A 51,422-nucleotide genomic window follows, 5' to 3' on the forward strand; every position below is an offset into this window, starting at 1 on the left:
CAAAACTCAACAGGGTGTGAACCAGTTGTGGCGTTTCACTCAGGAATTGTTCCAACTTACCGCTGCTGAAATGCAACTGGTGGATACAGGTCTGATTCCAAATCTTGAGATTTTAAAAGATCAATGGCTTGAAACGGTGCAATCAGAGTTAGCACGTATGCAGCTCAGTCTTCCAGAAGCGGGTGCTTATCGCAGTGGTGCAAAGCAAGGACTGCACACTGAACACTTAGGTTACATCCTTGCAGAAATGCAATATCTGCAACGTTCATATCCAAATATGGCTTGGTAAGACGAAATCACAGGGAGTGAGTCGTATGAATTTAATTCGACATGTAGCAGATGAATGCTGGAGTGTTTTGGCTCAGGTGTCTGATCCTGAAATTCCAGTGTTGTCGGTGCTTGATTTAGGCATGATTCGTGGCGTTGAGCTGAACGCCCAGAATGAAATTGTCGTGCGACTCACGCCAACCTATAGCGGTTGCCCTGCGACAGATGTATTAACGGCAGATATTACCCAAGCCTTTGAAGCCAAAGGTTTGACGCCCGTAAAAGTAGTGGTGGATCTTTCCGAAGTTTGGACCACGGATTGGATGAGTGAAGCTGGCAAAGAAAAATTGCAGCAATATGGAATTGCGCCGCCGCAGGGTAATTCTCACAGTTGTGGTACGCATGTCGCTTTGACCGATGGCATTCAATGTCCGCGTTGCAACAGTCAGCACACCAAATTATTAAGTGAATTTAGTTCGACAGCATGTAAAGCCTTATATCGTTGCCAAGACTGCTTAGAACCTTTCGATTATTTCAAGTGTATTTAATTTAAGACATTTGCAAAGAACCCATGTCTCACACTTTGAAAAATCGAAAAGAAAGAGGGAATTTTAGATGAGCCAATTTGCACCATTAACGATTAAATCCATTCAGCCACAAACTGAACAGGCGATTTGCATTTCATTTGATTTGGCACCTGAGCAGTTCGCTGCATTTGATTATCAACCAGGACAACACTTAACCATTCGTCATGTTACCGATGAAGGTGAACTACGTCGTTGCTACTCCATTTGTAGCGATGTTGCGGAAGACATGAGCATTGCGATTAAGAAAATTGATCAGGGTCAATTTTCAACGTGGGCGAATGACCACTTAAAAGCAGGTGATGTGCTTGAAGTGATGCCACCGCAAGGCGTGTTCTTCCAGAAAGCTGCGAAAGTTGGTGGTCAGAACTATCTTGGTTTTGCCGCAGGCAGTGGCATTACCCCAATCCTGTCGATTGTAAAATCAGTCCTAAACCGTCAAGCCGATGCAACATTCACTTTGGTCTATGGCAACCGTTCTTGGAAACAAACCATGTTTGCAGAACAAATCATGGATTTAAAAGACCGCTTTAAAGAACGTCTGCAACTGATCAATATCTTTTCTCGTGAAATGAATGACAGTGAAATTTTTAATGGTCGTATTGATGCAGAAAAATTACAGCAACTGTTCAAGGCTGAATTGATTAATGCTGATACGGATCATTGCTTTGCCTGTGGTCCAGAAGAAATGATGACGGCTGTAGAAACCGTGTTGCCAGAGTTAGGTATTGAGCGTAGTAAAATTCACACTGAACGTTTTAATACAGGCACTGCACCACGCGCAACTGCACAGCAAATCGAAAGCCGTAGTGAAGAAAAGGTCAACATTATTCTGGATGGTCGTGAACTGATCATTGAAGTGTCTAAACAAGATGACAGCATTTTAGATGCAGCGCTTCGTGCAGGTGCGGACTTGCCGTATGCATGTAAAGGCGGTGTCTGTGCAACTTGTAAATGTAAAGTGCTCGAAGGTCAGGTCGAAATGGCGATCAACTATAGCCTTGAACAAGATGAAGTTGAAAAAGGTTATGTATTGAGCTGTCAGGCATTGCCAACTTCAGCCAATGTACGTTTGAGCTTTGACGAATAAGCCTGAACGAGGAGCGGCAAGATGGAATACATTAAAACCAGTTCTCCAAAATCGGGCGTGGTACTGATAGAACTGAACCGACCTGAAAAGCGTAATGCCTTAAACAATGCCACCTTGCAAGAAATTGCAGACTGCCTGCAACAGCTCGAAGCGGATACCGCGGTGAAAGTGGTGGTGATTACAGGTAATCCACAATGTTTTGCCGCAGGTGCAGACCTGAATGAATTGTCTAAGCTAGATGTAGTCAGTATTCAGCAAGATTTGCGCCCACAGTTGTGGAAACGCATTGATGAGTTTTCTAAACCGCTGATTATGGCAATCAATGGCTATGCCTTTGGTGCGGGCTTTGAGCTGGCACTGCATGGTGACATTGTGCTTGCGGGTGAAAATGCACAATTTGCTTTGCCAGAAATTGGCTTAGGGATGTTGCCTGGTGCAGGGGGTACACAGCGTTTAGCACGTTTGGTTGGTCAGCAACTCACCATGCGCTGGGCGATGACAGGCGAAATGATTTCTGCGCAAACCGCGCTGCAACATGGCATTACCAGCCAAGTATGTCCAGTGGGTTTAACCGTGCAATATGCGGTGGAATTGGCAGGAAAAATTGCCAAACAAGCGCCATTAGCCATCCGTGTGATCAAGCAGTCCTTGAAATCGATTCATGAAGTGACTTTAAGCCAAGGCTTAAAGCTGGAACGTCAGCATTTCGTTTGGTTGGCGGCAACGCAAGATCGCCAAGAAGGCATTAATGCATTTTTAGAGAAAAGAAAACCAGAATTTAGAGGTGTGTAATGGAATACCAAACCGTAATTGTTGAAGAAAAAAATGCAGTGGGCTATTTAACCTTTAACCGTCCACAACAACTTAACAGTTTTAATGAAACCATGCACAAAGAAGTATCGAGCGTACTTAAAGCATGGTCTAAAGACAGCACGATTCGTGCAGTCGTGATCTCTGCTGAAGGTCGTGGTTTCTGTGCAGGTCAGGACTTAAATGACCGTGTGGTGGACCCGAATTCAGATTCACCAGATTTAGGGCTGTCGATTGAAAAATATTACAACCCACTGATCAAACTGATTACTGAAATGCCAAAACCAGTGATCTGTGCCGTGAATGGGGTTGCAGCAGGTGCAGGTGCCAACATTGCTTTGGCATGTGACTTGGTGGTTGCTGCAAAATCAGCATCATTTATTCAAGCCTTCTGCCGCTTAGGTTTGGTTCCAGATTCTGGTGGAACTTGGTTCCTGCCACGCTTGGTCGGTCGTGCTCAGGCCATGGGTTTAGCCATGTTGGGTGATAAAATTCCAGCAGAACAAGCGGTGCAATTGGGCATGATTTGGCAAGTGGTTGAAGATGATGCCTTGAAAGCTGAATCACAAAAATTGGCTGAACATCTGGCGAAACAACCAACTTACGGGTTATCCCTGATCAAGAAAGCCATTCATGCCGCTGCTCACAATAATTTAGATGATCAATTGATTCTAGAACGTGATTTACAGCGTTTAGCAGGTCGTTCAAGCGATTACCGTGAAGGCGTACAAGCCTTTATGCAAAAGCGCACCCCAGAATATAAAGGTTGCTAAAACATGGATAAGATCAATTTACAGCAGGCACCTGTCGCTGTAATTGGTGCAGGTACCATGGGAATTGGTATCGCCCAGTTAGCTGCGATGCATGGACATCAAACCTATGTGTATGATGTGGATGCCAGTAAAACGGAAGCTGCATTACAGCAACTTGCTGCACAACTCACAAAGCGTGTGCAAGCAGGAAAAATGACGCAGGAACTGTATGACAGTACTTTTGCCAATTTAAGCGTTGCGCATGAGTTAGCACAGTTAGCACCCGCACAACTGATTATTGAAGCGATTGTTGAAAAGAAAGAAGTCAAGCAAAGCTTGTTTCAACAGTTGGCTGCAGTGTGTTCTGAACATACAATTTTTGCATCGAATACGTCTTCAATTTCAATTACAGCCATTGCTGCTGCGATTCCACATCCAGAGCGTGTTGTTGGGGTGCATTTCTTTAACCCAGCACCGGTGATGAAACTGGTGGAAATTATCCGTGGTTTAAAAAGTTCAAACGCGATTGCAGATGCATTGCTGGAACTGATGAAGTCATGGAACAAAGTGCCGGTATTGGCAAAATCGACGCCTGGTTTCATCGTCAATCGTGTGGCGCGTCCATACTATGCGGAAGCATTCCGTGCATTACAGGAAAATGTGACACGCCCTGAAGAACTCGATTTTATTCTGCGTGAATGTGGTCGCTTCGCCATGGGTCCATGCGAATTAACCGATTTAATTGGTCAAGATGTCAATTTCTCGGTCACGCAAAGTGTCTATCAAGAATTCTTTTATGAGCCGCGTTATCGTCCATCCTTGATTCAAAAAGAACTGGTGGATGCAGGTTGCTTTGGTCGCAAAACTAAACAAGGTTTTTACGATTATATGCAAACAACGCCAAGCCCACAGTTTGAATTGCCTGTACGCTATGCCAAGTCTGTTGAGAAACTGGCAATCACCGTGAAAGGCGATTGGAAACATTCTTCTGGTTTAATTGAACGTTTGGCTCACGCTTCACATCTTGAAGTCAAGTTTCAAGAAGGTGCGCAGGATGAAATATTGGTCGGTGAAGTGTCAATTCGTCTTTCATTGGGTGAGTCGGTTGATCTGGATTATGCCGATCAGAAAGTCGTGTTGATGGATTGGCATGCAGACTGGGAACAAGCCAAAGCAATTCCAGTGGTGGCTTCAGTAGCATGTTCAGAAGCTGATCAGTCGGTTGTTGATATTTTATTTATTGGCATGAATGTGATACCACTGTGGACACAGGATCATGCAGGACTTTATGTGTTACGAACCATTTCAATGTTGGTGAATGAAGCCTGTGAAGCGGTGTTACATGACATTGCATCAGAACAAGATATTGATTCTGCAATGAAATATGGTGTGAACTATCCGCAAGGTCCGTTCCAGTGGGCAGAAAAAATAGGATACAACACTATTTTACAAACTCTGAAAAATCTGTATCGTATTTATGGTGAAGAACGCTACAGACCAAGTATATATTTAGCGAAGAAAACTGCACGAGGACAGGTGCAAAACAGCCCGCAATCACAACAATTTCTTATTGCAGGCTAAAGGAAGAAGACAGATGGAACAAGTTTATATTTTAGATGGCATTCGCACACCAATTGGTCGTTATGCAGGTGGTTTAAGCGGTATTCGTGCCGATGACTTGGCGGCATTACCAATTCAGTATTTGAAAAATCAACATCCACATTTACCTTGGAATGAATTGGATGAAGTGATCTTAGGTTGTGCTAACCAAGCCGGTGAAGATAACCGTAATGTGGCGCGTATGGCGTCATTATTGGCAGGTTTACCTGATTCAGTGCCTGCCATTACCGTGAACCGTTTATGTGCTTCTGGCTTAGATGCGGTAGGACTTGCAGCACGTGCGATCAAATCGGGCGAAGTACAATTTGTCTTGGCAGGCGGCGTTGAGTCGATGAGCCGTGCACCCTTTGTACAATCGAAAGCAACCACTGCATTTAGTCGTACGCCTGAAATCTTCGACACCACCATTGGCTGGCGTTTTATCAATCCAAAATTCAAAGCTAATTTTGGTGTAGATAGCATGCCTGAAACCGCTGAACACGTGGCGGAAAAATATCAAATTAGCCGTGATGACCAAGATTTGTTTGCTTATCGCAGTCAGCAAAAAACGGCAGTTGCACAGCAAAATGGTGTTTTGGCTGAAGAAATTTTGCCAGTGACCATTCAAGACCGTAAGAAAAACAGCATCACCATTGATAGCGATGAGCATCCACGTGCAGATACGACTGTGGATGCCTTGGCCGCCTTAAAAGCACCTTTCCGTAAAGAAGGCGGTTCAGTCACTGCGGGCAATGCTTCTGGCGTAAATGATGGCGCGGCATGCATGTTACTGGGCAGTCCAGAGTTTGCAAGCAAGCATGGTTTAAAACCTTTGGCAAAAGTGGTGGCCATTGCCCAAGCTGGGGTTGAAGCGAAATACATGGGCATTGGTCCGGTACCCGCGGTACAAAAAGTATTGAAGCAAACAGGCTTAAGCCTTGACCAAATGGATGTGATTGAACTGAATGAAGCCTTTGCTGCGCAGTCGCTTGCCGTGATGCGTGAACTCGGTTTGCAAGATGATGATCACCGTGTCAATCCAAATGGCGGTGCGATTGCACTGGGTCATCCACTGGGCATGAGTGGCACACGTTTGGTGATTACTGCCATGAAAGAATTGAAGCGTCGCAATGGAAAATACGCGCTCTGCACCATGTGTGTGGGTGTCGGACAAGGTGTCGCACTGATTATTGAAAATGTGGATTAATGAATAATCTACAAAAGGAATAACCCGCAGTCAGGATGACTGCACAAGGAGTACAAAATATGAATAACAATGCAATGGAAAAGATTGAAACGGTTTCAGTGGATGAGTTACGTAGTGTGCAATTGGAGCGCATGAAAAAGACACTGCAACACGCCTATCAGAATAGCTCAGTGTATAAGCAAAAATTTGATGAAGCAGGGGTACATCCTGATGATTTCAAATCTTTAGAAGACTTGGCAAAGTTTCCGTTTACCACCAAAAAAGATTTACGCGATAACTATCCATTTGGCATGTTTGCTGTGCCTCAAGATCAAATTATCCGTATTCATGCGTCATCGGGCACCACAGGTCAACCAACGGTTGTCGGTTATACCCAAAACGATATTAATGTGTGGTCAGATGTTGTGGCACGTTCATTACGTGCAGCAGGACTGTCAAATAAAGATGTGATCCAAGTGTCGTATGGCTACGGTCTGTTTACAGGCGGCTTGGGTGCACATTATGGTGTAGAACGCTTGGGTGCAACGGTTATTCCAATGTCAGGTGGTCAAACTGAGCGTCAAGCACAACTGATTCATGACTTTAAGCCGACTGCGTTAATGGTGACGCCATCCTACTGCTTAAACATTATTGAAGCGTTGGAAAAGAAATTCGGTACTGCAAAAGACTGTTCAATCAAAACAGGTATTTTTGGTGCAGAACCATGGACCAACGAAATGCGCCGCGAGATTGAAGAGCGCCTAGGCATTAATGCCTTGGATATCTATGGTTTATCTGAAGTGATGGGACCAGGCGTTGCAATGGAATGTCTGGAAAGCAAAGATGGACCAACCATTTGGGAAGATCATTTCTATCCAGAAATCATTAACCCTGAAACGGGTGAAGTCTTACCAGATGGTGAGTTGGGAGAGTTGGTGTTCACGACCATTACCAAAGAAGGGATGCCAGTCATTCGTTACCGTACCCGTGACTTAACCCGCTTATTGCCAGGTACTGCGCGCACTATGCGTCGTATGGACAAAATTGTGGGTCGTAGTGACGACATGATGATTATTCGTGGTGTGAATGTGTTCCCTTCACAAATTGAAGAACAGATTTTACATATTCCACAATTGGTGCCGAACTACCAAATTCAAATTTGCAAACAAGGACACTTGGATACTTTGCATATTCGTGCTGAAATGCGCAAAGATGTGAGTGAAACGTTAACTCCGCAAATTGCAGCCTTATTGAAAAACCAGATCAAGACCATGGTCGGTATTTCAGTGATGGTTGAAATTTTACCAGAAGGCAGCCTGCCACGTTCTGAGGGGAAAGCGCAACGCGTCTTTGATATTCGAAAATCGGCATAAGTTTTAGTTGAATGATAGATCACATGATTTATCATTCTGATCTGACAAGGTAATAGTTGAACGCAATGAATCTCAAATTAAAACAAGTTATTGATGATTTCATTAACAACGAAGCACTGAGTGGCACCTCGCTGATTATGACCATCTTTGGTGACTGTATTTTTCACCGCGGTGGCATTATCAGCCTTGCCAGTTTAATTCAGTTAATGGATGTGTTTGGTTTTAACGAGCGTTCGGTTCGTACAGCCGTATTTCGCCTTGTCCAAAATGGTTGGCTGATTTCCGAGAAAATCGGACGTACCAGTTACTACCGTGTCACGGAAAGCAGTCGCCAACGCTTTATTATGGCAGATCAGAAAATTTATAGTTTCACGCAACAAGAGTGGGACCAAAAATGGGATCTGGTATTGCTCAGTTCAGTGGAACTGGAAAATAAAGTCACCTTGAAAAAAGAGCTGGAATGGCTCGGTTTTGCCAACATTGCCACCAATGTGATGGCGTATCCCGGCTGTGACCATCTCAAATTACAAAATCTGTTGTTAAGCTTGAAGATGACCGATCAAGTGGTGATCTTTAAAGCCGAAGCTTTACAAATCTGGCAAGAATCTTATCCGACGGTAAAACGCATGGTCGAGACAAACTGGCCAGTGCAAGAGCTGCACCAGCGTTATGAAAAGTTCATCAGTGATTTCAGAGAATTCTTTAATCTGGTGGAAAGTGATGAAGAACTGAATCCAATGCAAGCGTTTCAGATTCGTATTTTACTGATTCATCAATATCGTCGAATTTTACTCAAAGACCCGAATTTACCTTTTGAATTATTGCCATCGAACTGGCTGTCGCTGAATTCACGTAATTTGAGCAGTAATCTCTATCAAACCGTGGTGTTAGCAGGCGATGAATTCTTTATGGACATTGCAAGAACTTCAGAAGGTTCTATGCCACCTGCGCATCCACAATTCTTTAAGCGTTTTGGTGGCTTAAAGCAGGAAGAGCCAAGCTACTAAGCGCACAAAAATATATTACAGTTTAAGGAATAAACTATGCCGTGTTATGCCATTGATGGTGTCATTCCTGTGGTCAGCCCCAAAGCTTTTGTACATCCGACCGCAGTGTTGATTGGTGATGTAATAGTCGAAGAAGGGGCGTATATAGGTCCTTTTGCAGCTTTACGCGCAGACTTTGGCGGAATTCATATTCATCAAAACGCCAATGTGCAAGACTCTTGCATCATTCATGGTTTTCCGAACAATGTCACCGTGGTGGAAGAGTTTGGGCATATTGGACATGGTGCGATTTTGCATGGTTGTCGTATTGGTAAAAATGCCTTAATCGGTATGAACAGTGTAATTTTGGATGAAGCTTATATTGGTGAAAATACCATTGTCGGTGCCAATAGCACAGTGAAAGCCAAAGCCGAGATTCCAGCCAACTCAATGGTGGTAGGGAGTCCTGCACGTGTGATTCGTACCTTGGAAGCCAAAGAAATTGCATGGAAATTTAAGGGCACCCAGCAATATATGGATTTAACCGCACGTAGCCTAAGCACAATGCAAGAAGTTGAGCCATTAACTGAAAATACGGCAGAGCGTTTAACTCATACTCATTTTAATTCTGACCATGTCATCAAGAGTCATGCCAGTTAAGTTAATGCGCTGAAAACTACTTTAGCCTTTTTTGATAAATCGCCTCCATCTGTATTTTATTGTTCTTATGAATAAATAGATGGAGGAATTATTATAATTTTCAATTGGATATCAAAGCTTGAAGGCATCTCAATTGCGTGTTTAGGCAATACATATAATTTAACTCTTTTAAAACAAACCTTAATGAAGGTTCAATGCATTGCTTATCTAGAATTGTTCGATAGAAAAAATGCTCACCTACAACCATTGATTTAATGTTTTGGAAACTGCCCAGTTTCGTAATTCACTAAAAATGATCAATTATGCAATCGAGTTCAGAAGCCAGAAGCGGTAGGTATTTTGAACTTGGTGTATATCAGTGTGATTTATGATTAAAAACCAATTCTTTTGATCATGAAGATCACCTTATTACCTACGATGTCGCCAGTGCATACGATGAGAAGTGATGAATAATGACATTGAGCACAAGTGCTGACTGAGATAATTTCAAGCTGAAAGCTATTTAAACAGTTTTCTTTTTTGTTCCTTTTTTATTGAACACATCAGTTTGATGTCTTGGGTAATGATGATTCATTTCAGGATGAATTAACTTGCTAGAGATGCGGCTGATTCGATGAAAGCGGGATACAAGTGTTTATGGAAAAACAATGATTTCACGCAGGAACGCCGTGAAGTAATTAAAAAGTAATGGAAAAATGAAGGATTTACCCATGACAAGTTTACAAGCCATGCAAAGTCTTAAAGATGTAGTCTCTGCGACTGAATGGGAGGCGCGTTGCCAGCTTGCAGCTTTATACCGTTTAATTGCTCATTTCCGCATGACGGATTTAATTGATACACATATTAGTTTACGAGTTCCTGATGAAGATGGTCATTTCTTAATTAATCAATATGGGATTCCATTTGAGAAAATGACGGCTTCACATTTGGTGAAAATTGATTATAACGGCAACATCGTTACAGATTACGATCAAGGTAAAATGGTCAATACCGCAGGCTTTGTCATTCACTCTGCCATTCATGATGCACGTAAAGATGTGCATTGCGTGATCCATACCCACACTGCCGATGGTATTGCGGTTTCTGCACAAAAACATGGTTTATTGCCACTGTCACAACATGCTCTAAAATTCTATAACAAAGTCAGTTATCACGAATACGAAGGTGTGGCATTGCTGACCGAAGAACGTGAGCGTTTGGTAAATGACTTGGGTCAAAACCGCGTCATGATTTTACGCAATCATGGTTTGTTATCGACAGGTGATAGCATTCAACGCGCTTTCCACGAAATTTATTTCCTAGAGCGTGCTTGCCAAGCGCAAATTAAAGCCATGGCGGGTGGGGCAGAGTTACATCTTCCTTCGGAAGCTGTGCGTCAACATACGGCACAACAATTTGAGGACAAGTTGATTGAAGTGGTAATGCTCAAGGCGTGGAACGCTGCATTATCTTTAATTGAACATCAACGTGAAGAATATTGTTCATAAGCGTTTCAAATTATTTTCTTGAGCGTTTTGTTACAGCTAAACATTGCCCAAGGCTTATTCATTCAATGACATTGCAGGAATGAATAAGCCTTTTTTATGTACCTTAAAATGAATGATTTGGATAAGGTTTCAACCTTTATGCAGATTATTGATTAGCAGTTTCTTATTAAAAAAATATAAAAAAAACAATAGAGTAGATAGTTAAGTCAAAATATAGATTTTGTATGAATAACCATTAATTTGAGTGGTGCAAATGAACATTAAAAAGGCTAAAAACATATAACAAATTATAACGTTAAGGGAATAACATGAAAAAAACAGCTTTATTATCATTGATGATGTTAGGGGCAATGAGTTCGATATCTCATGCTGCCATTTCAGATAAAGTTGCTAAAGATGCTTATCTTTATGGCTATTCAATTGATGAAGCCTATAAGTACTTTTATAAAACTACGGTTGCAACCAATACACCGCTAAACCGCTTCCAAAACATTCGTTATCTCGCGGATGATACCTATACTGCTCATCCATCCATCAATAACGATACGCTGCATTTAATGGGCTGGTTAGATGTGGGTGCTGAACCAGTCATTGTGAGTATTCCTGATTTCGATCAGGATCGTTACTGGATTCTGCATACCATGGACATGGGACACTACACGACTGCCATGATTGGAGCCAGAACACGTGGAACCAAGGGTGGGCGTTTTATGTTTGCCTCAAAATCATGGAAAGGCACAGTACCAGACAGTGTCGATGAAGTCATTTATGTTGATTCAGATTTGCAGAAAATGATGGGTCGTATTATGGCGACCAACAAAGCAGATGAGAAAAAAGCCCTTAACTACATGGACCAATGGAATATTCGTACCTTATCTGAATATTTAGGTGTGGCTGGACCAAAACAAAAAGAAAGAACCTATCTAGATCCTGCAAAAACCTCATGGTTAGAGCGTGTCAACTTCATGTTGTGTGAAGGCACCATGGCAGAAGCGGATAAGAAATGGGTGAGTCAGTACAAAGCCATGGGGATTGCACCATGTAACTACAATCTGACTCAGGAGCAACTTGCAGCTGCTCAAGTCGGTGAAAAGTTGGGTATGCAGCATCTTAAAGACCTTGTACCGAAATTGAGCCACTCACGGAACTTGCTTGGCACACGTGAACAATTGAACGATGGTGCCCGAGATTTGTTTGATATGGGAACGTATATAGGTCAGTGGGGCTTACCAGCAGATGAAACGGTATACTTAAAAGCTGATGTCGGTTCAGATGGTCAAAAGATCAATGGCGCCAACGGTAAGAAATACCAAATGCGTTTCAAAGCTCCAGAAGTGAGCCAATTTTGGTCATATACGGTATATGGTTCTGACAACCGTCTAATGGCACACAATGAATTGAATCGTCATAGCCGTGGTGACCGCACGCTTAAACCAGATGCAGATGGTATGTATACGATTGAATTAAGTTCTGATGTTAAAGCCAATGCTAATAATCCGAACTTCTTACCGATTCCAAACAAAGACAGCTACATTATTTTAAGAATGTATGGTGCAAGTAAGGATGTTCAAAATGGCAAGTATCAAATGCAAACGGTACAAGTAGTTAATTAAGTTAACGAAAAAAAGACCATAAATTTTAAAATAATAGCTCTCATAAGAGGGCTATTTTTATTCACTTTATTATTTAAGAATTGGTTACAGGAATATATTTTAGAAAAGTACATGGTTCCAGTATGGTGATATTTCTAACAATAAAATATTGAATATCAATTGGAACTTTATAATGAAAGGTACATTAGCAGATTTTAACTTCCAGATTAATGAAGGTGTGATTCAAGGGGACGATGGTAAGCGCTATAGCTTCTTTGGTTCGGAAAGGAATATTGGTATTTCTATTTGTTCCAAATTTTAATTGGACTCATTTTGGGCGTAAGTTTGGCAATTATAGGCGTGAGTGACGCTGGAATAGATGCGATTTCTGGCTTACTTTCACTGTTCTTTTTATTGCCATCACTTGCTGTTGGCGCACGTCGTTTACACGATGTGAACCGTTCAGGTTGGTGGATGCTGTTGGCGCTGACCATTATTGGTCTTATTCCATTGTTGATTTGGGCTGTTTCAGAAACTAAGCCTGAATCGAATCAATGGGGAGAGCCAGCGAAGTAAATATATGCGTTAAAAATTGATCTGACAGAGATACTTTTCTGGTGTTTCTGTCAGTTTGAGTTAGATCAAACAGGAGTAACTAGACGATTTTCAATTTTTTGTGGAAGTAAATGAAAACAAATATGTTTGATTGGACGATATTGTCTTTTTGAGCAGAATCTATTTGTAGAGTTCTATTTTTAAGCAATCTATGTTGTCATTGTAGAATGTATGACGTTCCAATACGTTTTTGATTGTGTATGCTCTTTATTAAATGAAATGCTTCTTTTGCTTCAATTGAGATAACTTCACTACCTTTTTGTTTTTTCCAATTTATAAATATTATGAGAGCAACTAAAGCACTGAAAAAAAGTAGCTATTGTATTTAATTGATCAATTTGCATTTGGGATTACCTTGTAAAATAAAATTTAGATGATCTTTACTTTTGACTGGGCAAAAGTAACAAAACCCTTTTGTTCGTTAAGGGCACGTCCATGTGCCCTTAACGAACGGGCGACATCCATGTCGCAGGTCATGTGATTAGATTAATAGTAAATTTTAAGATTTCGCACGGTGTTCGAGGCTTTTTCTATTTGCTTCATTAATTTGTTCAGATAACGTATAAATGGCAGTTATATACTAGAAAGTGTTTCATAATTATTGGTTTATATCGCTTTTAATTGTGAGAAGCATACACGTAATTATGAATTAATCTAGCAGAACGTAAGATTTGAGAGGGCGACATGGATGTCGCCGTTAGCTTGTGATACATGGATGTATTATCAAGCTAACAACAGATTTTTGTTACTTTTGATCTTTCAAAAGTAAGGCAATGCCTACGCAATGAAAATTGAGTTTAGATTGTAAAGTGGGGCAGTGATTCAATAAATCCTCTCTCTAATCCTCTCCTTTAAAGAGGGAGAGGGAACTAAAAACCAATAAAAAAAGCCCCTACAATGTAGAGGCTTTTTTTATTTAAGAATTAAATCTTAAGAAACCTTATCACCAGCTTTAGCGCCAGATTCAGGTGAAATCACCCAAACACCTTCGCCATTACCCGCTGCAAGTACCATACCGTTAGAAATACCAAAACGCATCTTACGTGGCGCAAGGTTCGCCACCATTACCACCAATTTGCCTTTTAAGTCTTCTGGTTGGTAAAACTCACGAATACCACTGAACACGTTACGTGGTTCAGCTTCACCAACGTTTAAAGTCAATTGAAGAAGTTTATCCGAACCTTCAACCGTTGCCGCTTCTAAAACTTCAGCAACACGAAGATCAACTTTCATAAAGTCTTCAATACCAATAATTTCAGCTTCACCGACTTTAGGCTCAGGTTTTTTCTCAGCTTTCTTTTCTTTTTTCTTTTCAGCTTTAACTGGTTCAGCAGCAGGCACAGCTAAAGAGTCTTTAGATGCATCCACCATTGCAGCAACTGCTTTCGGGTCTACACGTTGCATTAAAGGTTGGAACAATGCAATTTCGTGGTCTACTAATGCAGTTTTTGCTGAAGCAAAGTCAAAGTGGTCTAACTTCAAGAAGTCTTGTACTTGCGCCGCTAAAGTCGGAAGGACAGGCGCTAAATACACTGCCAATTGACGGAACAAGTTAATCCCCACAGAACATACATCGTGTACTTGCTGTTCTTCACCTTCAATTTTCGCTAAAGCCCAAGGCTTTTTCTCATCAATATATTGGTTCGCTTTATCGGCAAGCGCCATGATTTCACGAATCGCTGTAGAGAATTCACGTGCTTCATACGCTTTAGCAATTGAATCGCCTGCATCAATAAAGTTTTGTACCAGTTCAGGCTCTGCACACGTTGCAGATAGTCTGTTATCAAACTTGGTGTTAATGAATTTTGCACAACGGCTGGCAATGTTGACTACTTTACCCACTAAGTCCGAATTTACTTTTTGTACAAAGTCATCCAAGTTCAAGTCTGAATCTTCAACTTTGTCTGAAAGTTTAGATGCGAAGTAGTAACGTAAATATTCAGGGTTTAAGTGCTGTAAATAAGTTTCAGCTTTAATGAAAGTCCCGCGAGATTTTGACATCTTCTGACCATTTACAGTCAAGAAACCATTCACGAATAAACCTGATGGGGTACGGTAGTTTGCACCTTCAAGCATTGCAGGCCAGAACAACGCGTGGAAGTAAACAATGTCTTTACCAATGAAGTGATAGACTTCATTTTTAGAATCTTTTTTCCAGAAATCATTGAAGCTGAGTTCTGGACGTTTGGTTTTAATGTAGTTTTCAAAACTTGACATATAACCAATCGGTGCATCAACCCAAACGTAGAAATATTTGTTGGGTGCATCTGGAATTTCAAAACCGAAATACGGTGCATCACGGGAAATATCCCAATCTGCCAAACCAGCTTCAAACCATTCATCTAACTTGTTGGCAATTGAAACTGGTAAACGACCTTCATCACGCGTCCATTTCTGTAAGTATTCACCAAAGTTTGGCAATTTGAAGAAGTAGTGATCTGAAGATTTTTCGACAGGTGTCGCACCGCTTAAAGTCGATTTTGGATTCAATAATTCTGTTGCGTTGTATGTCGTACCGCAGACTTCACATGAGTCGCCATATTGATCTTCCGCCTTACATTTCGGGCAAGTGCCTTTAATGAAACGGTCAGACAAGAACATGCCTTTTTCAGGGTCAAACAATTGTGAAACTGGGCGAACTGCAATATTGCCAGCTTCGCGGTTTTTCACATAAATTTCAGAAGCACGGGCACGGTTGGTGTCACTATGGGTTGAATCATAGTGATCAAAGTGCACACCAAAACCGTCAAAATCACGAATGTGTTCTTTTTGAACATTGGCAATTTGTTGTTCTGGGCTAATGCCATTGGCTTCAGCACGCAACATGATTGCCGTACCGTGAGCATCATCCGCACAGACATAAGTCACATCATGTCCCATTGCACGCATGGCGCGAACCCAGATATCTGCTTGGATATAACCGAGTAGGTGACCCATATGGATCGGACCATTGGCGTATGGAAGGGCGTTAGTGACTAAAATATTGCGCACGGATATAACTCTCTCATTCGTAGTTAATGCAAGGGCATTGATTTTACCTTAGATAGTCGTGACTTGCACAAGTGAATCGGTGAAAAGTTTTTTAAAACTGATTGTAGGCGGTCTGAATAGAGCTGTCAGATTGCGTATAGAGCACCAATTTGAGAGGAATACTGGAAAAACAATCGGAAATGCTTGGTTTTATAAGCCCTAAATTAGGTAGCTCATATCTCTATTGAGACTTGAGTTGCTTTTTAAAGTTTAAGTTTTAGGGGGCTAAATGATTGCGTATTTTCACTATATTCATGTGGCAATAGCAGCGATAATACGCAGATTCAGCCTGTTTCTAAGAGTATGTCGTCCATGATTGATGATGATTTTGATTTCGACCAGCCCGTCACACGCATAAAGCCAAATGCCGACCATCAAAAACAATTGGGTAGCCATATTCTAAAAACTGCGGAACAATACCTTGCTGCAATGGGCAGCCGTGTGCATACACAATTGGTTGATTCACTCCGTCAGCTTGAGGCGGAAGATTCGTATTTCGCAGTCATGGCTGATCAGCTTGAGTATGAAAGTGATGAACCCATTGCCAATGACCTGCTAAATTTGTTGTATTTTTGGAAAATGGCGAATGAAAAAGAAGCGGATATTGCAGCATTTCAATTGCCCGATTTAATCCAAACCAATTATTTTCAGGCAACTTTGCTAGAGGCTTACGATGCGATGGATTTAGGCGTATTCCAAGCCCAACGCCGTAGCGTGATAGAAGAAACTCTAAAACTGTATCAACAGCAGTGTTATGCAGGCTGTATTACGGTTATTTATGGCCAAATTGAAGGGATTTTGACGGATGTGCTGATTGAACAGGGGTATTTACAGCAAAATCAAACCAAGTTTGTTGATGTCTATAAAATTGTGCCAGGTCTAAAAGGCCATGAAGTAAAAAGTTTATGGCATAAAGTTAAAATTGCCAGTGAAATCAATCCGTATTTTCTCAGCCTTGAAGCCTTTAAAATGGATACGAGTTCAAGTGTCACTGCTAGTCGTCATAATATAGTACACGGTGCAGACGTCACTCATTTTACTCAGGCACGCGGTTTTATTCTGTTTATTTGGTTGTTTGCAGTCATCAGCTTTATCAGTACTTTGAAACGTTAATCTATTCTGTATTGGTATATTCGATGAGATTTCAATTGATGAATCCTGTACAGCTATTGTTTCAATATGCTGTTTTATATTTTATTCAATTCAGATCACGGTATAACTATAGAGAGATGCTATAACAGAAAAAGGTGTGAAAATGACCGTTGAAAATAAAATTGATGAATTAAAAGATAAGGCTGCGGAACTTGGCGATGACCTGAAACAAGCCGCAAAAGATGCACAAGCCGAAGGTGAAAAGGTAATTGATGATTTAACAAGTGCAGCTGCTGAAGTGAAACAAGATGCAGAACAAAAACTGGATGAAGTGAAGCAGAAACTGGACGAGCAACAGGCTGCAGATGAAGATGCAGGTTTTGATAGCACCATAGAAGATGCCAAAGCAAAGTGGGCTGAAGTACAGCATCAAGCACAGGAAACCTATGAGCATTTTAAAGCAGAAGCCAGTCATCTATTAGATGAAGCCAAGGTGAAATCAGCAGAGCTAAAACAGGAAGCTTCTGTCAAATTTGATGAGTTAAAAGTTCAGGCAACCGAAAAGTTTGATGAACTGAAAAAAGCTGCAACCGATACCCTAAACAAATTCAAGAAAGATGATCACGATAAATCTTAACTTGAACAGTTGTCACAATCTCTCGCTCGGCATGGACGTTGAGTGAGTTTAGGGATCAAGACTTATCCATTCTATCTGACGAATCAGGTTATCCACGATCGTCAAAAAATACTGCTTCCCATCTATTTCATAGACATAACGCATTGCTCTGTATTGCTTTTGATTTTCGGTAAAAGTATAGCTGCTCATCGAATTGGGTGATTGCCCCATGCGCGTCACAAGCTCGTGAAAACTGTCCCCAACATGAATGATGGTGCCTGAAGCTGTTTTGACACTTGAAGCCTGAAAAGTTTCAGCTTGCAGTAGAGGGGAAAATGTCAGACCCAGAAAAAACAGGAGTGGAAATTTCATGTGGTATGCCCCGTGTTGTTAAGAAGCGCTATTTAGAATAATTTTTTAATCGGTCACCAAAATGAAATGTTGTTATTTCTCCAATGTAGGCTCAAATAGGGGTGTGAACATCAGGAGATTTGTTATTGTGGAGCATTACGAACTTATGTGCTGATGAAATGAAAGAAGCCGCTTGCGTTTCCAGATTGCTTTTTGCTTAAAATCTGACAAATTTACTCGGTTTTTATTGCCTGATTTAAACAGCAACGCAGTACAACGCTTAACCTGATTGAAAATAACCGTTAAACTATGCCATTCAGCTGTATATCCAGACTTGGAGTAAATGTATGTCGTGGCTTTCTTCACTTAAATCTGTTTTTTCACCTGCGCAGGAGGTGAAGGAAGAAGAAATCCAGCAGGTTTTACAGCAGTACATTTTGCCGAATTCAACTCACGCATTAAAAGACCGTATTTCACAAATTAATGTGCAAGGTCGAGTCTTACAAATCACAATTAATACCTATCCTGAAGAAGCCGATCATTTACAGCAAATCCATGATGATTTGGCGGATGCCCTAGAGAAGTGTGGCATTCAGGAACTGAACATGCATGTGATTCAGCAAAAAACAGGACACAAGGCGGGCGGTTGTGGACATGACCATGCCCAAGGTGAGAGTTGTTCTACGCCTGCCAAAAATGAAAAAAGTAATTTACCTCCAGTGATGGATGCTGCTGCCCCAGCTCAGACTGAAACAGAAACAGATCCGAATAATCCACCAATTGCCAAGGCTGCACCACAACAACGTGATGTGCCTAAACACCCACGAATTCAAAATGTGATTTTGGTGTCTTCGGGCAAAGGTGGGGTTGGTAAATCGACGACCACGGTGAATCTAGCGTTGGCATTACAACAATTGGGATTGAAAGTTGGTGTATTAGATGCCGACATTTATGGTCCAAGTATTCCAACCATGTTGGGCAATGCGGGTAAAACCCCAATGATCGAGGCGGAAAACTTTGTCCCACTCGATGCTTATGGTCTTGCTGTACTATCAATCGGTCATTTGACTGGCGATCATAATACGCCTGTAGCATGGCGTGGTCCAAAAGCCACGGGTGCGCTCATGCAATTGTTCAATCAAACCTTATGGCCAGATTTGGATGTCTTGGTGATTGATATGCCACCGGGTACAGGGGATATTCAATTAACCCTTGCACAGCGTATTCCAGTGACAGGTGCGGTGATTGTCACCACACCACAAAACGTGGCACTCATGGATGCAACCAAAGGGATTGAACTGTTTAACCGCGTGCAGATTCCAGTGATGGGGGTGATTGAAAACATGTCGACCCATATTTGCTCGAATTGCGGATTTGAAGAACAAATTTTTGGTACTGGTGGTGGTGATAAATTGTCTGAGCAATATCACATTCCGCTTTTAGGTCGTTTACCTTTAGATGCAAAAATTCGTGAAAATGCAGATGCAGGTCAGCCGTCAGTGATTGCAGGAGATGCTGCTGCGGAAAGCTATTTAGCCATTGCTGAAAAAATTGCGGCAAAATTAACGAAAGCAGAAAAAGAGAAAAATCGTATTTTTTAATGCCATTTAGCCTTTGAAGAAAAATAAAAAAACGCTCGATGACGAGCGTTTTTTTATGCGTGTAGAAGTACGCATGCGACAAAGTCACTAAGAAAGTTGTTGGTGTGGCGTGCCTTTTTTACGTGCCTGCAAGACGTTCATGACAACCGCAACAATGACCATTGCAGTCCCAATAATATCGGTCATGGTTTCAGGCACAATCATAAGTAAAGCGCCTGCACCCATAAACAGTCGCCAAAACCAATTTAGTTCAGTTTTAAAATAACCTTCCACCGCAGCCCCTAAAGCCAAAATCCCTATAATGGAAGTCAGGAAAATACTGATAACGGTACTCCATGCAGGTAAGGCAAACTCACGTGCATTCACTGCCACACTCGTGGTATCAATCATCAGCATGGCAGGGTTATAGACAAATAAGAAAGGCACGATAAATCCTGCCAAAGATAGTTTAAGTGCCTGAAAACCCGTCCGCATCGGATCACCACCAGCAATACCTGCGCCTGCAAACGCAGCTAGCGCCACGGGAGGGGTAATATTGGCAAACAACCCAAAGTAGAACACAAACATATGTGCCACCAAGGTTGGAATATCAAAATTGGCTAAAGCAGGTGCTGCCATGGTTGCGGTAATAATATAGGCAGGAATGGAAGGTAAGCCCATGCCCAAAATCATCGAAGCAATCATGGTGAAAAATAAGGTTAGGAATAAGCTCCCTGCACCAATGCTCATAATGGAGGAGGTCATCACCGTACCAAAACTGGTTAAACTCACCACACCAATAATAATCCCCACGAGCGCACAGGCTGCCATAACGGAGAGTGATTGTTTGGCACCATCAACCAGTGCATCCAAAATATCCTGAAAGCTCATACGGGTTGTTTTTCGGCATGCTGCAATAATGATGGTCAGGAAAATGGTATAGACCGCTGCATAACTGACGGGAATGGACTGAAATAAAAAAATGACCAAGGCAATAATGGGAATCAGCAAATGCCCACGTTCTTTTAAGACATCTTTGACTTTAGGCAGATCTGCTTTCGGTACACCACGTAGATGATCTTTACCTGCACGAAAATGAACTTGTGCCATTACACCTAAGTAATAGAGCAGCGCAGGTAAAGCACCCGCTAAAGCAATCGTGCCATAACTGACACCCGTTGTTTCAGCCATGATAAACGCACTGGCACCCATGACTGGCGGTAAAATTTGTCCACCGACAGATGCACTGGCTTCGACGGCTCCTGCAAAGTTTTTGTGATATCCAATTTTCTTCATCAGGGGAATAGTGAACGAACCTGTTCCCACAACATTGGCGACAGCGGTGCCATTAATACTGCCCATAAAACCACTGGAAATGACCGCGACTTTGGCAGGACCGCCTTGTTTGTGTCCAGCCAGCGCCATTGCCAGATCATTGAACAGTTTGCCCATCCCTGATTTTGCTAAAAATGCCCCAAACAGAATAAATAAGAAGATAAAAGTAACCGATGCGCCAATCGCAGATGAATATAAGCCCTCGGTTTTTAAATACATTTGCCCAAAAATATCACTGATGCTGTAAGGGCGAGTAAGCAAGCGGTCAGGCATCCAGTCCAGATGACTGACAAATGGGTAGGCTAAGAAAATCAGCCCTAAAATTGGGAGCATCCAACCCATCACCCGTCTTGTCGCTTCAATCACCAAAAAGACGGTCATAATGGCAAAGACAATATCCAGTTGATTTGGAATCCCCCCGCGCGTGGTCATAATCTCTTGATATTCTTTCCATAAATAAAAAAAGGAGGCTACGGATGCGAGCATTAAAATCCAATCCATCCACGCCACATGCTGACGGCTCCCTTTTTGACGAGCTGGATATAGTAGAAAAATTAAAGCCAAACCAATGGCGACATGGGCGGAACGTTGAATCAGTTCGGGCAAAGGATTGAAGGTAATAAAGATATGAAATAAGGAATAGCAAATCGCGAGTACTGCAATAAACCAGCGGATTGATTTATTTATAGGAGTTCGGGTGACGGACTCGCGGTCAAATTGCTCTAGAAGTGCTTGTTGTTTTTCTGGATCTAATTGTTCAAGCGTTATTTTTTCTTCGGCATCTTTCATTGACATACTCCTAAGGTCCAAACTTTCCAGATTGGGATATGTTGAACAGTAATTTTGACCAAACTGTAGTCTGGTAGCTGTTCCGACACCGTCCATTGGTGTCGATCAAAGATTATTTGACCCTGCATATTACGTGAAACCATCCAATTAATTTCTTTTATGAATGTATTCACTTGCAAGCGAACATGCTCATTTTCTTGGGATAATACTGGGGCTGTTGAGGGGGTACCTGCACCAAAGGATACCAGTTCGGTATCCGTCAGTATAAAACCCTGTGATGCACGTTGGTAATGCTCAGACCAAGGTGTTTTTTCCACTGAATGCAGCCATTTTAGTTGAAATGACTCGGCGGGAATGACACATTCTCGAGCGGAAGCGGGCAGGGTAACAACGGTTGTAATGACTGGAAAAATGTACGTTAGCCCTAATCCCGCAAGAGTCACAAGCACCAAAATAATGACACTTGTGATGGCTCGATTATTTTTTCGTAGCAGCCACTTCATCGTAGTATTTTTTTGCTCCAGGATGTAATGGTGCGACTAAACCTTGTTGTGCAGTTTCTAAACTAATTTCTGTGGCAGCCTGATGTGAATTGGCTAAGGTCGGTAAGCTATCAAAGAAAGTTTTAGTGAGTTTGTAGCCATCATCTTCTGATACATCAGAACGAACCACTAAGGCATTCATAATGGCTGCGGTTGGAATGTCTTCGGCATTGCCATAAGTGCCTTTCGGAATCACTTTAGATAAGAAATAGCTCTGGTTTTTGGCAATTTCTTTTACTTTGTTCGGATCAATGCTGACCAGTTGCAGGTCAAAGCCTTGCTGTAATTCCATCAGAGAGGAGTTCGGAATACCACTGGTTAAGAATGCAGCATCAATTTTTCCACCTTTTAAAGCATCTGCGGCTTCAGCGTAGCCCAAATAATCCACTTTCACGTCGTTATAGGTAATGCCAAAACCATTGAGTAAGGTGCGGGCATTCACTTCCACGCCAGAGTTTTGTGCACCAACTGCAATGCGTTTGCCTTTTAGGTCTTCAAGTTTTTGAATGCCTGATTTTTTTGAGGCAACAATTTGTACGTAGTTCGGATACAGTGCGGCAATCTGCTGCACATTGGAGATTTTTTCTTTGAAGCTGCCTGTACCCTGAATAGCTTCGGTCAGACTGTCACTCATGACAAATGCCATTTCGACTTTATTCTGCTTTAACAGATTCAGGTTTTCGACCGAAGCTCCTGTGGTTTGGGTTTTGGAATTTACGCCGTAGGTTTTATGGTAAATCTCTGCCAAGCTGGTGCCAATGACATTATAAGGACCAGATGCACCACCAGTGGCAATACTGACAAATTTGGTTTGTAGGGTATCAGTTGCTGCTTGTTGTGATGCAGCTTGATCATTACTTTGCGGTTTACCGTTGTCGTTGGAACAAGCACCCAAGGCTGCTACAGCCACAGTCAATCCTGCAACTTTCATCCATTTTTTCATGTGACACTCCGTGCACTATTCTTGTAAGACTTCTAGTTATTTCTAAGTGGTAAATGTATTTACACCCTATATAGATACTGTATGCACAGGGGATAAGCAAATGTTTTTGTATGAATTGTATACAACTTTTGGAGGGTGAAAATTGCAACAGAAAGCACAGAGGCATTAATGAGTATCGAATGGAATGAATAAGATGAGAATTAAGGAGGATTTAGTTAGGCGGACTTCATTCATTCAGCAGGTTCATGTAGAAATTTTACTTCACGTTTATGCCATTTACGCAGGACTGTCCAGCGCCAAATGATGCGCGTACTAATATACAGAAGCAGTGCCGCCAATAACGCTTCAAGCACGAGCCCAGTCACTAAAATTTTGGCAAGATGCAGGTCGATATGTCCATGCCCAAAATTTTTAATCCAGTTCAAAATTTGATGTAATACGCCTAAAATCATATCTTTATCAATCATATTGACTTGGAAGATTTTACTGCCTAACCAAAAGCCTAGATATAGAATTGGTACAACGGTGAGCGGATTAGACAACCATGCCAGCGTCAAACTGAGCGGTAAATTGACTTCAATCAGTAAAACGGTCAGAACAATAAAGACACTGTGAAAAGGCACAGGCAAAATGCCCCAGAACGTTCCAATAAAGACCGCATGAGAAATAGATTTTCGATTGACGTACCAAAGCACTGGATTTAAGGTGCGTTGACCAAAAATCCGCATAAATTTGAGTTGGTTGACTTTTTCGGGAGAGGGAAGCCAAGATTGGAAAAATTTCTTTGCCATGCGAAATCAGCTTTTCAGGACAGGGTATTGTGCATGATTTAGGGGTGAAACGATAGTTCAATTCCCTTAACAGCTGTAAGGAAATATGCAGAAGTTTCACCCTTCAAACTGAAAATAAACTTAAAAAACGTTTATTCATGCATCTACCTTATATTTAATGAGATTTAAAACACAAATATCAAGTTAAAAGTGAAATATATTCTTACAGAATGACTTTGAGGTTTTGTGCTGCACTCTCATGTTAATGACCTGATTTATAAATATTTAATGTTTAAATTCTAGTTGGATAGCGGTTTTCCTTTACAACAATTTTTTTGCTATATTGAATCAATTGAACTAGGCTGCATTCACTCAAATGTGAGGTGAGCGTATGGTTTCATTGTTCTTTATAGGATTGGTGGTTTCGCTATTATTAACCCCTGGTCCAACCAATACGCTGCTTGCATCATCTGGCATTCAAGTTGGCATTCGCAAATCTTTTCGTCTTATTCCTGCCGAAGCCTTTGGCTATCTCATCTCGATTACCGTTTGGGGTGTCGTTATAGGCACGGTTTCTCGGCATTACCCATTAATTCCAACCTTGCTTAAACTGTTTAGTGCCGCTTATATTTTATTTCTGGCAATTAAGCTTTGGAAAACTGCGGATGTTGAAGAAAGCTTTACGCAGCCGAGCATCCGTGCGCGTGAGCTGTTCCTTGCAACATTGTTAAATCCCAAAGCTTTGCTTTTTGCATCGGCTATTTTCCCAGCCATTGTTTGGGTTAGAGCAGATACTTATGTAGCACATATGCTGGTTTTTCTCATTCTGCTGGTTCCGATTGCTTTTTTCTGGACTTTTATTGGCTCTATTTTGGCAACCAATCGAGTACGCTGGTTGACCAAGTCCAATCTACAAAAAACCGCCTCGATTGTTTTGGTGAGTTTTTCTATTCCTCTCAGTTATTCTGCACTTCTGAGTCTGTAATTATGCCGCTGTCATTGTCCTAGCCACATCTGCAAAGATGATGTGTTCAGGGGCGTTCGTATTTCCATTAAGGCTGAATTAAGTTAAAGTACAGCGCAAGAATTGATTCAAGTTTTGGAAATAAAAGAATGGCTATTAAGTCTGATCGTTGGATTCGCGAAATGAGCGAAAAACACGGCATGATTGAACCGTATGCTGAGAATCAGGTGCGTTTTGATGAGCATGGCGAAAAGCTCATTTCTTATGGCGTATCGAGTTATGGTTACGACGTTCGCTGTGCACGTGAATTTAAAGTGTTCACCAATGTTCACTCTGCAATTGTAGATCCAAAACATTTCGATGAAAAAAGCTTTATTGATATCGAGTCGGATGTTTGTATCATTCCGCCAAACTCTTTTGCCTTAGCGCGTACAGTCGAGTATTTCCGTATTCCGCGTAATGTCCTCACGGTATGCTTAGGTAAATCGACTTATGCACGCTGCGGTATTATTGTAAATGTGACACCATTGGAACCTGAATGGGAAGGTCACGTGACACTGGAGTTTTCTAATACCACGAATTTGCCTGCACGTATTTATGCGGGTGAAGGTGTCGCACAAATGCTGTTCTTTGAAAGCGATGAAGTATGTGAAACTTCTTATAAAGACCGTGGTGGTAAGTACCAAGGTCAAACAGGTGTAACTTTACCGAAGGCTTAATTTTTACTTCGATTTTGGAGCACCCCAAAAACCTATTTGTGCAGACAAATAGGTTTTTTTATTTTCTGAAATAAGCATTCAGCACGATATTTATCAATGCTTCATTCATCGGAAAATGCGGACATTTTCCGAGTTTTTTTTGCAATCGTGTAATTATTCAGCATAATGAGGACTAAAAATGTCTTGGTGAAATGTATCCCTCAGGGGTCACATTTGACAGTAAAACAAAGCATAACCAAGTCTAGGATGAACAAAATAATGATGCGGAGCATCAAATAACAAGGAAGGTCGCGATGACGGATCGGCATACGACAATTTTGCGTAGAACAATGCTCACGAGCATGCTGAGTCTTTGTTGTACATATAGTTTTGCTTTAGAAGCACTCTCAGATCAAGCTTTAAGTAATTCGACAGGTGAAGGGATTGCCATTCTACCTGAAAATTTCAAAATGGTATTTCAAACTGCGGAAGATGGTCTGACGGCTGCACAGAATCAAAGTCGTTTAGCGAACCGAAATTATGATACGGGCTTTATCCGCTTTATTCCTGTAGGTCCACTTTCAGAGACCGCTAAAACAGCAGGTGCTAAAAAGGCAGATGTGTTTTTGTATGGTTTAGCCTTATCTGCATCAGACAACAATCTAAATTCTCGCTTTAGTAACCTTGGCTTTAACTGGGGACAAGAAACCAATCCTTGGGTATTTAGTGTGAAATCAATCAGCACAACTGCCAATCGTGTGGTGTATGACTTTGCTGGGGTTGCACAAGACTTTAGTTATTTATCCTTAGAAGCACCTTATGTATTAGATGGTGTAGCCAATACAGCGACTGATAACAATATTAAATTAGGTTTATGGGGGGATTTCTTTGCACGGAATCCTTTGGTTGCTGCGCCTGTAGATGCTAAAAATGGTGCACCAGCCAATTTAAATGGTTTAGATCAGCGTCTACGCTTACAACTGGTGGCAAACGGACTGTCGCTAAACGGATCAAATCTGAAACTGTTTCAAACCTTGGGAGGCGCAGCCAGTTCTTCATTGCCAACCTCTTATAATAATACTCTGGGTTTAGCAGCATTGATTCGCTTGAATACCAATGATAATCCATCAGCAGCAACTGAAGACACCTCTAAAGCTTTACGCATCAGTACGGCAGAATCCTTAACCACTGATATCAGCAATGATTTAACAACCCCAGCCATTTCTAAAACCGCCGCTCCTAACTTTAATGCCAATGATGGAGTGTATTTATATAGCCCGAATATAAATCTGGTATTGGGCAGTATTTATCAACCCCTCATTGTGGATACTGCGGCAGATGGTCAGAATTTTGTGATTGAATTGACCCGCATTCCGAATAAAGCCAATGTCTATCAACAGATTTACACGGATTACACCGCCTTAGCTAGTGGTACAACTTCAGCTTATAAGGGTTCGACTTGTAACGTTCAATATTGTGGAGATGCAATTAGCATGGGGCAAAGCTATCAGGGCAATACTGCAACCCACAGTAGTATTTCCATTGGTACAGTTGGCTTTACCAATAACAATAAATTTTTAAAAGCTGATACCAGCAACAATGCGGTTGGGGTGAGTTTTGTAACACCCACAGGGACTAAAACCAATTTAGGTTCTGCCGCCATTGATGGGGTTTTGATTCAACATTTAAAAATCACGACTACTGGGCTATAAGGGGAAATAGATGAAGCGGTTTTTTCTTGCTGTCCTGTGCTTAAGTTCTTCTTTGAGTTGGGCGGGTTTAGCCGAGCTAGATAGCACACAATTGTCGGATGTACGTGGGCAAGGTGGCGCTGACTTGAGTTGGTCATTTTCACTGAATCATCAATTGCCTACCAATGTAAGCGAGGTACCTTATGAGTATTCTTGTAATGGTGCGAGTAATGAATTTTGTCGATTAGCCTTTAATGTCAGTAATCGAAAAGATGCGAGTGGCAATTTATATTGGCTGGTATTTAAAAAAATACAAGGGACGGTCGCAATTGATAAATTTCAATTGGATGGTACGACAGTGACCACCAGTGCAGGCTATAAAACTGCAATGAAACTGACATTTTTAGATGGCTATCCAATTCAGATTCGGAATTTTGGTTTTGAAGCACTCGCGATTGAAAAGGACACGGGTAGTAGCGATGCACAAAAAGGATATTTAAAGCAAACCACATATAGTTCGACACATGAGTCGGTATTTGACCGTGGATTAGAAACAGGATTCACTGGTTTAAATATGCACGGCAATCTAGCCTTGTCTGGAACCATGAAGTTTTTTAGCTGTAATTCTTCTTCGACGTCACGTTGTTAATTCAATCACACAAGGAATGGTGAATGAGTACAAATAAAATTATAAAACTCAGTGTATTGGCTTCAAGTATTGTATGGACACAGCAAGCATTGGCTTTAGAAGCACTTTCAGACCAAAGTTTGCGTAAAGTGTCTGGACAGGATGGTATCAGCCTGACCTATGAAACAGACCGAGTGACGATTGATCAACTAAATTGGAAAGACAATACTAATTTTGCCAATGGGACATCTGGAAATTTAAACCTTTCTTTAAATAATATTGAGGTCAATAAAATTGACAACAATAAGATTGGAGGAAGCGTTAAGCTGGATGTAGGTACCAATGCCAACCAGACAGGAATTCGTTTAGACGCAGTGGTTAATCCAGCCAATATTCATATAGGCAAAGTTGCGGTATGTGGTGATGCTTCACGTGGAGCGGATTGTTCCAGTCAGAATACATTAGGGGCTTTTACACTCCAAAATCGCGCACCGATGAATTTTGTTTTGGAAACCAGAAGTGGGCTATTCAATTCTAAAGACAAAGCCTACCTTGAGTTTGGTCTGCAAAATGCCAATATTTTCCATACACTCAAAAATGCTAGTGAATATAACCAATTTATTTTAAAAGATTTTAATTTTAATTTTAAAGGAACAGGTTATTTATACTTAGATGCCAATAAAGGCATGGTACTTTCAACAAGCTCTCCTAATGCCACGGACAGTAGTATCAATGAAGTGGTATTGGAGCGAGTCCAAGATTTGGATAATCCGGGTAAAACCCGACCTGGTTTTAATATCGATCTTAGATATAAAACCAATGTCGGCAGTGATGCCAAATCTTATACCGCCAATGACAATACGGATCAGCTCAACGCCATTATTCGTTTAGGTGCTTCTGGGCGTTTACGCGATGCAGAAATTGCAGTAAATGCAGATCGAACCAATTTAGGTGGTGCGGAAGATTCATCTATTTCTAGTACTCAAATGGCGGGTTCAACAGGTCTGCACGTTAATGTGAAAACCAGTTTTACCCGTGATGAAAAAAACACTTCGGGAGTCTTGACGGCTGAAGGAACCAAATTCGAGCTTGGACATACGGGTAAAAATTCTTATGCGATAGAATTTGGTAATTTAACGCCGCTACAAATTCGGACTCAAAGTGGCTCCAGTTTAGTCGACAACAATAGTTTGGCTTATATTAATTTTGGCGACATTTATATCAATGCCGTGCAAACCAAATCATTGGAATTTGAAATTGGGCAGAACATTGCCAAATTACTGGGGAAGCAAGCTGGCATTGATCGTTATAACTTAAGTAATAATGCGCAGAATGCCGTGGCCATTGCGGTACGTGGTATGGATTTCCAAGCCATCGCGCGAAATGCGAAATTTATTGCCAATAATAGTAATGATGCAAGTCATCAAATTACCAGCCAAAGTGCGACATGGGGTTTGGGGATTCCCATATATAACTTGAATGCAAATCTAGGTATTTATGGCACCACCTATGGTGCAAATAATGCTGAAGCAATCGGTTTTGGTTTAACCATGTCAACTCAAGGTCGAGACACCGCAGGTTCAAAAACAACGTCGATTATCCTGATAGATGGCGCACCGAATAGTTTTCATACCGCTGAAGAAGTGAACTATTACACGGGGCTGCGCAATATTGATTTTTTCATGGATACTCAAGGTGTGTTGGCCATGGAGCAAGCGGGAATCAAGCTGGACTTGCCGCGGTTAGTCATTGCAATGGGAGCAGAAATAGCCTTGGGACAGCTACCGGGTAGCCGTTATGAAGCCGCAGGTTGCGCGACGGCTGCAACATCTAATCTCAGTTGTTTTGTACCTGCAAATAGTTTTACCAATACCAATGATGTGTTGTTTGGGCTCGCACTGCGTTTGGACTCTTCTGCGCAATTGATGATCTTACCTGGCACAGCAGCAGATAATCATTTAGCAATTCAAGGCAATATTAAGCTGAATGCTTCAGATACAACCACCAATAAAAACTACCTGCACCTCACCAATGTCCAAGACAATGCAACCATTGGATTTGACCGTATTCAAGGTGAACTAGATTTGAATGCGAAAATTTTGGTCGAAAAAGATCAGGTGAAATTTAACAATAACATCCGTTTAAATCCGTCTAATCAGGCAGCAGGGGTGTTAAAAGCGGATGTTAATCTTTATCCAACGGCAGATCGGGCACAGAATCTAGGCACAATGGTATTTACAGGTGGCAATATCCGCAGCAGTTTTGGCATTACTCCAAGATAAAAAGAATGAAAGGAATAAAGTTGGTCATGAAGACAAAGTTATTATTGAGCATTTTACTTGCAACAGTTGCAATGCCCGTTATGGCAAAAAAATTACAAAGCCTTTCCGATCAGGAGCTGTCCAATGTCTCTGGTCAAGCTTTATTAACCTTGCAGTATTTACAGGGGACATCACAAACTGATCAAAAAGGGGATACTTATAACCAGTCCAATATTGGGTTTTATAAGTTAGGACTCGAAGCGGTCATGGAGCTGAATGCCAATATTAATAAATTGCAGTTGGGCTGTGGTGGCATCAACAACAGTGTTCGAGCCAGTAGTTGTGATATCGATATTGATAATATTTCTTTAAGTGGTTTACCTGCAAACGCTAACTATACTTCAGATGAGCGAGCAGCCACCTCAGCAAAAATTACCAACCCGTTTTTACAATTCGCGATTAAAAATCCGAATTCGGCGGCTACCCGTGAAGTCGTTGGATTTCGAGTCAGTGCAGAAAAAATTTCAGGGTTAATGACTTTAGGGACGGAAAACTCCGCCACTCCGAATGGGATTAATTCGTTTAGTGGTTATATGAAAACCAAAACTGCATCGGGTACAGCTGTGACTCAGGCACGTAGCATGACGTATGCAGATACAGGGTTAACGATAAACGGTATTGTACAGGGTCGATTATTAGGCAGCAGTTCAGGTACCACTTGTGTAGATGGATTTTTAGATCCTTGTTACGATATTTCATATACTTCCAATAATTACAATTTAAGTCTTTCCTCAACGTCTGCCCCATTTACGATTAACTCAACTGTTGTCTCAGGCACGCGTTTAAAAGATGTCGTATTAAAAGGCAGTGGCACTGTTGGACAGATTGATTTTAGTGGTCAATTGAAAGCTACAGTTGCGGGTTTTTTAAATTTGGATAAGCAAGTTACGGGGAATATTACAGGTTTAAAAACCGACATTACCGTGAATCAGAATCTGGGTTTAATTCATGCTTTATATCTGAACAACCCTGCATCTTTATCGTTACAATCACAAAAAATCTTATGGCCTGGCGCCGCAGTTGCGGCCAATCAGGGGTGGTGGTTAGCCATGGAGGATGAAGTCGAACTGGGAAGTTTAAGCCCAACTACACAAGTGGCGATTACCAATGAAGTTTTAAAGCAAACCATTGCAGGAATTAATAAAGACTTAACTGACAATCCGCGTAATTGTGGAAACTTATTAACAGGATGTGTGGGAGGTTCTGCACTGGTAGTTGGTAATGTACCTATGAATACTACGACTTTAGATTTTCCACTGACGAACTTGACCTTACAGGGGCAGAATTTCCGTTCTAACTGCTTTGGTGGCATGAAGTTCTGTTAATTTCAAGGCTATAAAAAATCCCGCAAGTTGCGGGATTTTTTATTCTAAATATAAAAATTACTTGGCAATTTTTGCTAATAATTCATCTTTAGAAATATTCACAGATTCAGCATCGGTACGACCTTTGTATTCAAAAGTGCCTGCATCCAAGCCTTTCTCACCAATTACAATACGGTGTGGAATACCTGTTAACTCAAGATCTGAGAACTTCACGCCTGGACGTTCATTACGATCATCCAGTAATACGTCATAACCCGCAGCAGTTAATTCTGCATATAAAGCTTCAGCGGCTTCTAAAGTACGCGGAGATTTATGTGCATTCATTGGCACAATTGCAACTTCAAACGGTGCAATTGCTGCTGGCCAAATGATGCCTTTCTCATCAAAATTCTGTTCGATTGCAGAAGCCACAACACGTGTAACCCCGATACCATAGCAACCCATAGTCACAGTAAACGGTTTGCCATCTTCACCCAATACTTTACAGCCTAATGCTTCTGAATATTTTTGTCCGAGTTGGAAGATATGACCGACTTCAATACCACGTTTAATTTGTAGGGTACCTTTACCATCTGGAGATGGATCGCCTTCAACCACATTGCGTAAGTCATAAACTTCGGTGAATTGCGCATCGCGTTCCCAGTTTACACCAGTTGCATGTTTGTCTGCTTCGTTCGCACCCGCCACAAAGTCAGACAGTACAGAAGCGGCACGATCAACAATCACAGTAACGCCTTTTTCTACTAGACCTTGTGGTCCGCAGAATCCTGCAGTTAAGCCAAGTGCTGTCAGTTGCTCGTCAGTTGCAAATGTTAATGGCGATGCAATAAGAGGGTGCTTTTCAGCTTTAATTTCATTTAGCTCGTGGTCACCACGCAAGAATAAAGCGATGACTGGCGTTTGACCTTTTTCATCTGCTACACCTTGTACTAACAAAGCTTTAACAGAATGTGCAGGATCAGATTTTAGGAATGCAGATACATCCGCAATGGTTTTTTGATTTGGCGTATCGACCAAAGTGAGCGCTTGCGTTGGAGCAGCACGTTCACCGACTAATACTGCTTCAGCCATTTCAATATTGGCTGCATAATCAGATTCAGTTGAGAAGGCGATATCGTCTTCACCGCTTGAAGCCAAAACATGAAATTCATGTGAACCAGAACCACCAATCGAACCTGTATCAGCTTGTACTGGACGGAAATCTAACCCTAAACGCGTGAAAATGTTGCAATAGGTTTGATACATCAAATCATAAGTTTCTTGGAGCGACGCTTGATCTGCATGGAAAGAATAAGCATCTTTCATAATGAATTCGCGTGAACGCATCACGCCAAAACGTGGGCGAATTTCATCACGGAATTTAGTTTGAATTTGGTAGAAGTTAATTGGTAATTGCTTATAACTTTTTAATTCGTTACGTGCCAAATCTGTGATGACTTCTTCGTGGGTAGGACCCAAAACAAATGGATTATCATGACGATCTTTAAAACGTAATAATTCAGGACCGTATTGTACATAACGACCAGACTCTTCCCACAGGCTTGCAGGTTGAGCCACAGGCATAAACACTTCAAGTGAGCCTGAACGGTTCATTTCTTCACGCACAATTGCTTCAACTTTATTTAGCACACGTACGCCCATCGGCAGCCAAGTGTATAAACCTGAAGCCAATTTACGAATCATGCCCGCACGGAGCATAAGTTGATGTGAAATGACTTCAGCATCGTTTGGGGTTTCTCTTAACGTTGCAAATAAAAAGCGACTCGCGCGCATGAAAACTGTCCTAATATTAATCGTGAAGGATAATCCAATCTTAAATGAAACAGTCACCCAGTGGTGACCGCACATTCAACTGCCATGGATTATGACATGATTTTCCGTTTGAGACGAAGTAGAAAATTCTTAAAGTCATCTAAGTAAGTAAAGATCACGGGAACCACTACCAAGGTCAGCAGGGTCGAGGTAATGACCCCGCCAATTACCGCATGTGCCATAGGCGCACTTTGTTCTCCACCTTCACCGAGTCCAAGGGCAAGCGGAATCATGCCCATCACCATGGCACTGGTGGTCATGAGAATGGGACGTAAGCGGGTTTTACCTGCTTGTAAAATTGCATCGTAGCGACTAGTACCAGATTCCATGGCTTTTTTAATAAAGTCGATCAGGAGGATGGCATTTTTGGTGACCAGACCCATCAGCATAATAATGCCGATGATGGAGAATAAATTCATGGTCGAGTCAAACAAGAACAATGCCAAAAATACCCCTATTAAGGAGAGGGGAAGCGAAGCCATGATGGCGGCAGGATGAATAAAGCTATTAAACTGAGAACCCAATACAATATAAATAAACACAATTGAAAGGGTGATGGCGGTCAAGGCATAACCTGCGGATTCTGCCATATCGGCATTGGCACCTTGCGTATCAAAACTATAGCCCGCAGGCAGTTTAAAGTTGTCCTGAATTTTTTGAATATCGGTGCCGATGTCTCCAGCAGGACGACCTGCGGTATTGGCTTCGACCAACACCTCACGCGCCAGATCACGTCGATTAATCTGTGAGGCGCCTAAGCTTTGTTCTAGGCTGGCAATACTGCTAAGTGGCACTAAAATATTTTGTCCAGACTGATCTTGTTTAGCAGAGTTAATGTATAAATTACCTAGATCACTAGGTAAGCTACGCTGACTTTCTGCTAAGCGGACATTCACATCGTAGCTCTCACCCTGTGCATCTTGCCAAGAAGTGACATCATCTCCCGCAATTAAAGGGCGCACCACATTGGCAATTTGGCTGACAGATAAACCTAAATCATTGGCTAGGACACGATTAATATGTACCGCCAAAGTGGGCTTAGGTTCTTTCAGCGAACTTTCCAAATCGACAACGCCTTGGACCTGAGCCACTTCTGCCATAAATTGATCTGATATTTTTTGTAGTTGAGCTAAGTCGGGACCTTTAATGGAAATCATGATTGGTTTTTGCCCGCCTGAAACATTTTCATCCGCAGAGGCAACCGAAGTCACACTGATGCCCGCCACGCTTTTGAGACGATCACGAAATTCATTATTCAGTTGCACCAGGGTTTTATCACGTTGTTGGCGTGGTGTGACTGTAACACGCAAACTGACATGGTTTTTACCGCGGTCTGTTGCGCCATTAATCACGCCGTAGGTGCCTAGTACTTCAGGATGCAGTCTTAAGATCTGTTCGACTTGAAGTAATTTGGCTTGTGAATATTCCAATGAAGCATTCACAGGTGTTTCAAATTTAATCCGAATTTGCGCTTTATCTGGTGTTGGCACAAATTCAGTACCAATCATTTTAGAGAGTGCTAATGCGCCAAACAGAGAGGTAATCGCGATCGCAAGCGTAATCAACCGAAAACGGAGTGCCAGTTTTAATAAGTATTCGTAGAGTTGCGTTAAGCGGTCGAGTTGCTGTGCAATCGCATCAAAAAAACGTTGTAACAGGTTCGGTTTTTGATTTTGTTGATGTTGGTCTGTCCAATGTGCCGAGAGCATCGGGTCGAGTGTAAAACTTACAAACATGGAAATCAGCACGGCTGTACTGACAGTCACCCCAAATTGATAAAAGAAACGTCCAATAATCCCACCCATAAAGGCGACAGGTAAAAAAACTGCGACAATCGTGAGGGTTGTCGCTAAGACGGCTAATCCAATTTCTTTGGTGCCATCCAAGGCCGCAGAGACATGGTCTTTGCCCATATCGGCATGGCGCACAATATTTTCCCTGACCACAATCGCATCATCAATCAATAAGCCAATACTTAATGATAGGGCGAGTAAAGTCATCATATTGATGCTAAAACCAAATGCCCAAATCATGGCTAATGTCCCCAGTAAGGAGATGGGGAGCGTCATGCCGGTGATAACGGTAGAGCGGAATGAACCAAGAAAGAGCAGGACAATCAATACCGCCAGTATCGCCCCTTCAAGAATGGTACGGCTTACATCTCGAATACTGCTACGAATGCCTTGAGAACTGTCGACTACGACCTTGGCACTGACGCCTTGAGGCAACTGCTTTTCAATATTGGCAAGGGCTTTGTATGTGCCATCGACCACTTGAATAATGTTGGAATCCGAATTACGTAGCACATCGACGGCAACCGCAGGATTTCCATTTAAAAAAGCACTAGATTCAAGTTCTGCCTGACTATCCTCAACCGTAGCCACTTGTTTTAGAAATATAGGGGCACCATTTTTAGTTGCAACAATCAGGTCGCCAAAGGCATAGGGATGAATCACTTTGGATTTGATTTCGACCACAAGTTCGGAATTGGCTTGCTTCAGGGTTCCACCAGGGACTTCAATATTTTCACTTTTAAGTGTGTTGATGACTTGGTCGATACCAATGCCGTAGCTTTGTAATTTATACGGATCAATCACGATACGGATTTGACGCTGGCTATCCCCCAATAAATTAACCGCACCTACGCCAGACACGGTTTGTAATTCTGGCACGACCCTTTGGTCGATATAGGTGCTGAGTTCACGTAATGATTGAGTATTCGACTCAAACACAATCGACATAATGGCACTGGCAGTCGGATCATAGCGTTCTACGACAGGATCCTGAATTTCATCTCGGAATTCAGCCGTGACTGGGGCGATTTTGTCGCGAATATCTTGAGCCGCGATCGCAGAGGGGACATCTAAATTAAACTCCACAATAATCGTGGATAATCCCTCACTGGATTGTGAAATGACCTGTTTTAGCCCCGAAATGGTGTTGATCCGATCTTCCATTTTCTTGGTAATTTCAGATTCAATGGTTTCAGGTGATGCACCAGGGTAGGTGGTGTGAATAACCACAAAGGGGAAATCGACATCAGGAAATTCTTCCACGCTCATGCGTTGCCATGAGGCTAAGCCAAGCACCATCAAGGACAGCATCATCATGATGGTAAACACGGGATATTTTACACTGATTCGGGTTAACCACATTTTCAGGTCCTGAATTTATTTATTTTTCTGAATGGTCACAGTCTTGTGGATATCACTATCACTAAATTTGACTCGGCTGATCTGATCTCCTGTAGCAAGACCTTCGACCACCGCAACATTTTCACTATAACGTTGTTCCAGAACATTGATGGATACCCGCTCAATTTTTTGTTGACGGATGACCCAGACATACGGTTTTTGTCCGAGGTCTTGAATGCTATCTAGTGAAATGAGTTGTCCAGAGACAGTGGTTGTTGCCAGAATACTTCCTTCAACAAAGGCGCCTATGCTCAGAGGATTTAATGCTGAATTCGGGGTGGCATAAAATTCAATTTGACGACTGTTTAAATCAGCTAAGGGTGAGATTCGGCTCAGGGTTGCTTGTAGTTGTTCTGAATTTCCTTGCAGATGATATTCAATTTTCTGTCCTACGCGTAACGCATTCCGTTGATCACTGGGGAGACGTGCCTGAAGTTCTAAACGTGTTGGATCGACAATTTCAAATAACGTTTGCCCAGCCGCAACGGTTTGACCCAGTTCAACTTGGCGTTTGGTCACGATTCCAGTAATTGGACTGCGTAAAGTACCATCTTGTTCAGCTTTCAGTGCAATATCGACGGTGGCTTGCTGTGCTTTCACATTCTCTAATTGTGCTTGATAGTCGACTTGGCTTTGCTCAAATTCAACTCTGGAAATAAAGCCTTGTGCTAACAGTCGCTGTTTACGCTGCATCATGTTTTGAGCCAGACTTGCTTGTGCTTTGGTTGCAGCTAAATTGGCTTTGGCTTGGGCTAAACGCGCTTCATTATCTTGATTATTTAACTGGACCAAGATTTGCCCTTGCTGTACTGCATTGCCGATATCAGCACGTACAGCAGTTGCAGTTGCCGTGACTTGGGATTGTAAGCTGCTTTGATTGACCGCGCGAATAGTGCCTGTGAACGTGGTTTTCTCAACGGACTCACCATAATTCAGTGGAACCAAATCCTGCTGTATAAGCTCGATTTGACTATTTTTTTGGGTAGATACAGTTTCGGGTTGCTTTTGACACGCTGTAAGTAAAAGGCTGGTAGAGATGCAAAGGATCAGGGTTTTAACATGAAAAATTCGAGGTACAAGCGGCATCTAAACATCCTTTACTTAATCTGAGCGTATTAGTTTTCCATGGCTTTTAAGCGCGCAACAATATTCGCGTACTCGACCTGCGTATCACGATAGTTGTTTTGTAGCGATTGAATCTGTTGCTTTTTATTGCTGATATTGGTGGCGTTATTGGTCAGATTGCTTTTAAGAATGGCAGGAACTGGTTCGCCTTTACGCAGGTACTCCATTTCTTGGCGTTTGAATAAAATACGATCATTTTGTAATTGTTTAAGTTGATCTTGCTGAAAGTAGATTTGTTTTTTTATATTTGCTAAAGCCTCATTCCCTTTAGTGATCGCAACCTTACTGCTGGTATAAGCTCGTTTTAAACGTAAATCAGTTTCACGTTGTTTAGCTTGAGCTGCTCGCTGAGGTGCTTTCTTCTCTTCCAGAGCTGCGTTATAAGCACGGTTGCGTTTAATCACTTGCATATTACTGTCAAGCGCCTCATAACCATAGCGAATATGATTGGGGGTCACATTGGTGCTGATATTGGCGACACCTTTACTGTCGTAGTAGCGATACCAGACCGCCTTAGCTTCCTCTGCAAAGGTAAAGGCTGATTGGAGGAGCAAAAGGCTAATCATCATAAAGCGTAAAGCCATTTCTTTATTTGCAATGAAAGCAAGTTTGTAACTAAACTGACTTTTCATTGGATCCCCCGCACACGATATTAAAGTTGACTAAATTACTTATTTTTAAGTAATAATAGAGTTATATTAGAACTAATCTGTACAATAAAAAACATCTATTCATCAAAAAAAAAATTGGAATGAACTAAAGTGTGAATTTATTAGCTAAAATAGCCGAAAGTGTCGAATAAGTTCAAAACTGTTCGTTGAAAATACAAGTAAATATATGTTAAAAATGTTGGCAACTTGTAATAAAACTTCATATACCAAATGTATGTACATTCTAAAAATGGGACGGGTCATTAAATGGACGATAAATTTCAAAATCTAAAAGTCATGGTAATTGATGATTCAAAAACTATTCGTCGTACAGCAGAAACATTATTACAACGTGAAGGTTGTGAAGTGGTCACTGCGGTAGATGGTTTTGAGGCATTGTCAAAAATTGCTGAAGCAAATCCTGATATTGTTTTTGTCGATATCATGATGCCGCGTCTAGATGGCTATCAAACCTGTGCACTCATCAAGAATTCACAAAATTATCAAAACATTCCAGTCATTATGCTATCGAGTAAAGATGGCTTATTTGACCAGGCTAAAGGTCGTGTTGTCGGTTCAGATGAATATTTAACAAAACCATTCAGTAAAGATGAACTTTTAAACGCAATTCGTAATCACGTAACAGCATAAGTTTTGCATTGGGGAAGAGCATGGCTCGTATTTTGGTAGTAGATGATTCGCCTACAGAAACATTTCGTTTCAGAGAGATTTTAGGCAAGCACGGCTTTGAAGTGATTGAAGCGTCAAATGGTGCAGATGGGGTAACAATGGCGCAAGCTGAACTCCCTGATCTTGTGTTGATGGATGTGGTGATGCCAGGCGTAAATGGCTTTCAGGCGACTCGTCAAATTGCACGTGGCGATACCACAAAACATATTCCAGTGGTTATTGTAAGTACTAAAGATCAGGCAACTGACCGTGTTTGGGGAAAACGTCAGGGTGCATGTGATTATTTGACCAAGCCTATTGATGAACAACTATTAATCGATACCATCAAGCAGCACCTCAACGCAGGATAAACTATGGCAGCGAACGGATTTATCGAATTACTTCGCTTGGCAAAACGTGGTAATAAAAACTACGTTTCGACCGAGAATGAAGTAAACCGATGGTCAGGGATTGCATTTGAAATGATGGGGCAATATTTCGTTGCCCCTTTAGGTGAGGTTTCGGAAGTAATTTATCCGCCAAAATATACACCAGTACCAAATACTCAATCGTGGGTGATGGGATTGGCAAATATTCGCGGAAGACTGCTTTCAGTTGCAGATTTGGCACATTATATTTCTGGACATCGAAGCCAATATTCACCGACTCAAAAAGTCTTATGTATCAGTCATCATGATCATTATGTCGGTTTAGTCGTCGATCAGGTTTTGGGTATTCAACACTTTAATAAGAAAAGTTTCTTCTCTAAACACAATGATTTAGATAGTAATTTACAAGAATATTGCCATGGATATTTCCATCAACATAACCAACAATGGCATGTTTTCTTATTTAGTCGTTTATTGCAAAACCCAAAATACATGAACGCATCTATAAAACTTATAAATTAAATAGTCACACTCATTAAGAATGAAGGCGAAATTCGGGGGAGAAGCTGCATGGGCTTTAAGCTAAAAAAGAAAAATGCAGGTGAAAGTACCAACCGTGCGGGTGGTAATGCTTTAGTAGCAAAAATTCAATCACAGACGGAACAGTTTTCACGTGTATTCGGTGACAGTGAAAAGTCCAGACCATTAATTTTGGGTGCAGCGTTTTGTATCATCTTGGCCCTATTCCTTCTGTTATATCTTTTCTATAGCGTACCGCGTAATAACGAATTTACGCGTAGCTTGGGTGATCTACGTCTTTTATCACAAACGATTTCACGTCAAGCAACTGAAGCAACTGCTTCAGGTACACCTGAATCTATCAAGAAACTCACGGATTCTCAAAAAGCATTCGCTGAAAACCTTGAAACAGTCAATGATATTCATGCTAGTACGCAAGCATTACGTGAAGTTGATGAGCAATGGAAAAAAGTTTCTGAAAACATTGACTTAATTGCAGCACAACAAAAAATCATTAACCAGTTATACGACACCAACATTGCCATCAGTGAAAGTATTCCTGGTATTCAGGCTGAATATAACTTGATGGTTGACCAAATGGCACGTCAGAACATGCCAAGTAGTCAGGTTGTAATTGCAAAAAACCAGGTCTTCATTGCGGAACGTATTTTACGTTCAATTAACTCAGTGTTAACGGGTACGACCAACTCAAGTGCTTCAGCAGATGACTTTAGTGCCGATACTGAAACATTCGGTGCATATTTGAATGCACAAATTAATGGTAGTGCTGAACTGGGGGTTCAACAGATTTCTGAACCTGCTTTACGTGAATCTTTAGATGGGATTAAAGCTGAGTATGATGAAGTATTAAAATCTGCTGCAGCAACAGTCTTAAAGAACTCTTCTCAAATTGTTAAAGTACGTCAAGCATCATCTTCGATTTTTGAGCAGTCTGATACCTTGTTAACTAACTTAAACAAGTTATCTGGTGGTACAGGTTGGGCCATTGCAATTCCAGCATTGGGCTTAATTCTGGCACTGATTGGCTTCTTATTCTGCGTATTTAAATTACTTGTACTCCGTGGTGAAGCGGATAAAGTGCGTGTATCACGTTTACAAGAAGAATATGACCGTAACCAGAATGCGATTTTACGTTTACTGGATGAAATCGCCGACTTGGCGGACGGTGACTTACGTTCATATGCAACAGTATCTGAAGACTTTACTGGCGCAATTGCTGACTCGATTAACTTCGCGATTGACCAGTTACGTGAGTTGGTATCGCGTATTACTGAAACGTCTGCGGAAGTTGCACACTATACGCAAAACACGCAGATCATTACCAACCAGTTGGCGGAAGCTTCTGAGCATCAGGCGCAAGAAATTGCAGGTGCATCTGCCGCGATTAACGAAATGGCAATGTCAATTGACCAGGTATCTGCAAACGCATCTGAATCTGCTACGGTAGCAGAACGTTCGGTACATATTGCATCGAATGGTGCAGACGTTGTAAACCGTTCAATTGAAGGTATGGATATCATCCGTGAACAGATTCAAGAAACTTCAAAGCGTATTAAGCGTTTGGGTGAATCTTCACAGGAAATTGGTAATATTGTCGCGTTGATTAACGATATTGCCGACCAAACCAACATCTTGGCATTAAACGCTGCAATTCAAGCATCGATGGCAGGTGAAGCAGGTCGTGGTTTCGCAGTTGTTGCCGACGAAGTCCAGCGTCTAGCAGAACGTTCAGCATCGGCAACCAAGCAGATCGAAACGCTGGTGAAAACGATTCAGACGGATACTAACGAAGCAGTGATTTCGATGGAACAGACTACTTCTGAGGTTGTACGTGGTGCAAACTTATCTAAAGACGCTGGTGTTGCACTGGATGAGATTCAAAGCGTATCGGGTAATTTGGCGAAACTGATTGCAAGCATTTCTGACGCAGCAAAACTTCAGTCAGCATCTGCAGGTCATATTGCAACGACGATGAACGTTGTACAAGAGATTACCTCTCAGACCACCACAGCAACGTTCGACACAGCACGTTCGGTTTCTGAGCTTGCCAACATGGCGGAATCTTTACGTGAATCTGTAACGGACTTCAAACTACCTGAATAAGTTAGCTATTTAAGGGTATTCCGAGCTTGTTTAGTTCGGAATACCGATCTAGTTTTAAGCATCGACCCGAGGGACTTTGAGCCTAAAGTCCAGCGTGATGATTACACTCAGGTTTGAGCGCCTTTTATGGTGGCAAAGAACGTAAGAAGCCAAAGCTATGAAAGAAATATTAAAAAATTTAGTCGATACGACAACGCTTCCAGAAGATAGTTATCTTGAACAAGATGCTGAAATTCTAGAGATCTTTGTAGAAGAAATTGAAGAAATTTTTGAAGAGCTAGACAGCGTTTTTGTGCAATGGTTAGCAAATCCCTCAGATCAAGAAACTTTAACGATCATTCGTCGACACTTTCATACACTGAAAGGTTCGGGTCGTATGGTGGGCGCGAAATCTGCAGGTGAGCTGGCGTGGGTGGTGGAAGATACATTAAATCGTGTCATTTTTGGTTCAGTGGCTTTAGATAGCAAGATCCAAAAATTTGCTCAAGCGGTTTATCGTATTTTCCAGTATAAACTGTATCCTCAGTTTAAATCGGTTCAAGCAACAGAAATCGATTTACGACCATTGCTACTTTTGGGGCAGCAATTACAGCAAGGGCTAACGCTTGAGCCAGCTTTGGAAGAATTATTGTTATTGGCGGATCAACTGAATTCACCAGAACAAATGACTGGACTTGAATTCACTGCATCTGAAGAAGATCAAGTGGCAGAGGAAGCCCGAGTAGAACCTGTTCAAGAATCCAATGATCTTCAAGAAGTCACGACTTCTATCTTTATTGAAGAAGCTGAAGAGCATCTGGCGACTATTGATCACTTCTTAAAACAAGAAGCGGATGAAGTGCCAGATTATAATGGACTGATTCGAGCATTGCATACTTTGCGCGGTAGTTCGTCGATGGCGCATATCCAGCAAATTTTTGATGCCAGTTCCAAAGTTGAAAACTTGTTTAAGACATTATTACAAGAAGAGATTGTTTCTGGTTCAAATGAAACGGCATTGTTAATTCAATATGCAGAATTCGTGCGTGATTTCTTGCATATCCTTCGTCAAGGAAAACTTGAAGAGCTTAGTCAAATTGATCAAACCTTTAATCAGGTGTGGGAAGATTATGGCTTTAATCAAGAGGACTTTGATGCTACAGCCAATCCGCAAGGTTTAGTCTCTCAGTTAATTGAGTTAGATATTGACTTGTTGTTAGATGCGGAACTCGAATTTGAAAAACGCGCTAAAACAGAATTCCCTGCATACGTTGAGCAGTTAAGTCAAAAGGCGCAGTTACTGGCTGAACATACCGATAATCGTGCGACGCAGGGTATTCATGTATTTGTACAGACTTTAGATGAATGCTATCAAGCTCTATTAGCCAAAGCAGCGTTATTGAATATCGACTATGCCTATGAGTTATTTGCTCAGGCACATCAAGAATTTATTTACCTTTTCGATACTTTGGCAGCAGGGCAGCGGATCAGTTTGTCTGAGCAAGCACAGCACGTTCTGCAAAACTTAACTGCATTTGTGCAGCAAGATTTAGAGATTTTTGATGAGGCTGAACTCAGTACGCTAGAAGAAACAGCCTCAACAACGATTGAAGAGTCATCTCATATTGAAGAAAGTGCGAAAGGCACCGCAGTCGATTTTGCGGTACTGTCTAAACGTATTCATAGTGATGCTCAATTGGTCGATGCTGAAGATGCTAATCGTCAGTTTGATGAAGATCTGCTGGATATCTTCCTTGAAGAGGCAGATGAGCTGCTCATGGGGATTGACCAAGACGTCCAGACATGGAGTCATGATCAGTCGAACACTGCTGCACTCAATAACTTGATGCGTTATTTGCATACCTTAAAGGGTGGTGCAAATATGATTCAAGCCACTCATATTGGTTTAATCTCGCATGAGCTAGAAACCATTTATGAGCGAATTATCAATCAGCAAATTCAGGCATCGCCTGCTTTGATTCAGATTATTCGTTTGGTGCAGGACAATATTGCGGATCGTATCCAAATCATTCGTGAACAACGCGTTGATTATCCTGCACCAGAAGCTATTGATATTCTAAATAATATTCAAGCCTTGGTGGCAGGTGTGGCTGTATCTACAGTCACTGAAACCGTGATCGAGCAAAAGCTACCTGCAGTTGAACATGTTGCAGCTTATGCAACAACATCTGTGGATGCACCTGTATTACCACCTATACAGCCTGTGATTACGCCTGCAGAAGAAAAGGAAATTATTGCTTGGACTGAGCCGACATCTATTGTGCAGTCTGTAGTTTCAGAAGAAGATGACAGTGTCCGCTCGATTGTTGAAGAAACATTCCTTGAAGAAGCGGCTGAAATCTTCGATACAATGGAATCGTTACTGCAACAGTGGATTGAACAACGTAGTGACCGTAGTTTATTGCTCCAATTACAACGTGCAGCGCATAGCCTGAAAGGTGGCGCACGTATGGCTGAAATTGAGGCTGTAGGTGCAATTTCCTATCGTTTAGAAAGTGCTTTTGAACAGTTTGCAGTACATCATTTCAATTCGAATGTCTATGATCCATTATTGAAAACAACAATTGCGTGGTTAAGACATGCAATTTTTGAACATGATTACAGCAATTTCGATAGCTTGAAGGCAAGTCTGGAAGCGATTGAGTATGCGGATGTCACCGTTCAATTACCAACACGAAACACACCGGCTCAAGTACAAATTACAGCACCAAGCTTTGAATTTATTCAGGGTGATGGTACTGAGCCACCAGCCATGATGGGTGAGTGGGAGACCTCAGGACAAACCGATCAATCCAATGAAATGATTCGAATTTCAGCTGATCTGATTGAAAAGATGATTGATCTATCAGGTGAGAATTCGATTAACCGTTCACGTATTGAAATGGACTTAGGTCAATTAGGCAATACCTTGAATGAAATGGAATTGGCGATTAAACGTTTAGCCGATCAGTTACGTCGAATGGAAGGTGAGTTAGAGTCACAAATTATTGCCAAACATGGCAGTGAAGTCGGACGCTATGCAGACTTTGACCCGCTCGAAATGGACCAATATTCATCATTGAATCAATTGTCGAAGTCTTTGGCGGAATCTGCATCGGACTTGGTCGATTTCAAGACGACTTTAGCTGAAAAAATTCGAGATACCGAAAGTCTGTTACTACAACAATCACGTATTCAAGCAGAAATTCAAGAAGGCTTAATGCGTACGCGTTTGGTACCATTCACTCGTTTACTGCCACGCTTACAACGTATTGTACGTCAAACATCTTCCACCCTAAATCGTCCTGCAGAATTGATTGTGAACAATACTGAAGGTGAATTAGACCGTACCATTCTAGAACGTTTAGTTACACCGCTTGAACATATGCTACGGAATGCGGTTGACCATGGTATTGAAGATCCTGAACAACGTCAGTTAGCCCATAAACCTGAAGTTGGTAGAATTGAACTCAACATTAGCCGTCAAGGTACGGATGTTATGGTTGAATTCCATGATGATGGTAAAGGGATTGATGTTGCGAAAATTAAAGAGAAAGCTATTTCTTTAGGTTTGATGAAAGCCGATCAGCAGCTTGAAAAGCAGGAAATACTTCAATTTATTTTCCACCCTGGTTTTAGTACCGCACAGCAGATTACGCAAATCTCTGGTCGTGGTGTAGGTTTGGACGTGGTACAGAGTGCTATTAAAGCGCTTGGTGGTCATGTCGCTGTAGACTCTACCTTTGGCAAAGGCACCAGCTTTAGTATTCGCGTACCAACGACGGTCGCGGTGAGCGATGCCTTGATGGTGAAATCTGGGGATCAGCAATTTGCAGTTCCGTTGGCGCAGATTGAGCGTATTGTGCGTATTGCTCCGAACGCATTGGAAAGTTATTTCAACAGCAAAGAAGACTACTTTAAGATTGATAATGAAAGTTACAAACTCCGTTATTTGTCAGAGTTTGTCTCGAATCAGCCTTTACCTCGTTTAGGTAGTATTGCGCATTCATTGCCTGTGTTATTAATTAAAGGCAATAGTGGTCAAACCATTGCCTTGTTGGTCGATCAGTTGATTGGTTCGCGTGCGCAAATTGTGGTGAAACCAATTGGTCAACAGTTCTCGGCTATTGGGGCAATTGCTGGCGCAACGATTCTCGGTGATGGTCAAGTATGTCTGATTTTGGATGGGCAAAATATTGCGCGTCAGATTCAAACCACACAACGAGTGAAGCATGCCAATGATCAACGCGATTCATACCGTTATAGTGCTACACGTCGTTTAATCATGATTGTGGATGACTCGGTGACTGTACGTAAGGTGACTTCGCGTCTGTTAGAGCGTCAGGGTTATGATGTAGTGACTGCGAAAGATGGTGTTGATGCCATGGAGCAGTTGGAAAATGTTAAACCAGACTTAATGCTGTTGGATATTGAAATGCCGCGTATGGATGGTTTTGAAGTGACTAACTTGATTCGTCACCATGAGATCCACAAGCAGTTGCCAATTATCATGATTACATCACGTACAGGTGAAAAACACCGTGAACGTGCATTTAGTTTGGGTGTAACTCACTATATGGGTAAACCATTCCAAGAGGCAGACTTGTTGAATAACATTGAAAGCCTATTGACAGTGAAACAGGGGTAAGAGGATGAGTGAAAACAGCGCGAGTAAATCGGTCTTAGATCAAATTAGTCAGCAAGAGTTGCATCATCTCATCACTGTTTCTACGGGATTTATCGATGCCTATATCATTCAGTGCTATGGCAAAGTGGCGATGTTATTGCCACAGAATATTGTACTTTCTGCATTAGATAGCCCGACGCATGTCACATCAGTAGAATGGCATGATGTCAAACTGCCTGTCTATGCAGTGAATGATCCTGCGAGGAAGGGTGGGGTTGCCCTTGTGATAGAAGGGGATGAAATTGATCAGCGTTTTGCCCTGATGTGTAATGAGATGCCTAAATCAGTACGTGTGCGTATTTCCGAGGTTGTTGATGAGGAAATGACAGTCACTGATCCGATGGTGTTCCAGTACGTGCGTATGGGAGAGCAGACCTTTCAGGTGCCAAACGTTGTCCAGATTCAAGCCAGTTTAGGCATTAATTCATAAAGCATTTGACAAAAAAACCCATGTTGAACATGGGTTTTTTTATTGTCTATCTTGCAATCATCTTAAGCCAGTAGGCCTTCAAGAATTTGCTCATAAATTTCTGCTAAAGGCTCTAAATCAGCTACATTCACATGTTCATCAATTTGATGGATGCTGGCATTCAACACACCAAGCTCTAGGACTTGTGCGCCTGTAGGAGCGATAAAGCGACCATCTGAAGTACCACCACTAGTAGATAATTCAGTTTCACGTCCTGTCACATTACGAATTGCATTCTTTGCCGCATTGACCAATTCACCCACAGGGGTTAAGAATGGCAAGCCTGAGTGTGTCCAGTGAATGTCATATGACAAACCGTGACGATCAAGAATTTCCAGAACACGCGTTTTTAATTCTTCAGCAGTCACTTCAGTCGAATAACGGAAGTTAAAAGTTACAGTCATGGTGCCTGGTACAACATTGGTCGCACCTGTACCTGCCTGAATATTAGACACTTGGAATGAAGTAGCTGGGAAATACTCATTACCTTGATCCCAAATGGTGTCACATAACTCGGCAACAGCTTTAGACGCCATATGAATCGGGTTAATCGCAAGGTGTGGATAGGCAACGTGACCTTGTTTACCCTTCACAGTTAACACCGCATTTAAAGAACCACGACGACCATTTTTAACGATATCGCCTAAATGGTTGGTACTCGATGGTTCGCCGACAAGACACCATGTCATTTTTTCTTGACGTGCTTCTAGGGTTTCAATGACTTTCACCGTACCGTTGATAGCAGGACCTTCTTCATCGGAAGTGATCAGAAAAGCAATTGAACCTTTGTGGTTTGGATGTTTGCTGACAAAGCGTTCAGAAGCAACCACCATCGCTGCGAGCGCAGTTTTCATATCTGCACTACCGCGACCATACAGCTTACCGTCACGAATTTCGGGTACAAAAGGCTCAGAGTGCCATGCATTTAAGTTACCCGTAGGTACAACATCGGTATGCCCAGCAAAACAAAATACAGGAGACTCAGTGCCTTTACGTGCCCAAAGATTATCAACATCATCAAAACGCATCGATTCAATGTTAAAACCGATTTTTTCTAAGCGTTCTGCCATAATATTTTGGCAGTTATGATCGACGGGAGTCACTGAAGGTTGGCGGAGCAACTGTAAGCTAAGTTCAAGAGTTTCGGAGTGATTCATAGGGGGAAAGCAAATGAAAAATATGCGGCTATGATAGGCGAATCGAGTCAATAAAGGGAGTTTTGACATAAAAAAACCTTATCGTTTTGATAAGGTCTTTTATTGGTTTTAGCTAATTACAATTTATCCGCGGTTTTTTCAGCGCTATCAGTCACGACATCCCCAACTTTAGATACGTCTTTACCTACACCTGCAACTGTATTACAACCTGCAAGAAAAAATGAAAATAGTAAGGAAATAGCAATCACTTTTTTCATGGTTAACTCCATAGTTTATTATCATGAATGAATAATGAAATTAGATTAAAAAACAATCAAAACAAAGTGTAGGATGATTTCATTATAAAAAAGTTAAGGAATGTATAGTGAATAACGAATTGTTCTTCTAAATCGGATATTGCAGCAGTGGTCGATGACGGTACATATAAAAATTTTGCTCGCCAGCTTGCTGTTGATAGCAATATAAGCCATTTGTCCAAAGCTGTGGTGTTTGGCTACTTGGAGAGTGGTTTGGGCATAGCCATTCATGGCGTTGCAGCCGATGTGGCGTATAGGTTTGAGGTATAAACTCATACCCCCATAAGCCGATTCTACGCTGTAAATTAACCCAGTTGGGAATTTGTTGGATGGTCGTATTCAGAGGTACATAAAGCTGACCTTTGAGCATCACAAAGCGTTGCTGAATAGGGTAGCCTAGCGCTTGTCCAAACTGAAATTGCTTTTGAGTAAAGTGATTGAGTTTTCGCTTTAAGGTGTCGGTACGGTTTAAACCATACCAGTGTGAAAAGGAAAAATCCCATTCGGCTAAATAATATTTAAGTGCAACTTCCCAATGTTCAATCTGCTGGGTTTCCGTATTTTTGAGTAAAAAATCCAGTTCACCTAAAGTTCTGGCACCAGCAATTTGTTGAATGCTGTGTCCAAGCAATTCATAAGGATGATAGTCAGAATCACGTAACCAAAACCAGACAAACATTTCAAAGCGCAGTCCCAGACGCGTGCTTTTTAGTTGATTTAAAAAGTCTTCCAATTCATATGGATGCTGATCTAAATGTAATAATCTGGAGTGATATAATTGAAAATACTGTTGCCAGACCGTTTCGGCATGGAATTGAAAAGGCTGCTGAATTTGAAATTGATCTGGATAGTCTTTCAGAATGTTGGGACTGGCAAGGCTAAACGCCAGTTGTCGTACTAAGGGATTTTTAAAGTTCAACCATGGCTCAAAAAGATGGTCTTGTTGTAATGTCAAAAACATAGTGGAAACCAAAATGGCAGAACAATCTACAGAATTTAAAAAGGATAAAGTGTAAAAACATTTTATACTAGCGCAATTCTAGATTAGGGCTTGAAGATGAAGATAGTGTTTTGGCGAAGTTTGGTGGTGCTCTTTGTCATCCTCGGCTTTATTGGGGCAATACTCCCAGGTATGCCAACAACAGTATTTTTGATTTTAGCAGCATGGGCAGCATCGAAAGGCTGGCCACAAGTGGATGATTGGCTCATGAATCATCCTAAACATGGGACTACACTGCGGGCATGGCGTGAAAATGGCACAGTGCCACGTAAAGCCAAATGGATAGCCTCAATGATGATGCTGATCAGTGGTGTGATGATGTTATTCACTACGGCACCTTTTGCGGTGAAAGTCTTTACCGATCTAACCATGCTGATTGTTGCGATTTGGTTATGGTTACGCCCAGAACCAGCAGCAAACTGAGTACGATCAGTTATGCTTATTTTGGGTCGCTCTTTTATGTAGGTTCCTCTGATGCAATATTCATTACAACAAGCAGATATTCTTATCGATTTAGCAGAACAAACGTTACAACTGCCTAAGCACAATAAATTTTATGTGATTTCATCTGGAAAAAATGGCATAGGTGAGCAAGAGAATAGTGGTAAGACCCCACGTGGCTGGCATCAAGTGGCGCTAAAGTTTGGTGAAAGCGCTCCAATGAATGCAGTGTTTATTGCCCGTAAGGAAACTGGTGAAGTATACGATCAGGAACTTGCATCTGAATTTCCTGAACGAGATTGGATTTTATCGCGCATTTTATGGTTGTCCGGTTTAGAACCCCAATTTAATCAGGGGGAGGGCTGTGACACTTTCAATCGTTATATCTATATTCACGGTACACCAGATAGCGAACCTATGGGCATTCCAATGTCACATGGTTGTATTCGGATGCGCAATCAAGATGTAATTGAGTTGTTTGAGCTAATTCCAGAAAATGCTTTGGTTTACATTTCAGAGCAGCATTTAAATTTAAGTTAATTCAGTCCTTAGTTTAAAAAAATAGAGTAGTGGAGTTGATCTTAAGCAGAAATACTCGAATTTCTGATTTTAGTATTGAAGATGAAGTTTAGGTGAGAGTGAATTTTAAGCAGTTTTTCTAAATAAATTGCAGAATATGCTTGTTTTTACAGCAAAACACTTATTTTTTAATCACTCAAACATAAAATCATGAAAACTGTGAGAAAAGCGTTTGACACTCGGTAAAGATTCTCTATAATGCACCACACAAACGATGAAGACGTTAAGGGCGCTTAGCTCAGTTGGTAGAGCGTCTGCCTTACAAGCAGAATGTCGGCGGTTCGATCCCGTCAGCGCCCACCAAGCCTTTACGTTAAAGATCTTACGTGCAGCGGTAGTTCAGTTGGTTAGAATACCGGCCTGTCACGCCGGGGGTCGCGGGTTCGAGCCCCGTCCGCTGCGCCACTTAAGATTTTTAATATTGTTTGTACCACATTAGTGACTTTGTGTAAGTGCAGCGGTAGTTCAGTTGGTTAGAATACCGGCCTGTCACGCCGGGGGTCGCGGGTTCGAGCCCCGTCCGCTGCGCCACTTAAGATTTTTAATATTGTTTGTACCACATTAGTGACTTTGTGTAAGTGCAGCGGTAGTTCAGTTGGTTAGAATACCGGCCTGTCACGCCGGGGGTCGCGGGTTCGAGCCCCGTCCGCTGCGCC

At 41.7% G+C, this 51,422-nt stretch carries 44 protein-coding genes and 4 tRNA genes (1 of these 48 only partly in view); 35 read left to right on the forward strand and 13 right to left on the reverse strand.

Annotated elements, in window-relative coordinates:
- From paaC to MKI85_RS11555, 14 genes are all read left to right on the forward strand, one after another.
- Positions 1 to 289 carry the end of a 1,2-phenylacetyl-CoA epoxidase subunit PaaC gene (gene paaC / locus MKI85_RS11495; protein ID WP_241627868.1) on the forward strand. The gene continues 467 nt to the left of window position 1, outside the view, so only the last 289 of its 756 coding nucleotides appear in the window; the start codon falls outside the window, past its left edge; its stop codon occupies positions 287 to 289.
- A gap of 25 nt (positions 290 to 314) precedes the next feature.
- Positions 315 to 815 carry a 1,2-phenylacetyl-CoA epoxidase subunit PaaD gene (gene paaD / locus MKI85_RS11500; RefSeq protein WP_241627869.1) on the forward strand — a complete coding sequence of 167 codons (501 nt, stop codon included), beginning with the start codon at positions 315 to 317 and terminating at the stop codon, positions 813 to 815.
- 67 nt (positions 816 to 882) lie between these two features.
- Positions 883 to 1,941: a 1,2-phenylacetyl-CoA epoxidase subunit PaaE gene (paaE, locus tag MKI85_RS11505; RefSeq protein WP_241627870.1), complete on the forward strand. Its 1,059-nt coding sequence runs from the start codon at positions 883 to 885 to the stop codon at positions 1,939 to 1,941.
- A 21-nt stretch (positions 1,942 to 1,962) separates the two neighbouring features.
- On the forward strand, positions 1,963 to 2,733 hold the full coding sequence (locus tag MKI85_RS11510) for an enoyl-CoA hydratase-related protein (RefSeq protein WP_241627871.1): 771 nt from the start codon (positions 1,963 to 1,965) through the stop codon (positions 2,731 to 2,733).
- Complete coding sequence (paaG, locus tag MKI85_RS11515; RefSeq protein ID WP_241627872.1) at positions 2,733 to 3,524, forward strand: 2-(1,2-epoxy-1,2-dihydrophenyl)acetyl-CoA isomerase PaaG; 792 nt, start codon at positions 2,733 to 2,735, stop codon at positions 3,522 to 3,524. The genes MKI85_RS11510 and paaG overlap by 1 nt, the downstream gene beginning before the upstream one ends.
- Positions 3,525 to 3,527: 3 nt before the next feature.
- Positions 3,528 to 5,084 carry a 3-hydroxyacyl-CoA dehydrogenase gene (locus tag MKI85_RS11520; RefSeq protein WP_241627873.1) on the forward strand — a complete coding sequence of 519 codons (1,557 nt, stop codon included), beginning with the start codon at positions 3,528 to 3,530 and terminating at the stop codon, positions 5,082 to 5,084.
- Positions 5,085 to 5,097: 13 nt separating this feature from the next.
- Positions 5,098 to 6,309, forward strand: a complete 1,212-nt coding sequence (gene pcaF, locus MKI85_RS11525; protein ID WP_241627874.1) for a 3-oxoadipyl-CoA thiolase — start codon at positions 5,098 to 5,100, stop codon at positions 6,307 to 6,309.
- A gap of 59 nt (positions 6,310 to 6,368) precedes the next feature.
- The gene (gene paaK / locus MKI85_RS11530) at positions 6,369 to 7,661 is read left to right on the forward strand and encodes a phenylacetate--CoA ligase PaaK (protein WP_241627875.1); all 1,293 of its coding nucleotides are present in this window, start codon (positions 6,369 to 6,371) and stop codon (positions 7,659 to 7,661) included.
- A gap of 65 nt (positions 7,662 to 7,726) precedes the next feature.
- Positions 7,727 to 8,668, forward strand: a complete 942-nt coding sequence (paaX, locus tag MKI85_RS11535; protein WP_241627876.1) for a phenylacetic acid degradation operon negative regulatory protein PaaX — start codon at positions 7,727 to 7,729, stop codon at positions 8,666 to 8,668.
- A 36-nt stretch (positions 8,669 to 8,704) separates the two neighbouring features.
- Positions 8,705 to 9,307: a gamma carbonic anhydrase family protein gene (locus tag MKI85_RS11540; protein ID WP_241627877.1), complete on the forward strand. Its 603-nt coding sequence runs from the start codon at positions 8,705 to 8,707 to the stop codon at positions 9,305 to 9,307.
- Positions 9,308 to 10,017: 710 nt separating this feature from the next.
- Positions 10,018 to 10,794 (forward strand): class II aldolase/adducin family protein, encoded by a 777-nt coding sequence (locus MKI85_RS11545; RefSeq protein WP_241627878.1) that lies wholly within the window; start codon positions 10,018 to 10,020, stop codon positions 10,792 to 10,794.
- A gap of 308 nt (positions 10,795 to 11,102) precedes the next feature.
- Positions 11,103 to 12,407 carry a DUF1254 domain-containing protein gene (locus tag MKI85_RS11550; protein WP_241627879.1) on the forward strand — a complete coding sequence of 435 codons (1,305 nt, stop codon included), beginning with the start codon at positions 11,103 to 11,105 and terminating at the stop codon, positions 12,405 to 12,407.
- Between the two features lie 172 nt (positions 12,408 to 12,579).
- On the forward strand, positions 12,580 to 12,708 hold the full coding sequence (locus MKI85_RS16975; protein WP_413350581.1) for a hypothetical protein: 129 nt from the start codon (positions 12,580 to 12,582) through the stop codon (positions 12,706 to 12,708).
- Positions 12,693 to 12,962 carry a DUF805 domain-containing protein gene (locus tag MKI85_RS11555; protein WP_413350583.1) on the forward strand — a complete coding sequence of 90 codons (270 nt, stop codon included), beginning with the start codon at positions 12,693 to 12,695 and terminating at the stop codon, positions 12,960 to 12,962. The genes MKI85_RS16975 and MKI85_RS11555 overlap by 16 nt, the downstream gene beginning before the upstream one ends.
- A 969-nt stretch (positions 12,963 to 13,931) precedes the next feature.
- Here the strand turns inward: MKI85_RS11555 and metG are convergent.
- Positions 13,932 to 15,992: a methionine--tRNA ligase gene (gene metG, locus MKI85_RS11560; protein WP_241627880.1), complete on the reverse strand. Its 2,061-nt coding sequence runs from the start codon at positions 15,990 to 15,992 to the stop codon at positions 13,932 to 13,934.
- 351 nt (positions 15,993 to 16,343) lie between these two features.
- Between metG and MKI85_RS11565 the strand changes: the two genes are divergently transcribed.
- Positions 16,344 to 17,144, forward strand: coding sequence for a hypothetical protein (locus MKI85_RS11565; protein WP_241627881.1), 801 nt, complete (start codon positions 16,344 to 16,346; stop codon positions 17,142 to 17,144).
- Positions 17,145 to 17,286: 142 nt separating this feature from the next.
- The gene (locus tag MKI85_RS11570; RefSeq protein ID WP_241627882.1) at positions 17,287 to 17,760 is read left to right on the forward strand and encodes a hypothetical protein; all 474 of its coding nucleotides are present in this window, start codon (positions 17,287 to 17,289) and stop codon (positions 17,758 to 17,760) included.
- A gap of 48 nt (positions 17,761 to 17,808) precedes the next feature.
- On the opposite strand, the gene MKI85_RS11575 is transcribed toward MKI85_RS11570, so the two are convergent.
- A complete protein-coding gene (locus tag MKI85_RS11575; RefSeq protein WP_241627883.1) occupies positions 17,809 to 18,111 on the reverse strand; it encodes a hypothetical protein in 303 nt (100 codons plus the stop codon).
- Positions 18,112 to 18,437: 326 nt separating this feature from the next.
- On the opposite strand from MKI85_RS11575, the gene apbC reads away from it, so the two are divergent.
- Complete coding sequence (gene apbC / locus MKI85_RS11580; protein WP_241627884.1) at positions 18,438 to 19,691, forward strand: iron-sulfur cluster carrier protein ApbC; 1,254 nt, start codon at positions 18,438 to 18,440, stop codon at positions 19,689 to 19,691.
- 87 nt (positions 19,692 to 19,778) lie between these two features.
- On the opposite strand, the gene MKI85_RS11585 is transcribed toward apbC, so the two are convergent.
- The 4 genes from MKI85_RS11585 to MKI85_RS11600 form a co-directional block, all read right to left on the reverse strand.
- Entirely contained in the window at positions 19,779 to 21,794 is a 2,016-nt protein-coding gene (locus tag MKI85_RS11585; RefSeq protein WP_241627885.1) for a TRAP transporter permease, read from the reverse strand.
- Positions 21,791 to 22,297 (reverse strand): DUF1850 domain-containing protein, encoded by a 507-nt coding sequence (locus MKI85_RS11590; protein ID WP_241627886.1) that lies wholly within the window; start codon positions 22,295 to 22,297, stop codon positions 21,791 to 21,793. Before MKI85_RS11590 ends, MKI85_RS11585 begins: the two co-directional genes overlap by 4 nt.
- A complete protein-coding gene (locus MKI85_RS11595; protein WP_241627887.1) occupies positions 22,272 to 23,279 on the reverse strand; it encodes a TAXI family TRAP transporter solute-binding subunit in 1,008 nt (335 codons plus the stop codon). The genes MKI85_RS11590 and MKI85_RS11595 overlap by 26 nt, the downstream gene beginning before the upstream one ends.
- Before the next feature lie 230 nt (positions 23,280 to 23,509).
- The gene (locus tag MKI85_RS11600; protein WP_241627888.1) at positions 23,510 to 24,070 is read right to left on the reverse strand and encodes a DUF2062 domain-containing protein; all 561 of its coding nucleotides are present in this window, start codon (positions 24,068 to 24,070) and stop codon (positions 23,510 to 23,512) included.
- A gap of 370 nt (positions 24,071 to 24,440) precedes the next feature.
- Between MKI85_RS11600 and MKI85_RS11605 the strand changes: the two genes are divergently transcribed.
- From MKI85_RS11605 to MKI85_RS11630, 6 genes are all read left to right on the forward strand, one after another.
- Positions 24,441 to 25,034, forward strand: a complete 594-nt coding sequence (locus MKI85_RS11605; protein WP_241627889.1) for a LysE family translocator — start codon at positions 24,441 to 24,443, stop codon at positions 25,032 to 25,034.
- Between the two features lie 128 nt (positions 25,035 to 25,162).
- Positions 25,163 to 25,732: a dCTP deaminase gene (dcd, locus tag MKI85_RS11610; protein WP_241627890.1), complete on the forward strand. Its 570-nt coding sequence runs from the start codon at positions 25,163 to 25,165 to the stop codon at positions 25,730 to 25,732.
- A 293-nt stretch (positions 25,733 to 26,025) separates the two neighbouring features.
- Entirely contained in the window at positions 26,026 to 27,423 is a 1,398-nt protein-coding gene (locus MKI85_RS11615; protein ID WP_241627891.1) for a hypothetical protein, read from the forward strand.
- Between the two features lie 10 nt (positions 27,424 to 27,433).
- Positions 27,434 to 28,051 (forward strand): hypothetical protein, encoded by a 618-nt coding sequence (locus MKI85_RS11620; protein ID WP_241627892.1) that lies wholly within the window; start codon positions 27,434 to 27,436, stop codon positions 28,049 to 28,051.
- A gap of 23 nt (positions 28,052 to 28,074) precedes the next feature.
- The gene (locus MKI85_RS11625) at positions 28,075 to 30,312 is read left to right on the forward strand and encodes a DUF6160 family protein (RefSeq protein WP_241627893.1); all 2,238 of its coding nucleotides are present in this window, start codon (positions 28,075 to 28,077) and stop codon (positions 30,310 to 30,312) included.
- 26 nt (positions 30,313 to 30,338) lie between these two features.
- Complete coding sequence (locus MKI85_RS11630) at positions 30,339 to 31,676, forward strand: hypothetical protein (RefSeq protein ID WP_241627894.1); 1,338 nt, start codon at positions 30,339 to 30,341, stop codon at positions 31,674 to 31,676.
- 57 nt (positions 31,677 to 31,733) lie between these two features.
- On the opposite strand, the gene MKI85_RS11635 is transcribed toward MKI85_RS11630, so the two are convergent.
- The 4 genes from MKI85_RS11635 to MKI85_RS11650 form a co-directional block, all read right to left on the reverse strand.
- The gene (locus MKI85_RS11635) at positions 31,734 to 33,449 is read right to left on the reverse strand and encodes a proline--tRNA ligase (RefSeq protein WP_241627895.1); all 1,716 of its coding nucleotides are present in this window, start codon (positions 33,447 to 33,449) and stop codon (positions 31,734 to 31,736) included.
- Positions 33,450 to 33,538: 89 nt separating this feature from the next.
- Complete coding sequence (locus tag MKI85_RS11640) at positions 33,539 to 36,643, reverse strand: efflux RND transporter permease subunit (protein ID WP_241627896.1); 3,105 nt, start codon at positions 36,641 to 36,643, stop codon at positions 33,539 to 33,541.
- Between the two features lie 15 nt (positions 36,644 to 36,658).
- Entirely contained in the window at positions 36,659 to 37,768 is a 1,110-nt protein-coding gene (locus MKI85_RS11645; RefSeq protein ID WP_241627897.1) for an efflux RND transporter periplasmic adaptor subunit, read from the reverse strand.
- A gap of 29 nt (positions 37,769 to 37,797) precedes the next feature.
- On the reverse strand, positions 37,798 to 38,439 hold the full coding sequence (locus MKI85_RS11650) for a hypothetical protein (RefSeq protein ID WP_241627898.1): 642 nt from the start codon (positions 38,437 to 38,439) through the stop codon (positions 37,798 to 37,800).
- 285 nt (positions 38,440 to 38,724) lie between these two features.
- Between MKI85_RS11650 and pilG the strand changes: the two genes are divergently transcribed.
- The 6 genes from pilG to MKI85_RS11680 all read left to right on the forward strand — a co-directional run bounded on the left by pilG (position 38,725) and on the right by MKI85_RS11680 (position 47,254).
- Entirely contained in the window at positions 38,725 to 39,108 is a 384-nt protein-coding gene (pilG, locus tag MKI85_RS11655; protein WP_004723803.1) for a twitching motility response regulator PilG, read from the forward strand.
- A 20-nt stretch (positions 39,109 to 39,128) separates the two neighbouring features.
- Positions 39,129 to 39,497, forward strand: coding sequence for a response regulator (locus MKI85_RS11660; RefSeq protein ID WP_241627899.1), 369 nt, complete (start codon positions 39,129 to 39,131; stop codon positions 39,495 to 39,497).
- Between the two features lie 3 nt (positions 39,498 to 39,500).
- Entirely contained in the window at positions 39,501 to 40,037 is a 537-nt protein-coding gene (locus MKI85_RS11665) for a chemotaxis protein CheW (RefSeq protein ID WP_241627900.1), read from the forward strand.
- Positions 40,038 to 40,085: 48 nt separating this feature from the next.
- A complete protein-coding gene (locus tag MKI85_RS11670) occupies positions 40,086 to 42,158 on the forward strand; it encodes a methyl-accepting chemotaxis protein (protein ID WP_241627901.1) in 2,073 nt (690 codons plus the stop codon).
- A gap of 157 nt (positions 42,159 to 42,315) precedes the next feature.
- On the forward strand, positions 42,316 to 46,785 hold the full coding sequence (locus MKI85_RS11675; RefSeq protein ID WP_241627902.1) for a hybrid sensor histidine kinase/response regulator: 4,470 nt from the start codon (positions 42,316 to 42,318) through the stop codon (positions 46,783 to 46,785).
- Between the two features lie 4 nt (positions 46,786 to 46,789).
- On the forward strand, positions 46,790 to 47,254 hold the full coding sequence (locus MKI85_RS11680) for a hypothetical protein (RefSeq protein WP_241627903.1): 465 nt from the start codon (positions 46,790 to 46,792) through the stop codon (positions 47,252 to 47,254).
- 62 nt (positions 47,255 to 47,316) lie between these two features.
- Here MKI85_RS11680 and dapE read toward each other — a convergent pair whose 3' ends face one another.
- The 3 genes from dapE to MKI85_RS11695 all read right to left on the reverse strand — a co-directional run bounded on the left by dapE (position 47,317) and on the right by MKI85_RS11695 (position 49,707).
- Positions 47,317 to 48,450 carry a succinyl-diaminopimelate desuccinylase gene (dapE, locus tag MKI85_RS11685; RefSeq protein WP_241627904.1) on the reverse strand — a complete coding sequence of 378 codons (1,134 nt, stop codon included), beginning with the start codon at positions 48,448 to 48,450 and terminating at the stop codon, positions 47,317 to 47,319.
- A gap of 116 nt (positions 48,451 to 48,566) precedes the next feature.
- Positions 48,567 to 48,707 carry an entericidin A/B family lipoprotein gene (locus MKI85_RS11690; protein WP_241627905.1) on the reverse strand — a complete coding sequence of 47 codons (141 nt, stop codon included), beginning with the start codon at positions 48,705 to 48,707 and terminating at the stop codon, positions 48,567 to 48,569.
- Positions 48,708 to 48,834: 127 nt separating this feature from the next.
- Positions 48,835 to 49,707 carry a DUF1853 family protein gene (locus MKI85_RS11695; RefSeq protein ID WP_241627906.1) on the reverse strand — a complete coding sequence of 291 codons (873 nt, stop codon included), beginning with the start codon at positions 49,705 to 49,707 and terminating at the stop codon, positions 48,835 to 48,837.
- Positions 49,708 to 49,803: 96 nt separating this feature from the next.
- Here MKI85_RS11695 and MKI85_RS11700 point away from each other — a divergent pair, with 96 nt between their 5' ends.
- The 6 genes from MKI85_RS11700 to MKI85_RS11725 all read left to right on the forward strand — a co-directional run bounded on the left by MKI85_RS11700 (position 49,804) and on the right by MKI85_RS11725 (position 51,420).
- Positions 49,804 to 50,169: a YbaN family protein gene (locus tag MKI85_RS11700; protein ID WP_241627907.1), complete on the forward strand. Its 366-nt coding sequence runs from the start codon at positions 49,804 to 49,806 to the stop codon at positions 50,167 to 50,169.
- A 51-nt stretch (positions 50,170 to 50,220) separates the two neighbouring features.
- Positions 50,221 to 50,727: a cell wall-recycling L,D-carboxypeptidase ElsL gene (gene elsL / locus MKI85_RS11705; protein WP_241627908.1), complete on the forward strand. Its 507-nt coding sequence runs from the start codon at positions 50,221 to 50,223 to the stop codon at positions 50,725 to 50,727.
- A 266-nt stretch (positions 50,728 to 50,993) separates the two neighbouring features.
- Positions 50,994 to 51,069: transfer RNA gene (locus MKI85_RS11710), tRNA-Val, on the forward strand.
- A 25-nt stretch (positions 51,070 to 51,094) separates the two neighbouring features.
- A tRNA-Asp gene (locus MKI85_RS11715) sits at positions 51,095 to 51,171 on the forward strand.
- A 49-nt stretch (positions 51,172 to 51,220) separates the two neighbouring features.
- Positions 51,221 to 51,297, forward strand: a tRNA-Asp gene (locus tag MKI85_RS11720).
- A gap of 49 nt (positions 51,298 to 51,346) precedes the next feature.
- Positions 51,347 to 51,420: transfer RNA gene (locus tag MKI85_RS11725), tRNA-Asp, on the forward strand.
- Positions 51,421 to 51,422 lie beyond the last annotated feature (2 nt).

This window comes from Acinetobacter zhairuonensis, assembly GCF_022601715.1.
Taxonomy (GTDB): Bacteria; Pseudomonadota; Gammaproteobacteria; order Pseudomonadales; family Moraxellaceae; genus Acinetobacter.

Coding starts and splice junctions, on each gene's coding strand:
- paaD (WP_241627869.1), top strand. CDS start 315: ATGAATTTAATTCGACATGTAGCAGATGAATGCTGGAGTGTTTTGGCT.
- paaE (WP_241627870.1), top strand. CDS start 883: ATGAGCCAATTTGCACCATTAACGATTAAATCCATTCAGCCACAAACT.
- MKI85_RS11510 (WP_241627871.1), top strand. CDS start 1,963: ATGGAATACATTAAAACCAGTTCTCCAAAATCGGGCGTGGTACTGATA.
- paaG (WP_241627872.1), top strand. CDS start 2,733: ATGGAATACCAAACCGTAATTGTTGAAGAAAAAAATGCAGTGGGCTAT.
- MKI85_RS11520 (WP_241627873.1), top strand. CDS start 3,528: ATGGATAAGATCAATTTACAGCAGGCACCTGTCGCTGTAATTGGTGCA.
- pcaF (WP_241627874.1), top strand. CDS start 5,098: ATGGAACAAGTTTATATTTTAGATGGCATTCGCACACCAATTGGTCGT.
- paaK (WP_241627875.1), top strand. CDS start 6,369: ATGAATAACAATGCAATGGAAAAGATTGAAACGGTTTCAGTGGATGAG.
- paaX (WP_241627876.1), top strand. CDS start 7,727: ATGAATCTCAAATTAAAACAAGTTATTGATGATTTCATTAACAACGAA.
- MKI85_RS11540 (WP_241627877.1), top strand. CDS start 8,705: ATGCCGTGTTATGCCATTGATGGTGTCATTCCTGTGGTCAGCCCCAAA.
- MKI85_RS11545 (WP_241627878.1), top strand. CDS start 10,018: ATGACAAGTTTACAAGCCATGCAAAGTCTTAAAGATGTAGTCTCTGCG.
- MKI85_RS11550 (WP_241627879.1), top strand. CDS start 11,103: ATGAAAAAAACAGCTTTATTATCATTGATGATGTTAGGGGCAATGAGT.
- MKI85_RS16975 (WP_413350581.1), top strand. CDS start 12,580: ATGAAAGGTACATTAGCAGATTTTAACTTCCAGATTAATGAAGGTGTG.
- MKI85_RS11565 (WP_241627881.1), top strand. CDS start 16,344: ATGATTGATGATGATTTTGATTTCGACCAGCCCGTCACACGCATAAAG.
- MKI85_RS11570 (WP_241627882.1), top strand. CDS start 17,287: ATGACCGTTGAAAATAAAATTGATGAATTAAAAGATAAGGCTGCGGAA.
- MKI85_RS11575 (WP_241627883.1), bottom strand. CDS start 18,111: ATGAAATTTCCACTCCTGTTTTTTCTGGGTCTGACATTTTCCCCTCTA.
- apbC (WP_241627884.1), top strand. CDS start 18,438: ATGTCGTGGCTTTCTTCACTTAAATCTGTTTTTTCACCTGCGCAGGAG.
- MKI85_RS11585 (WP_241627885.1), bottom strand. CDS start 21,794: ATGAAAGATGCCGAAGAAAAAATAACGCTTGAACAATTAGATCCAGAA.
- MKI85_RS11590 (WP_241627886.1), bottom strand. CDS start 22,297: ATGAAGTGGCTGCTACGAAAAAATAATCGAGCCATCACAAGTGTCATT.
- MKI85_RS11595 (WP_241627887.1), bottom strand. CDS start 23,279: ATGAAAAAATGGATGAAAGTTGCAGGATTGACTGTGGCTGTAGCAGCC.
- MKI85_RS11600 (WP_241627888.1), bottom strand. CDS start 24,070: ATGGCAAAGAAATTTTTCCAATCTTGGCTTCCCTCTCCCGAAAAAGTC.
- MKI85_RS11605 (WP_241627889.1), top strand. CDS start 24,441: ATGGTTTCATTGTTCTTTATAGGATTGGTGGTTTCGCTATTATTAACC.
- dcd (WP_241627890.1), top strand. CDS start 25,163: ATGGCTATTAAGTCTGATCGTTGGATTCGCGAAATGAGCGAAAAACAC.
- MKI85_RS11615 (WP_241627891.1), top strand. CDS start 26,026: ATGACGGATCGGCATACGACAATTTTGCGTAGAACAATGCTCACGAGC.
- MKI85_RS11620 (WP_241627892.1), top strand. CDS start 27,434: ATGAAGCGGTTTTTTCTTGCTGTCCTGTGCTTAAGTTCTTCTTTGAGT.
- MKI85_RS11625 (WP_241627893.1), top strand. CDS start 28,075: ATGAGTACAAATAAAATTATAAAACTCAGTGTATTGGCTTCAAGTATT.
- MKI85_RS11630 (WP_241627894.1), top strand. CDS start 30,339: ATGAAGACAAAGTTATTATTGAGCATTTTACTTGCAACAGTTGCAATG.
- MKI85_RS11635 (WP_241627895.1), bottom strand. CDS start 33,449: ATGCGCGCGAGTCGCTTTTTATTTGCAACGTTAAGAGAAACCCCAAAC.
- MKI85_RS11640 (WP_241627896.1), bottom strand. CDS start 36,643: ATGTGGTTAACCCGAATCAGTGTAAAATATCCCGTGTTTACCATCATG.
- MKI85_RS11645 (WP_241627897.1), bottom strand. CDS start 37,768: ATGCCGCTTGTACCTCGAATTTTTCATGTTAAAACCCTGATCCTTTGC.
- MKI85_RS11650 (WP_241627898.1), bottom strand. CDS start 38,439: ATGAAAAGTCAGTTTAGTTACAAACTTGCTTTCATTGCAAATAAAGAA.
- pilG (WP_004723803.1), top strand. CDS start 38,725: ATGGACGATAAATTTCAAAATCTAAAAGTCATGGTAATTGATGATTCA.
- MKI85_RS11660 (WP_241627899.1), top strand. CDS start 39,129: ATGGCTCGTATTTTGGTAGTAGATGATTCGCCTACAGAAACATTTCGT.
- MKI85_RS11665 (WP_241627900.1), top strand. CDS start 39,501: ATGGCAGCGAACGGATTTATCGAATTACTTCGCTTGGCAAAACGTGGT.
- MKI85_RS11670 (WP_241627901.1), top strand. CDS start 40,086: ATGGGCTTTAAGCTAAAAAAGAAAAATGCAGGTGAAAGTACCAACCGT.
- MKI85_RS11675 (WP_241627902.1), top strand. CDS start 42,316: ATGAAAGAAATATTAAAAAATTTAGTCGATACGACAACGCTTCCAGAA.
- MKI85_RS11680 (WP_241627903.1), top strand. CDS start 46,790: ATGAGTGAAAACAGCGCGAGTAAATCGGTCTTAGATCAAATTAGTCAG.
- dapE (WP_241627904.1), bottom strand. CDS start 48,450: ATGAATCACTCCGAAACTCTTGAACTTAGCTTACAGTTGCTCCGCCAA.
- MKI85_RS11690 (WP_241627905.1), bottom strand. CDS start 48,707: ATGAAAAAAGTGATTGCTATTTCCTTACTATTTTCATTTTTTCTTGCA.
- MKI85_RS11695 (WP_241627906.1), bottom strand. CDS start 49,707: ATGTTTTTGACATTACAACAAGACCATCTTTTTGAGCCATGGTTGAAC.
- MKI85_RS11700 (WP_241627907.1), top strand. CDS start 49,804: ATGAAGATAGTGTTTTGGCGAAGTTTGGTGGTGCTCTTTGTCATCCTC.
- elsL (WP_241627908.1), top strand. CDS start 50,221: ATGCAATATTCATTACAACAAGCAGATATTCTTATCGATTTAGCAGAA.